Annotated in this window: 37 protein-coding genes and 8 pseudogenes (1 of these 45 cut by a window edge); 17 read left to right on the top strand and 28 right to left on the bottom strand. The window is 68.0% G+C overall.

Annotated elements, in window-relative coordinates; all coding sequences use genetic code 11:
* The coding region (locus QBL25_RS43440; RefSeq protein WP_409062496.1) for a helix-turn-helix transcriptional regulator at positions 1-595 on the top strand (595 nt) is incomplete at its 5' end.
* A 72-nt stretch (positions 596-667) separates the two neighbouring features.
* Here the strand turns inward: QBL25_RS43440 and QBL25_RS43435 are convergent.
* From QBL25_RS43435 to QBL25_RS43425, 3 genes are read right to left on the bottom strand one after another with little or no spacing between them, the layout of a single operon-like run.
* A complete protein-coding gene (locus tag QBL25_RS43435; RefSeq protein WP_409062495.1) occupies positions 668-1,282 on the bottom strand; it encodes a YdeI/OmpD-associated family protein in 615 nt (204 codons plus the stop codon).
* A gap of 6 nt (positions 1,283-1,288) precedes the next feature.
* A complete protein-coding gene (locus tag QBL25_RS43430; RefSeq protein WP_409062494.1) occupies positions 1,289-1,837 on the bottom strand; it encodes a transposase in 549 nt (182 codons plus the stop codon).
* Positions 1,834-2,373, bottom strand: coding sequence for a winged helix-turn-helix domain-containing protein (locus QBL25_RS43425; protein WP_409062493.1), 540 nt, complete (start codon positions 2,371-2,373; stop codon positions 1,834-1,836). Before QBL25_RS43425 ends, QBL25_RS43430 begins: the two co-directional genes overlap by 4 nt.
* A 308-nt stretch (positions 2,374-2,681) precedes the next feature.
* On the opposite strand from QBL25_RS43425, the gene QBL25_RS43420 reads away from it, so the two are divergent.
* The gene (locus QBL25_RS43420) at positions 2,682-3,704 is read left to right on the top strand and encodes a hypothetical protein (protein ID WP_409062979.1); all 1,023 of its coding nucleotides are present in this window, start codon (positions 2,682-2,684) and stop codon (positions 3,702-3,704) included.
* Between the two features lie 249 nt (positions 3,705-3,953).
* Here the strand turns inward: QBL25_RS43420 and QBL25_RS43415 are convergent.
* The 6 genes and pseudogenes from QBL25_RS43415 to QBL25_RS43390 form a co-directional block, all read right to left on the bottom strand.
* Positions 3,954-4,154, bottom strand: a pseudogene (locus tag QBL25_RS43415) (DUF4240 domain-containing protein); the annotation flags it as partial.
* Positions 4,155-4,156: 2 nt separating this feature from the next.
* The gene (locus tag QBL25_RS43410; RefSeq protein ID WP_409062492.1) at positions 4,157-4,966 is read right to left on the bottom strand and encodes a DUF4253 domain-containing protein; all 810 of its coding nucleotides are present in this window, start codon (positions 4,964-4,966) and stop codon (positions 4,157-4,159) included.
* Positions 4,967-5,016: 50 nt separating this feature from the next.
* Positions 5,017-5,535 carry a hypothetical protein gene (locus QBL25_RS43405; RefSeq protein WP_409062491.1) on the bottom strand — a complete coding sequence of 173 codons (519 nt, stop codon included), beginning with the start codon at positions 5,533-5,535 and terminating at the stop codon, positions 5,017-5,019.
* A gap of 1,515 nt (positions 5,536-7,050) precedes the next feature.
* Entirely contained in the window at positions 7,051-7,200 is a 150-nt protein-coding gene (locus tag QBL25_RS43400) for a hypothetical protein (protein ID WP_409062490.1), read from the bottom strand.
* Between the two features lie 309 nt (positions 7,201-7,509).
* The gene (locus tag QBL25_RS43395; RefSeq protein ID WP_409062489.1) at positions 7,510-7,932 is read right to left on the bottom strand and encodes a DUF4259 domain-containing protein; all 423 of its coding nucleotides are present in this window, start codon (positions 7,930-7,932) and stop codon (positions 7,510-7,512) included.
* A 61-nt stretch (positions 7,933-7,993) separates the two neighbouring features.
* Positions 7,994-8,227 (bottom strand): annotated as a pseudogene (locus QBL25_RS43390) (transposase); the annotation flags it as partial.
* Positions 8,228-8,445: 218 nt separating this feature from the next.
* Between QBL25_RS43390 and QBL25_RS43385 the strand changes: the two are divergent.
* Positions 8,446-8,671: pseudogene (locus QBL25_RS43385) on the top strand (helix-turn-helix domain-containing protein).
* Positions 8,668-9,951, top strand: a pseudogene (locus tag QBL25_RS43380) (tyrosine-type recombinase/integrase). The pseudogenes QBL25_RS43385 and QBL25_RS43380 overlap by 4 nt, the downstream one beginning before the upstream one ends.
* Before the next feature lie 110 nt (positions 9,952-10,061).
* Here QBL25_RS43380 and QBL25_RS43375 read toward each other — a convergent pair.
* The 4 genes from QBL25_RS43375 to QBL25_RS43360 all read right to left on the bottom strand — a co-directional run bounded on the left by QBL25_RS43375 (position 10,062) and on the right by QBL25_RS43360 (position 22,170).
* Positions 10,062-10,460, bottom strand: a complete 399-nt coding sequence (locus QBL25_RS43375; protein ID WP_409062488.1) for a barstar family protein — start codon at positions 10,458-10,460, stop codon at positions 10,062-10,064.
* 61 nt (positions 10,461-10,521) lie between these two features.
* On the bottom strand, positions 10,522-17,400 hold the full coding sequence (locus QBL25_RS43370; RefSeq protein WP_409062487.1) for a polymorphic toxin-type HINT domain-containing protein: 6,879 nt from the start codon (positions 17,398-17,400) through the stop codon (positions 10,522-10,524).
* Between the two features lie 135 nt (positions 17,401-17,535).
* A complete protein-coding gene (locus QBL25_RS43365; RefSeq protein WP_409062486.1) occupies positions 17,536-21,810 on the bottom strand; it encodes a LamG-like jellyroll fold domain-containing protein in 4,275 nt (1,424 codons plus the stop codon).
* 210 nt (positions 21,811-22,020) lie between these two features.
* Positions 22,021-22,170, bottom strand: a complete 150-nt coding sequence (locus QBL25_RS43360) for a hypothetical protein (protein ID WP_409062485.1) — start codon at positions 22,168-22,170, stop codon at positions 22,021-22,023.
* A gap of 785 nt (positions 22,171-22,955) precedes the next feature.
* Between QBL25_RS43360 and QBL25_RS43355 the strand changes: the two genes are divergently transcribed.
* From QBL25_RS43355 to QBL25_RS43345, 3 genes and pseudogenes are all read left to right on the top strand, one after another.
* Positions 22,956-23,399: a hypothetical protein gene (locus QBL25_RS43355; RefSeq protein ID WP_409062484.1), complete on the top strand. Its 444-nt coding sequence runs from the start codon at positions 22,956-22,958 to the stop codon at positions 23,397-23,399.
* 296 nt (positions 23,400-23,695) lie between these two features.
* Entirely contained in the window at positions 23,696-24,532 is an 837-nt protein-coding gene (locus QBL25_RS43350; protein WP_409062483.1) for an alpha/beta fold hydrolase, read from the top strand.
* 207 nt (positions 24,533-24,739) lie between these two features.
* Positions 24,740-24,847 (top strand): annotated as a pseudogene (locus QBL25_RS43345) (AAA family ATPase); the annotation flags it as partial.
* 34 nt (positions 24,848-24,881) lie between these two features.
* On the opposite strand, the gene QBL25_RS43340 reads toward QBL25_RS43345, so the two are convergent.
* Complete coding sequence (locus tag QBL25_RS43340; RefSeq protein WP_409062482.1) at positions 24,882-25,382, bottom strand: MarR family winged helix-turn-helix transcriptional regulator; 501 nt, start codon at positions 25,380-25,382, stop codon at positions 24,882-24,884.
* 91 nt (positions 25,383-25,473) lie between these two features.
* Here QBL25_RS43340 and QBL25_RS43335 point away from each other — a divergent pair, with 91 nt between their 5' ends.
* From QBL25_RS43335 to QBL25_RS43315, 5 genes are all read left to right on the top strand, one after another.
* On the top strand, positions 25,474-25,923 hold the full coding sequence (locus tag QBL25_RS43335; RefSeq protein ID WP_266662255.1) for an SgcJ/EcaC family oxidoreductase: 450 nt from the start codon (positions 25,474-25,476) through the stop codon (positions 25,921-25,923).
* 150 nt (positions 25,924-26,073) lie between these two features.
* The gene (locus tag QBL25_RS43330; protein ID WP_409062970.1) at positions 26,074-26,898 is read left to right on the top strand and encodes a virginiamycin B lyase; all 825 of its coding nucleotides are present in this window, start codon (positions 26,074-26,076) and stop codon (positions 26,896-26,898) included.
* Between the two features lie 732 nt (positions 26,899-27,630).
* Entirely contained in the window at positions 27,631-28,014 is a 384-nt protein-coding gene (locus tag QBL25_RS43325) for an SH3 domain-containing protein (RefSeq protein ID WP_409062481.1), read from the top strand.
* A 218-nt stretch (positions 28,015-28,232) separates the two neighbouring features.
* Positions 28,233-28,694, top strand: coding sequence for a hypothetical protein (locus QBL25_RS43320; protein ID WP_409062480.1), 462 nt, complete (start codon positions 28,233-28,235; stop codon positions 28,692-28,694).
* A 384-nt stretch (positions 28,695-29,078) separates the two neighbouring features.
* Positions 29,079-30,764: an acetolactate synthase large subunit gene (locus tag QBL25_RS43315; protein WP_409062479.1), complete on the top strand. Its 1,686-nt coding sequence runs from the start codon at positions 29,079-29,081 to the stop codon at positions 30,762-30,764.
* Positions 30,765-31,511: 747 nt separating this feature from the next.
* Here QBL25_RS43315 and QBL25_RS43310 read toward each other — a convergent pair.
* The 5 genes and pseudogenes from QBL25_RS43310 to QBL25_RS43290 form a co-directional block, all read right to left on the bottom strand.
* A complete protein-coding gene (locus QBL25_RS43310) occupies positions 31,512-31,838 on the bottom strand; it encodes a hypothetical protein (protein WP_409062478.1) in 327 nt (108 codons plus the stop codon).
* 1,310 nt (positions 31,839-33,148) lie between these two features.
* Positions 33,149-34,663 (bottom strand): glutamate synthase-related protein, encoded by a 1,515-nt coding sequence (locus tag QBL25_RS43305; RefSeq protein WP_409062477.1) that lies wholly within the window; start codon positions 34,661-34,663, stop codon positions 33,149-33,151.
* A 258-nt stretch (positions 34,664-34,921) separates the two neighbouring features.
* Positions 34,922-35,291: pseudogene (locus QBL25_RS43300) on the bottom strand (transposase); the annotation flags it as partial.
* Between the two features lies 1 nt (position 35,292).
* Positions 35,293-36,441 carry a hypothetical protein gene (locus QBL25_RS43295; protein WP_409062969.1) on the bottom strand — a complete coding sequence of 383 codons (1,149 nt, stop codon included), beginning with the start codon at positions 36,439-36,441 and terminating at the stop codon, positions 35,293-35,295.
* A 703-nt stretch (positions 36,442-37,144) separates the two neighbouring features.
* On the bottom strand, positions 37,145-37,279 hold the full coding sequence (locus tag QBL25_RS43290) for a hypothetical protein (protein ID WP_409062476.1): 135 nt from the start codon (positions 37,277-37,279) through the stop codon (positions 37,145-37,147).
* 559 nt (positions 37,280-37,838) lie between these two features.
* Here QBL25_RS43290 and QBL25_RS43285 point away from each other — a divergent pair.
* The 4 genes and pseudogenes from QBL25_RS43285 (at position 37,839) to QBL25_RS43270 (ending at position 41,841) form a co-directional block, all read left to right on the top strand.
* Positions 37,839-38,267, top strand: coding sequence for a hypothetical protein (locus QBL25_RS43285; RefSeq protein WP_409062475.1), 429 nt, complete (start codon positions 37,839-37,841; stop codon positions 38,265-38,267).
* A gap of 912 nt (positions 38,268-39,179) precedes the next feature.
* Positions 39,180-39,944, top strand: a pseudogene (locus tag QBL25_RS43280) (transposase family protein).
* A gap of 251 nt (positions 39,945-40,195) precedes the next feature.
* Positions 40,196-40,423, top strand: a pseudogene (locus QBL25_RS43275) (nucleic acid/nucleotide deaminase domain-containing protein); the annotation flags it as partial.
* Positions 40,424-41,268: 845 nt separating this feature from the next.
* Entirely contained in the window at positions 41,269-41,841 is a 573-nt protein-coding gene (locus QBL25_RS43270; protein WP_409062474.1) for a hypothetical protein, read from the top strand.
* Between the two features lie 77 nt (positions 41,842-41,918).
* Here the strand turns inward: QBL25_RS43270 and QBL25_RS43265 are convergent, their stop codons facing one another.
* The 8 genes from QBL25_RS43265 to QBL25_RS43230 form a co-directional block, all read right to left on the bottom strand.
* Positions 41,919-42,617: a ComF family protein gene (locus QBL25_RS43265; protein WP_409062473.1), complete on the bottom strand. Its 699-nt coding sequence runs from the start codon at positions 42,615-42,617 to the stop codon at positions 41,919-41,921.
* A gap of 41 nt (positions 42,618-42,658) precedes the next feature.
* Positions 42,659-43,624: a DNA-processing protein DprA gene (locus tag QBL25_RS43260; protein WP_409062472.1), complete on the bottom strand. Its 966-nt coding sequence runs from the start codon at positions 43,622-43,624 to the stop codon at positions 42,659-42,661.
* 124 nt (positions 43,625-43,748) lie between these two features.
* Positions 43,749-44,186 carry a hypothetical protein gene (locus tag QBL25_RS43255; RefSeq protein WP_409062471.1) on the bottom strand — a complete coding sequence of 146 codons (438 nt, stop codon included), beginning with the start codon at positions 44,184-44,186 and terminating at the stop codon, positions 43,749-43,751.
* Between the two features lie 146 nt (positions 44,187-44,332).
* Complete coding sequence (locus QBL25_RS43250) at positions 44,333-45,214, bottom strand: HAD family hydrolase (protein ID WP_409062470.1); 882 nt, start codon at positions 45,212-45,214, stop codon at positions 44,333-44,335.
* A 320-nt stretch (positions 45,215-45,534) separates the two neighbouring features.
* Entirely contained in the window at positions 45,535-45,777 is a 243-nt protein-coding gene (locus QBL25_RS43245) for a hypothetical protein (protein WP_409062469.1), read from the bottom strand.
* Positions 45,778-46,087: 310 nt separating this feature from the next.
* Positions 46,088-47,974: an ABC transporter ATP-binding protein gene (locus QBL25_RS43240; RefSeq protein ID WP_409062468.1), complete on the bottom strand. Its 1,887-nt coding sequence runs from the start codon at positions 47,972-47,974 to the stop codon at positions 46,088-46,090.
* 67 nt (positions 47,975-48,041) lie between these two features.
* On the bottom strand, positions 48,042-48,269 hold the full coding sequence (locus QBL25_RS43235) for a hypothetical protein (protein WP_409062467.1): 228 nt from the start codon (positions 48,267-48,269) through the stop codon (positions 48,042-48,044).
* Positions 48,269-48,811, bottom strand: coding sequence for a hypothetical protein (locus tag QBL25_RS43230; protein ID WP_409062466.1), 543 nt, complete (start codon positions 48,809-48,811; stop codon positions 48,269-48,271). The genes QBL25_RS43235 and QBL25_RS43230 overlap by 1 nt, the downstream gene beginning before the upstream one ends.
* Positions 48,812-48,854: 43 nt before the next feature.
* Between QBL25_RS43230 and QBL25_RS43225 the strand changes: the two genes are divergently transcribed.
* The gene (locus QBL25_RS43225) at positions 48,855-49,199 is read left to right on the top strand and encodes a hypothetical protein (protein ID WP_409062465.1); all 345 of its coding nucleotides are present in this window, start codon (positions 48,855-48,857) and stop codon (positions 49,197-49,199) included.
* Between the two features lie 394 nt (positions 49,200-49,593).
* Here QBL25_RS43225 and QBL25_RS43220 read toward each other — a convergent pair whose 3' ends face one another.
* Positions 49,594-50,022: the 3' end of a quinone oxidoreductase family protein gene (locus tag QBL25_RS43220; protein WP_409062464.1), read on the bottom strand. Its footprint extends 543 nt past the window's final position; the window shows 429 of its 972 coding nt (coding positions 544-972); its start codon lies beyond the right edge, outside the window — the gene reads right to left on this strand; the stop codon is at positions 49,594-49,596.

Below are 50,022 nucleotides of genomic sequence, written 5' to 3'. Positions count from 1 at the left end.
GAGCCGGATCGAGCACCGGCCGCCTTGCTTCCTCGACGAACTCCAGGACGCGGTGATCCGCGGCGTCCAGGTATCGCTCGGCTACGTCGACAGCAAAGGCGTCGAAACCCGGAGAACAGTCCACCCGCTGGGCATCGTCGCCAAAGGCCCTGTGTGGTATCTCGTCTCCAACTCCGAGACCGGCCGACGGATCTTCCGGATCGACCGCGTGTCGTCCGCCGACCCGACCGGCGACCCCGTGCACCGACCCGGGGACTTCGACCTTGCCGAGAGCTGGAATGAGATCGCCAAAGAGGTCGATCGCAGACGAACGCCGCTGGAGGTCCAGGCGGTATGCACATCCGACGGGATAGGCATACTCCGGATGGCGCTCGGCGACCGGCTCGACGTGGGAGGTTCCACGACCGATGGCCGCATCGAGGTCGTGATCCGCGGCCCCAATGAGTACATCCTCGCCGGCGCGCTCTCCGGGCTGGTCGAATGGGTCGAGGTGACCGGCCCTCCAGAGGTCCGAGACCACCTGGCCTCGATCGGCAACGCCCTCGTCGAACGATACGGCCAGCCGCGCACCAGCGGAGACCTTCACCCGTCTTGAAGCGGACGAGGCAGGGCTTCGAGAACAGTTCCGCTCAATAGGCTGGGTTTGTCCGTTCCGGCAGGAGCCCGGTCACGACGCCGGCGGGTCCGCTGGCCTGGCTCTCTGCGGGTGGATCGTCTCGTGCCGGACCAGCATCGCCACGCACTCGGCGATCTTCCGGGTTCGCGTCTCGGCCCGCTTGACGGCATTGACCCGGCTGATGAGGGCGAAGCGGTTGGTCTTGGTGAGTACCTCGAACATCGCCTGCGCCGCTGGGTCGGCGGCGATTGCGACGCGCAGGTCGGCCGGCACCTCCGCTTCCGATGACGGCGCATAGGCGGCCGTCCACCGCCCGTCGGCCTTCGCGGCGTCGACCGCGGCGCGGCCGGCGGGCTGCATCAGGCCGGCCGCCTCCAACCGGGCCACGTTGGCGACGTTGCGCTGGGACCAGACGCTGCGGGGCCGGCGCGGGGTGAACCGCCGCCAGGAGCTCTCCTCGTCGCGCTTGCGGGCCTGCCCGTCGATCCAGCCGAAGCACAGTGCCTCGTCGACCGCCTGCTGCCAGGTCAGCGTGGTAACGGTGCCGCCCTTCCTGGTCAGGACGAGCCACACGCCAGGAGAGGCGGTGTGGTTGTCCAGCAGCCACGCGCGCAGCGCCGCGCCGTCGGCAACGATCAACTCATCCAGCTCGGTTCCGGTCACCACCGCAGGTTACTGACCTTGTCTGTGTGTTGTCGTCAGGGTGAGTCGGGTCGTGGCCAGGCAACTGTCGATGATGTCGCTGCGGTACTGCAGCTGGCGCAGGCCTCGCCGGAGTGCGTTGATGAGGTGGTCTGGGTCGGTGAAGGCAGTGTTGGCCTGACAACTCCTGCGGAGGAGTGACCAGATGCTTTCGACGGGGTTGAGGTCGGGTGCGTAAGGCGGCAGGAAGTAGGCGGTTATCCAGTCGTGGTCGTCGATGAAGGTCTGCAGTCGGGCGTCTTTGTGCACATTGAGGTTGTCCCAGACGAGAACAATCGGGCCGTTGAGCTGCCTGTGTGCGGCGATCAGCAGGTCGCGGTAGTCGCTCCAGGAGAAGCTTCTGCGCGGGGCATCTCGGGGCCGCACATGGTGTTTGGGCCGGAAGATCAGCCGGGAGTGTTCGTCGTGCTTGTAGCAGGCCAGGGCGGCGGTGGAGAATCGGCGCTGGGAACGTCCTCGCACATGGATCACCGGTGTGTGCCCGCGTTTGGACCACGTGCGGCGGGTGGGCGGCGTCATCGAGAATCCGGCCTCATCTTCGAAGCAGAGCCAGGCCCCCAGCGCCGCCGCGGTGCTTCCACCTGTGGCCAGGTCTCCTTCACCCAGCCCGCCACCTTCTCCTCGTCGCGCTCCAGTGCCCGCCGGGCCGGCACCTGGTGGCTGAAGCCGTGCCGCCGCAGCATCTTCGCGATGCCGGAGAGGGTGAAGCTCTTGTGGAACCGGCGCCCGATGAGCGTCTTGATCCTGGCCAGGGTCCAGGTCTGGTCTGGCCAGCCATGCGCCACCGGCCCCTTGGCCAACTCCTGTTCCAGTACCGTAAACAGGGCCTCGCTCAGTCCCGGCCGGGCTGCCGATCCCATCGAGCGCAGGCCCTGCCGCCCCGCTTCCTCCCAGGCGCGGCGCCATCGTTGCACCGAGCGGACACTGACCCTCAGGCGCTTCGCAACCGCATCATTGCCCTGTCCGGCGGCAAACATCTCGGCCGCGTCCATGCGGATGCGCTCGCGAAACATCTGCCGCTCGGCAGTCAGACCGCCGCCTTGCGGATACCTCATGACTCCGGCGTACTGCGGAACTCGCCAGCTGTCAGCGCCCACGACAACACACAGACAAGGTCAGTAGTCCGCACGGAGCGGCGGACGGTCGCCGACCGCATGATGATGTCGCCGACCGGCAGGCCAGTCGTCGTGCTCCGCCGTCCAAGGCCTTGGAGATGAGGCGCATGTGACGCTTTGGGCAGCGATTCGAGTTCGTGTGCTGCCACGATCGCGGCCCTCAGAAACTCAGGTGCTGGCCCTGTTGCCCGCTCACTACGGTGATGAGTCCTCGGCCGCGAGCCGGGCGGAAAGCGGAAGGCAGGCCGATGAAACGCCTCGAACTGGTAGTCGTGCAATTCGAAGAGGTCAAGCGCCTCATCGAGGTCGGACGGGTCCCACAGCTGCGGCTGGCCCACATCCTGCTCGACAGCGCCGTCGAACTGATCATGCACCGCATGGCCGAAACCGAACTCGACGGCGAGCGCTACCACTTCGATCAGCTTGAGAACCTCCGTCGGATCGAAGCGATGCGCAAGAGCGACAACCCCCTGCACCGCCGGTTCGCCAGAGGGCCGAGCGACGACCAGCTCAGCTCAGAGATCAAGAAGCTCGAAGCGATGGTGACCTCGAAAAGGAAACGAAAGAAGATCAACGACAACTTCGGAGACAAGATCGACTTTCTCGTCGAGCGGACGAGGCTACCTGGCAGCATCGCGCCGGTGCTGAAGAAGCTGCACGACTACCGGAACGAGACCTACCACCGTGACCAGCACCGCGTTGACGTGATCCGTCCAGCAGTCCTGATCTACTTCGATGCGGCATGCACCGTCCTCGACCTGTACGAGCCGGGAGTGCTGATCGGTGACGGCGCCCTGGGCCCTGAGCTGGCACGCTTCCAGGACTCCCGCCCCGGCCACCATGACCCCTTCGAGGTGTCCCATCGGGCAGCGAAACAACTAAGGGAGGAAGTTGGCCTTGACCTGGCAGCGGTGAGGACCGCGCTGGTCGATCATCTTCTTGGACGCCTCGACGATCTTGAGTCGGGACTCGCCTACGTGGAGGAGAACAGCGTCAATGGCACGGCCCCGGGCGACGCGATTCGCATCATGCAAATCGAAGACGGAGACATCGAAGCGATCTTCGACAACGAGGTGCTGCGGAGCCGGAAGTATCCCCTCACGATGAAGGACGTGAAGTCCTGGATCGAGCGGGCCACAGCGATGGAAGACATGGACGACAAGCACACGCTCTTCGCCGAGCTCGCGGCACTTGAGGACGAGTTCGAGGATCTCGAATCGAAGGTCCGCGAGGCGGTCTGGCGTATCGACGAGGCAGCGAACATGCGCTGAGCACCCGCGGCCCGACCGCCGTGGCCGACATGTCGTGCGAGGACCTGGACCGCGAGTGCGCTCACTCTTTCCTGCCCCGCGTCTGGGTGACCACGCGCGGGCTGCGTACCCACCCTCCGCTGCGCCTTCGGATCCCGTTTGTCGAACACGGTCCGTTGCCCGAGAAGCTCGGACAGACCGTGCACCCGCTGCACACTGCGGCCGCCGGCTGACCCGCCCTCCCGCCGGCCAGACGGTACGACCGTTGATCTGGTACGCGGCGGCCCACAGCGGAGCGAGGTAGGAGGCGGCCATCAAGTCCCACAGGACCTGCTCCGCTTGGAGAATCTCTGCTGGTGGATGGACAGCGAGCAGTGTGGTGGCGTGGCTGGTGACCTCGTCGGCATCGGTCGGGTCGGCGGCGAGGCGGCGGGCTTGTTCGATCAGGTGCCAGAAGCGGTCGTTGTCCATGGTCAGTCCCACCAGAACTCCCAGCAGTTCAGATCGATGAGGTGCTCGGCATACGCGACCAGGTCGCGGTGCGCGCCTTGCCAGATGCTGTCGGGGCAGAAGGCGAAGTGCTCAGCGGCAATGGCCAGGGCCTCCTCAAGTGCGCTGGGCGGTGCGGCAACGCTGAGGTGGAGGGTGCTGAGTCCGACGCCGACAGCGCGCGCACCGAAGCGATCCTCCCAGCCGCGGACGACGGCCGAGAAGGTAGCTGTGTCGTTGTCGTAGTTGGCAGGTCCGTCCCACCCGACGGCGGTGAGGGCATCGGCTCCGCAGGGTGCCGAGACGAGGCCGAGACGTGCTTGCGGGTTCTGGGCCAGGAAGGCCCGCGCGTACTGCTCGGCCATTCCATCGGGGTCCGCGGAGATCCCGCGGGTGGCTGCAGTACCGGGCCAGGTCTGGCCGAAGGGAGCGGTGACAGCCAGGCGTTCCTCGGCGGTGAACTGGTCGTCGTCTTCGTCCGTGGCCGTGTAGTCCTGCCACCAGCGGGCGAGAAGTTGCTCGGCGTCGTGCTCGGCGGGGGAAGACATACGCTCGGGAGACAGTTCGCCGCAGCCCCAGGGCCGGAAGTCTGAGTCGTGCGGGTCCAGGGAGTCGAGCAGCAGCGGCCACAGCCCGGAGGCGGCATGTTCGCCACGCAGCTGCGCCCACAGGTCGGCAGAGGCGGGGCTGTCGCTCAGCCACAGAGGTTGCAGGTCGCCGGCACCTTCATCCGAGGTGATCATGCGTCCAGGCGGCAGGGATATTCCCCGGGACAGAAGGAGGTCGAGGTTCACGAGCGGATGCTATGAGGTGGGTCTGACATTGGTCCTTTCAGCGGGAGTGGTCACCACAAGTCGATGGACCAGACATCGCCTACCTGATGCCCGACTGGATCAGGGGTCCCGGACCCGTATGGATGGAGGTCGGAGATGACGTGGATGCGAGCCGCGGAATCGGATACGCGATAGCAATCCATGTCCCGCGACGTGTTGTCCGTGTCGAGCTCGAGGGTGTGCCCGAGGGCCAGGATGGCGGCCTGCAGTTCATCGAAACGGACTGTGGGCGCGAAGTCCCCATACTTCCGCGCGAGCACAGGGGGCACCATGTCCGCCGATGGGACGTACAGCAGTCGTTGGATCTTCACACCGAAGCCGAAGCATGACATCTGTCCCTCCAGCCCCGGCTGCTCTGCCGAGAAGTTGATCTCCACGAGTCCGTAGTCCCGGCGCAGGAGGCCGCCACCGGGCACGTCGAGGAATTGGCCGCCCAGGGCGGCTTCCCAGGCGTCAGGATCAGAACCCAAGCCGACGCCGAGTACGTCGCTGCGGGTAGCGACATGGGCATAGAAGTCCAGTGCGGACACCCGCTGACCTCCTCAGCTGCGCAAACGGGGCTTCTTGCACGGTAACAACAGCGGTTTCGGTGGGTGCGGTTGCGTCGACTGGGGCAGCTGCAATTGATCCGCTAATGACTGGCTTGGGGATGTTGGGATCTGCCCCGGCGCTAGCGATTCGCTCGATCTAGCGATAGCACTACACCTGTTGCGCCCACTACCCTCGTCCGCAAAGCCGCTGAGTTGCACCGATCCCTCTGGGAACGTGTTGCGCCACACTTCTCCCCCAGAGAAGCGACGATCTCGGCGTCCGGCTGCACCCTGACGGCGACCATGTCGCCGTCCATGATGTGCGCCTTGACCATCGACTCGCCGCTGACCGGAAACCGGCGAGTTCGCCGAATCTAGGAGGGCTTAGGACGGGAACCGATGGCACACTGCACCCGATCCCGCGCAGTCTGGCCCCCGCGCTGGGTTTGGCGCGGGGCGGGCGATGTCCACAACGGGCGTGGCGGTAGTAGCCCGGTCGGTGATATCGGCCAGGGGCGGCCCGCAGCACCCGGCGGCGCGGCCGTACCGCGCCACCACCCCCACCAAACGAGCCCGACTCCTGACGGCGGCAATCTGCGACTTCCACGACTGGAGGGAAGGCAGCGTCGTCGGCAACTGCGAATGGGGCTCTCCCGGAATACAGTCCCTGACGGGTTGCCACCCGCCGAATAGAGGCCCTACTTTCCGCCCTTCAGCTCCCGGCGCCGACGTGCCCGCTCTTGTTGCCACTCCTGAAGGAGCACCTTGCGGTGAGCGGAGTTCTGCGGCCACACGGCACGGATGAAGCCGCGCACTCCGAACACCACGATTCCGAATGTGACAACAGCCAAGACAGCCCACCAGGGGGCCGTGTCCGGCAGGGGAAACATGATCTAAAGCCTTCCGAACTTGCATGGTCGGCGGGTCACTCAAGCCACAAGTACGGCGCTCCCCAGCGCACTGCAGCGGTGCCCGCCCCGGTGAGTCAGCACGGGGAAGGCACAGTTAGGCCCTCTAGGCGTGATCTGTGGTGCCGCGTCGATTGGGTCGGGCTTCCAAGCAGGAACGTCGTCTACGACGTCTCGGCCTAGAAGCCGGGACAGCAGGGCGAGTAGTACGCATACCAGCTTGAACTCGCCAGCAGCCAGCGCATGCCACCGGGGCGAGGCTCACATGGCCAGCTGACGCGATCAATGCCCCAAACCGCACGATCCCAACCTCCGAGAGCCGCCCTCTGGGCGGTGCCCGCATCGACATCCCGGGCGCCAACGGACCAGCGCTGCGCGCCGGCCAGAGTGGAGGGATCGGGGTAGCCGGACCAGGGATGATGGAGGGCTATCTGAGCCCCGCCCGCAGCGGACATCCCATCAAAAAGGGGTGGCTGAACACCGGAGACCGGGGACACCTCAGCGCGGGCGGCTACCTCACCCTCGCCGGGCGAGCAAAAGAACTTATTACCCACTACGCCACCGGAACCCGCGTCTATCCCCAGATCATCGAGGAAGCCCTCCCGACCTACCCGGGAGTGAGGGCGCAGCCGTCCGCGCCGTCCCCGACTCCCAAGTCGACAGCGACCGTGTCCACGCCGCCATCACCGACGTAGAAGGACCGGTCGACGAGCACCGTCTCCGCGACCACGTCCCGTCCCACCTCGGACAGGAACACTTGGTGCCGGACACGATGCATTGCCTCGCCGACTTGCCGCTCATTCCCGTCGCAAAAATCGACAAGCAGGTATTGGCCCATCAGTTCGCCGCGCCAGTTGATCAGGGGCGCAAGAGTCGCCTGCCACGGCAGTGCCGAGCCGTCACAGCGGGCGCGGCATAGGCCGCATCCCCCTCACTGAACCCATGCCCACCCGACGGGCCTGGTTCGTCATGCCCCGAGCAGCAGCAACACGCCCTCCCGTATGGCTGGCTGCTGCTCGGAGCTTTGTTCACGGGTAGCGGTTCTGGCACGCCTTCCGTGAAGCGGTCACGATGAGTGATCAGTGGGTGTTTCGAGTGCTTGGAGGATCTGCCGTACCTCCTGGCGCCACTGGTCAGCGTCGGCGCTGTCCACCCAGCCGATTGCCAACTCTGATCCGTCCTGGAGAACCCGGTCCAGTGCGAGTCTCGCCGACGCGCGAAGGGAGGCTGGCAGTTCGGGCAGCGGTTCCCCGGGGCCGTCGTCCGGGTCAATCACGATGGGACTGTCCGGGAGGGTGCTCGCGACGAGAGCGCCAGCGGCAACAGCTTCGGCCCCGTCTCCGCCATCGACGCGTTCTCCCGAGTCGGTGACTCGCTGGAATGCCCACTCCAGCACGTCGATGACCTGCTGGTGGGTGAGTCCCTCAAGTTCATCGACGAAGTCTGCGGCGAGGTCGCTGTCGAACGGGCCGGTTCCCCACGTTCCCATGCATAGCTCCTGATACGGCTGTCTCGGACGAAGGCATGGTTCCAGGAGCCACTGACATCGGTCACGGGGCGAGGAGGATCCGCTTGCGGAGCAGTGTGAAGCCAGCGCGACCGAACATCTGGCGCTTGAGCATCTTGATCCGGTTGACGTGTCCTTCGACGACGCCGGAGTTCCAGAGCAGGGCCAGTCCGGCGGTGACGGCGTCGCGGTCTCGGTCGAAGCCCGCCGCGAGAGTGTGGAGGCTGGCAAGGTCGTCCTGCCGGACGGCGTCGAGCCACTGCGGAAGTCGTTCTCCCTTCCGCTCGGCGCGCTGCGCGACGCCCGCCGGGCCTGGCGCACCGAACAGACCCGCGTCCACGCTGGCCTGCCCGAGCACGAACCGACGACCCCTCTCGTCGTCGGTCGCTGGGACTACCTGGGCTCGGGTTACAGCCCCGGCGCCACGCTCCTCGCCGCCCACGTCTGGCACCGCAAGGAACTGGAACAGCAGTTCACGGCCGAAGGCGGCAGCTGATGGTCTCGCCCCCGCCCACCGTCCTCCGCACGGAGGTGGCCCCGTTGCTGGATCTGCTGACGGTGCCCCAGGTGATGGCCCGCCTCCAGCTCGGCCGCTCCGCCGTCTACGACCTGCTGCGCTCCCCGCCAGCTCGCCTCGATCACCCTCGGCCGCGCTCTCCGCATCCCCGCCCACGCTCTGGCCGACTTCATCCGCACCCGTCTTGAACAGGAAGCCGCCTGACGACCACACCCCGCGACACCCCCGCCTCCCGCCGCGTCCGCGCCAACGGCGACGGGACCGTGTACCAGCGCAAGGACAGCCGCTGGGAAGCCGCCGGATACGTGCTGGCCCCCGGCAACACCCGCAAGGAAGCCCTGGCCAAGCTCACCGAGAAGATCGCCGCCAGCAACCGCGGCAGCCCCATGCCCTCCGCGAAGGGCAGCGTGGCCGCGTACCTGACGTACTGGCTGGAGAACGTCGCCGTCCACCACCTCCGGGAGAACACTCACATTCGCTACACCGCCGTCACCCGGCTCTACCTCATCCCCGGCCTGGGGCGGAAGAAGCTGGCCAAACTCACCGCCAAGGACGTCCGCACCTGGGTCAACCAGCTCCGCACCACCTGCCAATGCTGCGCCCGCGGCCTCGACGCCGCCCACGACCAACCCCTGTGCTGCGCCGCCGGAAAGTGCTGCTCCAAGCGACTCTCGCCCCTGACCCTGGCCTACGTGCACTCCGTCCTCAAGTCCGCCCTGGAGCACGCCGTACGCGAGGAAGAGATCCCGCGCAACGTCGCCCGCAACGTCCGCACCGGCACACCAAGGCCCCGCCGCTTCGAACCCCTCACCGCCGACGAAGCCCGCCACCTCCTCACCGCAACGCGCGGACACCGGCTGCGCACGCTGTTCGAACTCGCCCTCCACACCGGACTCCGCAAAGGCGAACTCCTCGCACTGGGAAGACCTCGACCTCGACGCCGGCACCGCCGCCATCCGCCGAACCCTCCAGCGCATCAGCACCGGCGGACTCACCACGCTGCCCACCAAGACCCGGGCCTCCGAGCGCCGTATCGCCCTCCCCACCCGCTGCTCCAGTCACTGAAGCTCCACCACGAGCAGCAGCAGCGCGAGCGTGAGGCCGCGGGCACGACGTGGCGGCACCACGGGCACGTGTTCACTACGGTGCAGGGCCGACCGATCGACCCGACCAACCTCACCCGCGCCTTCACCACGCTCCTCCGCAAGGCCGGCCTCCGCCGCATCCGCTTCCACGACCTCCGCCACTCGACCGCCACCCTGCTCCTGGAACAGGGCGTCGAACTCGTCGTGATCAAGGAACTCCTCGGCCACGCCCACATCGGCGTCACCGCCACCGTCTACGCCCACGTCCGACTCCGCCTCCAGCGCGAGGCCATCGACACCCTCGGCACCACGCTCGGCAGCCGGGAAACCACCGAGACGGCCAGCTCCGACGACGAATCGTCGCCCTCCGCCGTCCCCGTCCCCCTCCCCGTCCGCTGACGCTGCCGTCAACTACTGCCGTCAGACACCGCACAGGCCCCACCGGAAGGCCTCGGTGGGGCCTGTATTTCGCTATCGCTCACAACGCGATCACGGACAGAGCGCCAACCTCACTCTCCCTCTGGGCGCCAAGATCCCCAGTAGAAGAATTCCAGCTGCCATTCACCGCCACCCTCAGACTCGATCGTTTCTGTCGCATTCTGAAGATGCCACGACATGTTGACGAACAGGCGCAAATCACGACCTGCAAGAACATCCGAGTTCAGAAGCCCCACGATCAATCGGCGCGGCTTCTCCTGGAACTCGGCAGACAGCAAGTCGAAGAACCCATCCCAGCCACCACGAAAGTAGCCCGGGAAGTCAAGCTCTCGCCCAACAGCTAGAGAGGCGTCACGCTCCGATTCGAAGCTTGAGGCATCGACGCCTCGGACCTGGAATCCCTGGCCCTCTACGTGACGTCTGACCTCGTCTCGGCCTGCCTCCGGAAGCAGATAGGGCGGGGAAGACATCCCTGGGATGACGCTAGAGATCGGTCGCCACTGCACGTTTCATCAACCTTTCGCCAGCTCCTCATCGAAGCCGGATGAAATTGTCGTAATGATTTGAGGTGTAGTACACCTCACCCTTCCGTCCGAATACGAGACGCTCCGCCCCTCGATTCCCCGTTCCTCTACCGGACGGCCAAACATCGCTCTCCGTGTAGAAGCCGAGCGGCCTATCTGGGAGCTGCCCATTTCCGTTGCCATACTCTCCGGCAGGTCGACCTCTCCTACCGCCCTGATGCGTCATGGCAGGCGGTCGCCCGTTCATGTCGTAGAAGTCAACAACCTCTTGTATTCGGCTCCGGGTTGCGGCCTTGCTCTGGCCGAAAATCCCTTCCTTGAGCGGGGCACCGAAGAGGCAGTTGCTGTTGTGAACAAGTACCGGCGTCTCCCCCGCCAGTACATAGTACGTGTGGAGGCCTTCGATGGTGAGGTTGTATGTGCGGGCGGAGTCACGGTACTGACGCGTGTCTGTCACGGTGACGGTGCGGCCGTCGTCCGTGCGCAGGGTCATGCCGGGTTTGAGGTCTCCGGCTTCGACCCAGTCCTTCTGGTCGACCGACCAGAAGGGGTGCTCATAGGTGGCGGTCAGTTCCTCGGCACCGTCGGGTGTGGAGATGGTGAGTTCGGTGAACTGCTTGTCGTCGTCGGTGACGATGGTCGCAGTGACTTCGCGTTCACTGGTCTCGCCGGTATTCGGGTCGGTGGCAAGGACCTTGTCGCCGAGTTCGACGTCCTCGATGTTCTTGCTCGTGCCGTCGGCCATGAGGACATCGGTGCCGGCCAGGAAGCACTTGCAGCCGGAGGGGGCACCCTTCGTGGCCTTACCGGCTGCTTCCCCCTCTTCCGCTCCCTCTTCTGCCTTCTTGAGGCCCTTGATGGCACCCTTGAACGGTTTGAAGATCCTTCCCCACGGTGTGTCCATCCCCGCACTGGCACAATCCAGGGTGACTCCGGGGTTTCGCCCGCAAGCCTTCCAGGAGTTGACGTCAGGAAGAACGAATTCCTTCGTCGCTTCCCACGCGCCGCCACCGGAAAAGAATTTTCTCGTTTTGGGAAATATGCCGTCCATAAACCCGAACGGGTTGGGCATTCCGGCCTGTGTCGCACGGCTGTTCCTGCCGCCGGTGTACACGGCGCTGCTCGCATGTCCGCCGCCGCTGCCGGAGTAGCTCCCGCCGCCACCGCTGCCGCCGCTGCCACCGAATATCCTGCCGATGATCTTCTTTGTGGTCTTCGCGATTGACTTCCAGAGATCAGAAGCCCACGACAACCCGGTCGGGTCGGAGTACACCAGCGGGCTGTTGTTCCCGTAGATGTAGCCGTTCATCTGCTGCGGGTCCGTCAGGTCCATGAGTGGGTCGACGGAGATGAAACGGCCGGTGGTGGGGTCGTATTCACGGGCGCCGAGGTGGGTGAGGCCCGTGGACTTGGTGTCGTCGGTGCCGCCGACGAAGCCCTTGGTGCCGGGCCAGGACTTCGGCGCCTCGCCGCGTGGGCCGCCGAACGGGAGGGTGCGGCGCTGGGTGAGGGCCAGGTCGGTCGCCGCGATGGCGAGTTGGCCGGTGCCCTGGTGGTCGGCGGTGGTGAAGGTGACGGTGCCGTTGTCTTCCTTGACGGCCTGGTGGCCGCCGCCCAGAGGGGTGTAGCGGGTGGCCTTGGCTTTGGCCGCTCCCTTGGGCAGGGTGACGTCGGTGTGGCCGAGGTAGAGGGTGGTCTCGGTCGGGGTACGTGCGATCAGGCGGTTGCCGTCGGTGTCGTAGAGGTACTCGGTGACCTTGTCCTTCTCGCCCTCTACGGGTTCGGTGACCTTGGCGAGGTGGCCTTCGGCGTCCCAGTCCAGGGTCTGGGTGTCGCCGCGCAGGGTGCGGGAGGTGGTGTTGCCGGTCTCGTCGTAGCCGTAGGAGTCCTTGGTGGCGGTTCCGCCCGGCAGTTGCGAGGTGACCGAGGTCAGGGAGTGCGCCTGTGGATCACCCGGCTTGGGGTAGTCGTAGGTGCGCTGGGTGTTCTTGGTGTTGTCCCCGCCGGTGTCGTGGAGGGTTTCGGTGAGTCGGTTGCCGGCCTTGTCGTAGGTGTAGGAGTGCCAGTAGGGGGCCGGGCCGCCGGTCTTGTCCGCGGCCGGAGCCGTGGCGCAGGACTTGTCGCCCTGGGTCCAGGCTTCGGTCATGCGCCGCAGGTAGTCGTAGGTGAAGCACTGGGTGTCGGTGCCGGAGCGGGAGACGTCCGAGACGGACAGGATGTTGCCGGCCTGGTCGTAGCGGTAGGTGTCGAGCTGGTCGACGCCGGGCTGGTCCTGGCGGTCGATGCGGGAGGTGGCCAGGCGCTGGGTGCCCCACTCGTAGGTGTTGGTGGCCCAGGTCTTCTTGCCTCCCCCGGTGCTGCCCAGGGCGTACTGGAGCGGCTTGCCGGTGAGCGAGTAGCTGGTGTCGGCCTGGAAGCCGTCTCCCAGGACGGAGATGGGGCGCAGGGTCTCTTTCTCGTAGGTGGTGGAGTAGCCGCCGCCGGGCAGGGAGCCCGCCGCGGAGTAGCTGATGCCGCCCACCAGGCCGGAGGGCAGGTAGTTGGTGCCGGTCTGGTAGGTGCCGGCCAGGGCGCCTTCCTTGTCGGGGATCACCATGGCGGTCTTCATCGGCCGGTACAGCCGGTCGTAGGCGGTGACCTTGGAGGTGTAGGCGGCGCCGTCCACGTAGCGGGTGGATTCGGCGAGCTGTCCCTTGGCGCCGGTGATGGTGTCGTAGACCCACTTGGCGCGCAGCTCGCCCGAGGCGCTGTCCTTGCGCAGTTCGGTCCTGCGGCCCAGGTTGTCGTAGACGCTGGCCAGCGTGGTGCCGCGGGCGTCGGTGGTGGTGGTCGGCTGGCCCCGGTCGTCGTACTTGCTTGTCGTGGTGCCCTTGTCCGGGTCCGTGGTCTCGGTCTGGCGTCCCAGCTGGTCGTAGCTGTAGGTCCAGGCGTTGCCCGCCGGGTCGGTGACCTTGGCCAGCTCGCCGCGCGGGGTGTAGCCGTATTTGGTGGCGTCGAAGGCCGCGCTTTGGCTGCGGGTGTGGTGCTGGCGCAGCTCTGTGGTCTTGCCGCGAGCGTCGGTGAGAGTGGTGGCGGCGGTGGCTCCCTCGGGGGGGATGACCGTGGTGCGGTCGCCGCGGTAGATCGTCTTGGTGATGCCGAGGACGGTGCCGCCGTCGCCGTTTCCGGCGATCTGCCGCTCCTCGGTGGCGCGTCCCAGTCCGTCGTAGGCGGTGCGGGTCTGCGTCTCTACGCTGAGGGCGTCGGCGGGCTTGAACAGGGCCCGGTTGGGTGCGCCTTGGGTGTAGTAGGGGGCGAATGTCTTGGTCGTCAGGCCGCGTTCGTCGTAGAAGGTGTCGCTGAGGATGCGTCCGGCGTCGGGGCCGGGGGCCTGGGTCTGGCGTTCGCGCAGGAATCCGTCGTACAGCGTGTACGAGGCGACCTGGCCGCCCTCGTTGTTGATGCTCTGGGTGCGGACCGCGACGGGCTGGCCTTCGTCCACGAAGTAGGTGAACTGGTGGCTGGGTGTCTGGCTGGTCTTGCGGTCGGCCAGCCAGACCTTCTCCGCGCGGCCCAGTGCGTCGTATGTCATCTCGGTGCGCTTGGCGTTGGTGTCCACCGTCGCCTTGGGCTGGCCGCGCAGCGGCTCGAGCTCGGTGACCGTGGTCTGGGCCGAGGTGGTGTCGGCGGCCTTGGCCGGCGGGGTGGTTGCGGTGACCTTGGTGGCGAAGCCGGTGGCCGGGCTGTAGGCGGTGGTCGACGTGCGGCCGTCCGAGCGGACGGCGCGGGTGGGAGCGCCGCTGCCCGTGGCGGTGACATCGGCGGTCAGGTCGGTGGTGGTCAGGGGGCGGCCGTAGCCGTCGAAGGTGGCGCCGGTTTCCAGGTAGGTGGCTTTGGTGCCGTCGTGCTTTTTTAGCGTGGCGGTCGCGGTGGCGTCGCCCTTGGTGGGCGCGGCCCCGTAGGCGCCGCCGTCATAGGCGGTGCGGACGTCGGAGATGACCTGCTTGGCGCGGTCGGGGGTGTCGGCGCACTTGACGGCGACGGTCTCCGCCCGGGAGGGCAGGGTGAGGATGTTGTCGTCGGTGTTGGTGGCGTAGGTGGTGCGGGTGCACTGGTTGTCGGCGGCCGTGGCGTTGTCGCCGAGGTCGTCGACCTGTGTGGGCCGGCCCGCGACGGTGTCGAAGTCTGTCGCGGTGGAGGTGATGCGCCAGTCGGTGCCCGCGCCGTCATCCAGCGAGGTCCAGGTCTTGGAGTGCCCGGTGCCGGTGAAGTTGGCGCTCACCGTGCCCCAGTCGCGGACCTTCTTCGCCGTCTCGTGATGCCAGGGGCGGTTCACCGTCTTTTCCAGCGCCTTGCCGCCCGGCCCGGAGTAGGCGACGGTCTTGTAACCGAAGCCCGCGGCGGACTCGTGGTCGGTGATCGGGTCGCCTTCGTCGCTGCCCAGGCTGACCGAGACGCTCTTGGTGCCGCCGGTGGGGTCCTTGCGGTCGCCGTCCATGCCGCGCAGGAAGTAGGAGTCTTCCTGGGACTTGAGGGCGTCGCCCCCGCCCTGGCCGCCGCTTGTGACCCGCACGTGGGCGTAGCCGCGCCACTGGGACCAGGTCTTGAACTTTTTCTTGGTCAGGCCGTCGTCATCGTCGTAGTGCCAGGCCGCACCGTCCAGGTACTCGTATGCGGTCACTGCGTCGGCCGCGCCGCCGGTGCGGTCGGTGGTGGTCGTCGAGGTGACGACGTACTTGTTGAACCACTGGCGCTCCGGGTCGTCGGAGCTGGAGCCGCCGATGTACTGCGGGAAGCAGCGGGTGGTGTTTGTCTGCGGGGTGGGCAGCGCGTCCGCGTCGCAGGCCGGGGCCGAGTAGTTGACGTCGACCTGGCCGCCGGACTCGTCGGCGACCGTGGACAGGCGCGCCTTGATGAACGGCGCGTAGCCGTCGCCGATCTTGTCCAGCCGGTTGGCGAGCTGGGTGTAGGCGAAGCTGGTCTTCGGCAGTGTCACCGCGGGCTCGGCCGTGTGGCCGGTGTGCTGGACGGAGTCGAGCAGCAGCTGGTAGTCGATGTCCGCCTGGCCCCAGCGGTGGCCCAGCTTCCAGGAGTCGACCTTGCTGTAGGTGTCATTGCTGAGGACTTGGGTGGTGACGCCGGTCAGCCGCTTGCGGGTGAAGAACGTCGGGGACAGGCGTCCCTCGTCGCAGTCCTCGGCCTCGGTGCAATTCATGTCCCAGGGCGTGTCGTACCAGTAGAAGGCGTCCTTGCCGATGTCGGAGCAGTTGGTCTTGCTGTCGGGCAGGCAGCGTTCCGAGGTGGTGAAGTCGACCTTGGCCAGTGGCTTGGCGCCGTACATCGCCGAGGACTTCAGGCCGTACTCGATCCGGCCGAGCGAGCCGCCGCGGGTGTAGCGGGTGTTGTCCTTGGCTTCGAGGTTGCGGCCGTAGGAGTTCTTCTCCTGGTCGTAGTAGTAGGCGATCGCGTTGCCGCGCGGGTCGACGACGTAGTCGAGGTTCCAGCGCCAGGCCTGCTGGCACCAGGAGTCGGCGAAGGATGCCTTGTGGCAGGGTTCGCCGTCGTTGTTGCCAAAGACCGGGGTGGTCCAGGTCGATCCGGTGGTGTCCTTGCCGTCCGCCCAGCCGGGCAGCCGGTTGTAGCCGAAGTAGTAGCGCACGCCCTCCGGGTCGGTCAGACGCCAGTACTCGCCGTCGTTGTCGCCGTTGCCGCGGTCGGTGGAGGACAGTTTCTTGATGCGGCTTCCGTCGTCCTGCTTGAACTTGAACTCGCCGTCCCCGGCCGGGACCAGCTCTCCTCCCTTGCCGTTGAAGGTGATGAACGCGTTGTCGTAGTCCCAGCACTGGTCGCCGGGCTTGTTGCCGTCGGCGTTCTTCTGCCCGTCGTCGGCGCACGGCTTGTAGCGGCGCTCGATGTAGCCGGGCCACAGGTCGAACCCGTCGCCGGCCCAGGAGGACTGGTTGTTCGTCGAACCAGACCGTCCGTCGATCGACCCGGAGGAGTAGGACAGTGCGACCTGCGGCTTCAGCTCGCCGGGCACCTCGGGTACGGGCATGTCGTAGGACCAGGCGAAGTCACCGGTGTTCAGGTCCGTGTCCCAGGTGGCGGACGGGGACAGCGAGGTGGCCTTGTAGTCGCCGCTGGCGCTCTTGTCGTCGGCGACGGCGGCCAGCACCGTGGGCCCGGACGCTGGCAGGGCCACCGACTGGGCGGTGAGGGTCTGCTTTTCGGTGTCGTTGGCGGTCGGGAGCGGCGCAAGGGTGCGGCACTGCTTTTTCGCCGGGGTGTCCAGGGCACAGGCCGGCAGCTTGACCAGGGTGAGGCGGGATGCGTAGCTGCCGCCGAAGGCCTCGGCGAAGCTGGAGTAGTCGAGTTCCGCGCTGACCTTGCCGGGCTTGTCGCCCTTGTCGTCCCCCGGGTCCAAGGTGAACAGGACGCCGTTGACTCCGGCCCGCTCGGCGGCTTTCCGGCTCAGCACACGGGCCTGGACATCGCCCTGCGCTGCGGGCGTGTCCGACCGGGCGCTGGCGCCCGCCCGCTTGGATGCCGTCTTGTTCGGGGCCCCGACGGCCAGGGGCAGCCCCTTGGCCTCAACGGTCTTCCCGGTCCCGCCGGCCGCTGGCTGCTGGAGGTCCACCACGGCGGACCCGGCCTTCGGCCAGGCCGCCTTCGGTGCCTTCTTCGGAGTCTTCGCTCCCTTGGCCATCGTGCGCGGCTCGACCTTGATGCCGTCCGTGCCCTTGATCGGGTTCTCCGCCGAGGGAAGGTCTGGTCTGCCGCCGCCGTCCGCCGTCGCGACCGGTGCGCTCACCGCCTGCAGCAGCGTGCCGATCATCACGGCGGACACCGCCAGGGCCGCTCTGCGCCGCAGCGCGGCGAACCGGCGCGGTCTGGGTATGCCGTTCATCTTGAGGAATCAGTCCTTTGTCATGACAAATCAGCCCGCGCAGGGGCATGACATGGCGCCGAAGGCTCGGATACGAGCGCGTCAGGAAGGGGGGGGTGGGTGCTGGAGAAGGTCGCCCTCCAGCACCCACAGGGGTCAGCTGTCGCCGGGTACGTCGGTGGGGATGTCGAACCAGGAGCCGGCCAGCTTCTCGATCTGCGGGTCGCTCAAAGCGCCCTGGAAGGCCCACACATCGTCGACCGTGCCGGCGAAGTAGGTCCCTGCGGCGTCGCCCTTGGCCCTGCCCACCTGAAGGGCCACGGGCGCCTTGAAGCTCAGGACGTTGTCCGCCCAGGCGATGAGGTCCTGGCAGGCGGTGTCGTCCGCATCCCCGTTGCCGTCCACGTCCCCGCAGGCCACTTCCTGCAGCACCCCGTTGACGTACAGGCGGGCTTCCTTGGCGAAGCCGTCGTAGACCACCGCCAGGTGGTTCCACTCGCGTGCGTCGTAAAACTCGGTGTTGCTCACCACGGTGACCGGCGAGTCGGCGCTGTCCTTGGCGGGGATGGTCAGTTCCCAACGGCCCAGGCCTTCGGGGTCCTTGGAATCCGGTTGGAAGCGGACCGTGAACCCGCTTCGCTGCAGGCCTGTCCCGCTGACCAGGGCCACGCTGTGATCCGGGAGCGCCGCTGCCTGGGCCCAGGCAGTAACGGTGAAGCTGGCGCTTGTGTCGATGGGCGACAGCACGGTGCCGGCGTAGGCGTCCGTGCCGTTCAGCTCCAGCCCGCTGTTGTCGATCATCCCGGAGCCGAGCTTCGCGCCCCCGCTGAGGTTCATCGAGCGTTTCCCGGCCGACAGGTCCGGCGTGGTGGAGCCGGCCGCGTTGGTCTCCTCGAAGTTCCAGCGGCCCTTGACCAGCGGACGCTGCTTGAACATCTGCTGGACTTCCTCGGCCGAGACGGGCCGGTCCAGCAGACGCACGTCATCGATGCTGCCGGGGAAGTGGTTCTTGACCTCGCCGCTGTAGCTGCCTGCCCCGAGGTACATGGACTGATCGGCGTAAAAGGCGCCGGCCAGCTTGGTCTCTCCGGCCAGGGCCCCGTTGACGTACAGCGTGAGGGTGTTGGCGATCGTGTCGTGCACGCCCACCAGTTGCACCCACTCCCCCACGGACGCGCTGGCGCCCTCTGGCTGCATGGCGCGGATCGGTGTGGCGTCTGCGGTGTCGGCGGAGTACTGGTTGACCGCCCACCGGTTGTAGGTGGCGGAGTAGTACAGCTCGAAGCCGGGGCGCTCCTTGCCTGCTTGGGCGGTGATGACCGCCGCACCGTCCGGTTTCTTGTCGAGCTTGGCCCAGGCGGAGACGGTGAAGCTGCGCGAGGTGTTCACGTGCGGCCCGTTGGTCTGGCCGATCTTCGCGTAGCCGTCGGTTCCGTTGAACGTGGCGGCCTTGCCCGCAATGCCAGGGGCGCCGGTGGTGACGCCGCCGTGGTAGTGGGCGGGCAGCACGCCGCCGTGTCCGGCGATCTCCTTGGCGTCGGCTGCTTCGTCGAGGTCGAAGACGGCCAGCGCGGGGCGGCCCGGGTCGCCGACCGTCTGCTGCGCGTGCAGCTTGTCGATCTCGTCCTGTGCCAGCGGCTTGTCGAACAGCTGCACATTGTCGACCGCGCCGGGGAAGAACGCAGAGGGCGCGCCGTTGTAGGAGGCCGCTCCCAGTTGCAGGCCACGGCGGGCCTCCCACGGGCTGTCGTAGGCGGTCTTGCCGACCAGCTTGCCGTCGACGAACAACTCCAGCACGTCGCGCACCGAGTCGTAGGACCCGGCCAGGTGCGTCCACTTGTCCGGCGTTGCGCCGCCGGGCTGGTCCGCCATGGCGCGGGCGATGCCCGCGTCCGCGGTATCGGACTTGTACTGGTTGAACGCCCAGCGGTCATAGGTCTTGGAGTAGTACAGCTCGAAGCCCGGCGAGTGGTTGCCCGGCTGAGTGGCGATGACCGCCGCCTGCTCGGGCATCTTGGACAGCTTGACCCACGCCGAGACCGCGAACCCGCCGCTGGTGTTGACCACGGGGATGTCGGTGAAGGCGTAGCCGTCGGTGCCGTTGAACGAGAGGGCCGTGCCTTGCGCCCCGGCCGCGCCCGGGACCGCCCCGCCGTGCAGTTGCGCGGTGCGCGCCGGTGTCGAGCCCTTGGTCTGGGCCGCGCCCTCGGCCTCGTCCAGCTGCCAGGTCGCCCGGTCGGGCTGGCCGGCCTTGACGCGGTACTGGTAGGTGCGGATCTCGCTGCCGTTGCCCGCGGTGTCGAAGGCCTGGGCCGTGATGAAGTTCAGCCCCGGCTTGGCGGGCAGCACCTTCGCGCTCCTCGCCGCACCACCGGACGTGGTGATCTTGTTCTTGGAGCTGGGATCGTTGTTGATGCCGTACCGGTAGGACGTCACATCGCTGTCGGCGGCCTTCAGGTCGAACGACCCGTACTTGCCCACCCCGTCATACCAAGGGTCGTTGGGATCCTCGGAGTCGGAGGCCGGGTACTCGCCCGAGGACACCGCCGGCGCCTTGGGGACCTTGGTGTCATAGACGAAGTAGCAGGCGGTCGGGTCGCCCGCGTAGGACCAAGGCGAGTACTGCGCCCCGTCGTAGACACGCGCATACCAGTTGACCTGCTTGTTCACCGGAATCTTCGACGAAGGCAGGCTGATTTTGAACTCTGAGCCGGACCTCTTGGACGTGGTGCGGGCCGGACTCCAGCTGCCGCCGTCCCACTTGGCCTGGAACTGCACCGAGACGCTGTCCCCGTCGGGGTCCTTCACCTCGTTGGCTTCGATCTTCCCCAGGGTGCGGACGCGCGCCGCGTCCCCCGACCTCTTGCATATGCCGCCGTACTCCATCGTCAGCTGCGACATTCTGAGCTGGGCGGGCGGCCGGTTGTACTTCACCCGCAAGAACGCCTTGTCGGAGAACCGCTTCCAGCCATAGGCATCCGACTCACTGTCCGCGCGCAGACCGAACGTCATCGTCGAATCCCGGCCGTCCGCAGCCGCCTGCACCGCCGACTTCACCGAGAACTCGGCGTCCTTGGCCGCACACCCCGAATACCCGTAGGCGAACGACTTCGTCGACAGCTTCTTGTCCCAAAACCCGGACGCGTTCTGCGAGTTCCACGTGGTGGAGGAGGAGATGCCCTTGGTCTGCCACAGCTCCACACTGCGATCCGAACACGAGGCGGACCAGGTGTTACGCACCACGAACTCGGCCGACAGGATCGACTTGCCCGCGAACTTGGAGACCGGGATGCGGTAGAACAGCCGCTTGGTGTCGTTGGGCTGGCAGTAATACCAGTTGCAGTAGCCCATACCCGCATCGTGGTCGCCGTTGAACTTCCACTGCGGCGAGGAATCCCAGTACTTCGACGCCATCGTCCACGCGGAGGCACGCGGCGAGTACCACTGCGGATCGATGAACACCGGATAGGTGGTGTCCTTGCCCTTCAGCACCTCGGCATCCGGGGTCAGCACCAGCTCCTTGCCGCCGGCGGGGACGTCCACCCCGACCGGCGCGAGCTTGCCGGACTCCCCCGCCGCAGGCTCGTCCTGTGCCTGCGCCGCGGCATTGCCCGTCCGCGACGCCGCGGCGCCGGACGGCGCGGACTTCGCGGTCGGCGCACTGTTGGTGCCGGGACTGGAGTCCCACATCATCGGCTTGGGCGCCTCGAACACCGCGCCCTTGGCACCCTTGTCCAGGGCCTGCAGTTCGCCCTGGGCGGTCTCCTTGACCTCCATGCCGTCCGCGGCCAGCTTCAACCGCAGCTGCGCCAGCGCAGAACTCTCCGCAGCCTTGGCCGACTTCACCACCAGCAGCTGCGTGAAGCCGTCCTCCTGGGCCCCCATGCGCAGGTCCACACCGGGCAGCACATCGCCGTACGTGGCCGTAGCACCGTCCAACTGCGGCGCGGGCAGCTTGCCCGGCCAGGACAGCGCCAGCTCACGGCCCGACTTCGTCATCCGCACCAGCGGCGTCTCCCCGCCCCCGGAGAACTCCAGCCCCACCGTGGTCACCTTCGGCGCGACGCCGCCGTCAGCAGACTTCGCCAAATCGGTGTCGATCGGCTTCCACACCTCACCCACGCGGGCGCGGACCGGGCGCAGGTACTCGCGCGCCTCGAGGTTCCCATCAGCAGTCGCATACACATCGCTGCTCGCACTGCGCAGCGAGGTCACCTCGACCGGCTTGCCGCTGCGCTTGGCCTGCGCCAACGCCGCCTCGGCGCCGGCCTGCGCGGCCGCAGGCTCCTCGGCCGCGGACTTCGCCGCCGCGGGTACGGCCCGGGCGACGTCCGCCGCGGATGCCGCCGGAGCGAGTCCCGCCACGATCGCCACGCCGACCAGACCCGCCAGCGCCCTGGCCCCACCACGCGAACGCACGCGCCTCCACATATCCCACCCCGGCCCATCACAAAAATGAAGATTGCCTGAACATGGCAACCAAGTGGCAACTGTATGTAGTCGCCCGGTAAAAGATCCAGAAGGAGTACTTGGGGCGCATGGGACAAAAGGGTTGCCTGCGACTGTGGCGTTACTCACGGTTGTACCGGGGTTGGACACAAACCGGTAACGCTTCTGTGTGCGGAGCCCGACCACCGCTCCCTACGTCTGCGCCAGGGTCACCTCCGGAGTGCGGACCACGCCGGGCGCCCCGGCCCGCCCGACGGACGTGAACTGATAGCCGTGACAGACCTCCACGGTCCGGCTGCCCTTGGCGAGGGCGCCCACCGCGAGGAAAACGATCTGGCTCACGCCCCAAGGACGACTCTTGACCCGCCAGATCTGCTCGAACGAAGCGCCGGAGCAGACCGCCAACCGGGACTCGATGCAGACCTTCTCGGTCCCTCCCAGGCCCTTGAGGCATCCCCCTCGCGGTCATGATCCGCGGCGGGTACAGGGCGCCGCCGCCTGCCGGGCCGGGCTGCCGACCGCAACCGGCACAGCAGTCGCCGCGGAGCAGTCGCCGACGAAGTGCCGGACTTCGGCGCGTACCGGCCGGCGGGACCGACCGTTTCCGCGTCCGCGTCCGCGTCCGCCTAAGGCTCCATCAGGTCCACCGCGGAAGCCCCCGACCCACCGGTGCGGCCTGCGGCACCGCTGTCCCGAAGGCTCGTCGCGGCCGGCACCGGCGCGCCGGCCGGACCAAGAGAGGAAACGACCCGCAGGTCGTCGCCGGGCTCAAGGGCCCGAAGCCGGAAGAACCACGGACACCAGCACGGCCAAGGCCACCGCCCACCATCTGCGCAGCCGCGTCATACCAGTTGTCAACCCAGCGGACACCCGCCCACGAGAACGGCACAAAGGGCCGGCCGTGGAGGGTGCAACGGGAGTCGTCTCGTGGCGTGCCGAAGGGACTCCGAACTCGCCTCAGCATGATCAATCACGACGCCTTTCGAGTCACTCGGCGCCGATCTGCGGTGCACCACCGGCCAGCGCCGCCAGACAGGCGCGGCACAGCGCCTGGCCGGGCGAGGTGCTGTGGGCGGTGGACACCAACCACGGCAGCGCTGCTCGGACTCCTGAGGCCCGGCGACGAGGTGGCCGTCGACCTGCGCATCCTCACCAGCCGGCGCCTCGATCTCGTCAACGACCGCACCCGGCCGATCAACCGGCTGCGGGAACAACTCCTGGGAATCTTCCCTGCCCTGGAACGAGCCCTGACCCGAAAGGGCCGAGGACTGGTTGTGCTGCTGACCAGCTATCAGACGCCGGACGCGATCCGCCGCATCGGTGCCCGCCGTCTCGAATCCTGGCTGAAGAACCGTGGGGTCAAGAACGCCTCCTCACTCGCCCAGACCGCCATCGAGGCGACAGAAGCCCAGCACATTGCGCTGCCCGGAGAGAAACTGGCCGCGGACATGGTGGACCGGATCGCGAAAGGCGTGCTGGCACTGGCCCGCCGACGTCTCAACGTCCTCTGGGCCATGATCCGTGACAACACATCCTACGAACTCCGTCTTCCGACCCCCGCAGCTGCTTGACGCGCGCTATTGGGAAGTTCTTTATCTTCTGGCCGCTTGAAGTGCGGTGATGGTGACTTTTCCCTGACGCCCACCCGGTGCCAAGAAACGACACTCCGCCCCCTGCTACGACGTGGGCGAGGCGGTCAAACGAGAAGATGCGAGGGTACGGGCGGATGACCACGATGACGGGGGCCACGGCCGCTCGGCGCACGAGGTTCAAAATTCGAAGCTGCGGGACCGATGAGTTTTCCGCCGAGCCGCTGTCACATCTGCATCAGAAGTACGGCACCTCCAGGTGAAGCGGAGAGAAAAGCATGTCAGCAACTCGCGAGTCGGCGGCCCCCGTGAAGTCGACGGTTGTCTCGAGCGACGGAACCCCCATCGCGTTTGAGCAGTCCGGCAGCGGGCCTACGGTAATCCTGGTGTCCTCGGCGCTGGCCGATCGCTCCGACACCAAGAAGCTCGCCAGCCTCCTCGCCCCGCACTTCACCGTCGTCAACTACGACCGCCGCGGGCGGGGCGCCAGCGGCAACAGCGCCGACTACACGGTGCGGCGCGAGATCGACGACATCGCGGCGCTGATCGAGCATGCAGGCGGTTCTGCCTCGGTGTTCGGCAGTTCGTCCGGTGCGGTACTCGCCCTGCGCGCCGCCGCGGCCGGCCTGAACATCAAGCGGCTCGCGCTCTACGAGCCGCCCTTCGCCGTCGCTCCCAGCGACTTCGGACCGCCGAAGGACTTCGCACGGCATATCGACGGTCTGATCGCCGAGGACCGGCGCAGCGAGGCGGTCAAGACCTTCATGACCAAGGCCCAGGGTATGCCCGCGTTCATGGTCGGATCGATGCGGCTGATGCCCGGAGTGTGGTCGAACCTCAAGGCAATGGCCCACACCCTGCCCTACGACATCGCGGTCATGGGCGACACCCAGCAGGGCAAACCCCTCACCGCCGAGGTGTGGTCGCCCGCGACTGCACCGACCCTCGTCATGACCGGCTCCAAGAGCCCAGACGGCTTCCAGAGCGCCGCGCGAGCGGTCACGGAGGTGCTGCCCGACGCCGACCATCACACGCTCCAGGGCCTCAATCACGGAGCGGTGGTCATGGCGCCCAAGAAACTCGCGCCGAAGCTCATCGAGTTCCTTCAAGGCTGAGCTTGTTCTTGATCTTCTGGCTTCGAACGGCGTCCCGAACTTGTTCACCTGGGCGGGGGTCCGGCGGACACGGGGGCGGCCTTGGCGTGATCCTTCGTGCTGACCAGAGCGCGAGTTTCACCACGTCGCAAGACGCCGTCCGAGGCCGCCAGAGGTGAGTCTGCTGCCTCACGATGTCAGGCGGGAAGCGTTCGCGGAGGCCTCACCATCGTCGAGCGACTCGCCTTTAACGGCACCGTCATCGAAACCGGCACTGACTCCTACCGCCTCGCCAGCACCCGCGCCCGAGCCGAAGCGACCGCCAAGGCCGGCTGACACCTGCCGGTTCCGGCGCGGCGGCCCGCCACCCTCACGGGCGGCCGGCCGCCGCGCCTGCCTTGCGCTGACGGCTGTGTGCTGCCGCGTCCCTGATCTCCTCGGTGGCCGCCCGGAAAGCAGGGGCGGCATGAGCGAAGTAGTCGAAGAGAACAGCGCGTTGCTCTGGTGTGTATCGGCTGAGAACCTCGGCGATCTGGCGCCGGGCAGGCCCGACCACCTTCTCGATCTGGTCGAGGGAGTCGGCCACCGGCTCGACGATGACCTTGCGTCGATCATCCGGATCGGCAGCCCGGCGGACAAATCCGGCTCGCTCCAGGCGGTCGATCAGGCGAGTGGTCGCCCCGGTGGTGAGACCGGCACGTGCGGCCAGTTCTCCCGAGGTGAGCGTGCCTTCCAAAGCGATCTGACTGAGCGCATACCACTCCGAGGCGCTGAGCCCCACCGCTTCCGCCCCGGCCATGCCGTGGAGTCCCACAGCGTCGAGGTACTGACGGAAGAGAACGTGCTCGTCCGTCGGCGTCGGGTCTGCCATGTCCCTGGGTGCCCCTTGCGTAAATAGCTGCACACGTGCAGATACTGTCTGCCTGCAATATCTGCATCAGTGTAACTACTCGGAGGATTCCATGCCCACCACGGACGACCGGAATGCCGTCACCACGGTGATCGCCTCACTCATCGACGCCTGGCGGCGCCACGACGCCGACACCTACGGTGCGCAGTTCACGCAGGACGCCACCTACGTCACCTTCGTCGGCACGTACTACCAGGGCCGCCGCGACATCATCGACAGCCACCGCACGCTGTTCGCCAAATTCCTCAAGGGCACACAACTGGCCGACGAGATCCTGGACATCCGCTTCTACGGTCCGGACACCGCCGTGATCACCGGCCGCGGCGACAGCTACAAGGGCAGCAAGCCGAAGAAGCTGACCAAGGTCCAGACCTACACCCTGGTCCGGGAGCAGGACGGCCAGTGGCGCATCGCGGCCTTCCACAACACCAAGCGCAAGCCGCTGATGGAGGCCATCTCCTTCAAGGCCGCCCCCGCTCTCGTCCCGGCATCCCAGAAGTGACCGATGAAGCCACAGAATGCCCATTACCTTCCAAGTAGAGCCCGGTTCGGGTTCGTGGCCTCCGGGGCCGGTATGGCTCTTTGCCCCTGTCGTTGATGATCCGGGGGTGCTGCCGCCGGTCCGGCAGACAAGGGTGCTGGGCCTTACGGCATCGCGGCCGGACCTGACGGTGCGCTGTGGGTCACTTTCGCGCACAGTGGCCGCATCGCGCGTCTCACCCTCGATGGCGAACTCAGCGAATACCCCCTGGACTCGTCTGAGTGCCGCCCTACGGTCATTACCCCTGGGCCCGACGGAGCACTGTGGTTCACCCGGTCCCAGGACCACCGGATCGGCCGCGTCACCGCCGACGGCGCAACGGAATCCTTCCCTGTGCCGACGCCCGACAGCGGACCCTTCGGTATCACGGCCGGTCCAGACGGTGCGGTGTGGTTCACGGAGATGAACGCCGACCGTATCGGCCGCATCACCTGCAAGGGAGAGATCACCGAGTTCGTCCTTCCTCATACGGGCGCCTTTCCCTCGGCGATCACCGCAGGCCCTGATGGGGCCCTGTGGTTCACCCTCAACCAGGCGAACGCAATCGGCCGCATCACTGTCCACGGGGACATCGTCATACACCCACTCCCCACCGCCAGCGCCGCACCCGTGGGCATTACCAGTGACGGCGCTGCCTTGTGGTTCGTTGAGATCGCAGTGGGCCAGATCGGCAGGATCTCGGTGGATGGCGCGATCAAGGAGTTCCCGCTCCCTGACCGCACGGCCAAACCCCACGCCATCGTCGCGGCCTCCACCGGGGACTGCTGGTTCACCGAATGGGGAGCCAACCGCATTGGCCACATCACCGATAGCGGCGAGATCTCCGAGTACAGCCTGCCGTCACCGTCGTCCGAGCCGCACGGCATCACCATAGGCTCCGATGGCGCTCTGTGGGTGGCGCTTGAGACGGGAGGGGTCGCGCGGTTGGAACCGTAGCTCGGGACGGAGAACCGCCCAGGTCAGCCATGTGCCGGTGTCGCATCGCACCAGCCGCTGGCGCGGCCCGATCGACGTGCTGTACCTGCGCAGGTTCATGCTTTCTCCACGGTGATGCCTACGGCCTTACCGTCTGTGGCACGAGGGGTGGGAACGGTCGCCGCGGTGAGGTTGAGGCGGGTGTCCATGTCGAGGTTCACCTCACCGATGGGCCGGACGTGCGACCAGAACAGCGGGGTCAGGCCGCGCCGGTCGGCGTTCGGGTCAGGGTCCGGGGGCGGCGTTCGGGTCCGCGACCAAGCCGGCCGGCACGTGGATCCTGCGCCGGACCCCCTGCCCCCTTGCGCGCGTCACCGTCGCTCCCCCACGACCGCCCGCGCCCACCCCGACACCACCACCATGCACGCCGAACCCCAGACCCCGGGACTCCTGGAAAAGGCCCTCAGGAAACAGGAACGGGCCCGGCGATGGGGAGCACCGGCCAAGAACACCACGGGCGCAGCACCGCAGGCGAGCGCGCCCGGCCACAGCGGTGACACCTTTGGCGTGCAGCCGCTTGCCCCTGTTCCGGTTGGGGAGTTGTCGTGTGCCCGGCGGCAGAGCGCCCCGATGGCGCTAACGTCATGCGCGGCCGCGGGGCCCTTTGCCCGGTGTAGCGCTCGGCGGGCTCGGGCCTGCTCCTTTGTACGTGTTCGGCGCCTAGAGGCGACGACGCAAGGACAAACCGATTCCATGAGGGTCACAGCAGCACGCCGCACCCTGTCACCGCCTCGCCGCGCCGCCCGCACGGCGGCCGTGGCGGCCCTGTCCGCCGCCGCGCTCCTGGGCGGCGCTCTCACCGCCCAGGCCGCCCAACCCGCCCGCACGACCAGCACGGCCGTGAAGGCCGCGCCGGCCGGTGCGCTCGCCACCCAGTGCTACTACCGGGTCAACGCCAGCGGCGGTCTGCTCATCCGCAGCGGCCCCGGCACCAGCTACCCGGTCGTCGGGTCCTACGCCAACGGCACCACCATCCTGGCCTCCTCGACCACCACCAACGGCTTTCGCAAAGTGGGCACCAACCGCTGGGTCTCCTCGGCCTACACCATCCGCATCACCAGCTACCCCTGCGAATAACAAAACCGCGCCAACGACACCCGCCCGCGGCCCCACGCGGTGCCCGTTGGTGTATCGGTCTGCACCGGTCATCGGATCCAGGGCCTGTCGTTTGGAGCAAGGTCTAAACTGCCCGCATGACATCGGACGCGACGCCTGGCGAGGCCGGCGTGGCGGCCCCACCGGCCCCGCCGGAAAAGCCGTCGAGGGGCCGGAGCCGTACGATGCTTCGGCTGTCGGTGGGGTTTTACCTGCTGGCGGCCGCCCTGATGCTGACGACCGGCCTGCTCGGCGCGCGCCAGTGGTACGTCGCGGCTGGATGCTGGCTGGTCGGCTCCATCGCGGTGCCGGTCGGCCACGGGGTGCGCGCGGGAGGGGAGATGGGCCGGGAGGCGTGGCGGCTGCGCACCCGCGGCGTCCTTGTCGAGGGGCGCCGAGTGTACGCCCGCACCTATGAGTTCACCGACGCCCAGGGGCGCACCCGTCGTCTCACCGACGACTACGCGTCCGGCGAGCGGGTGGAGATCCTCCATGATCCCGCCCCAGATGGGGACGCGGCCCAGATCGGCCGCCGCACCACGGGAACGCTCGTCTTCGCCGGCTTTGTCTGCCTGCTGTCCCTCGTCATGGCCGCGGCCCTCATCGCCATCGCTCTGGCGGGGCCGCTCGCCGCTTTGGACGTCATCTTTCCTGGCCTGTAGGGGGGCCGCGTGAGGAGCGGCGATCTCAACAGGGCCGCCGGACGTCGATCGGGTCGCCTGGGGCCTCTCGATCGGCTCAGGCCGGCTCGCGGGGTCCGACAGGATCCACACGAGAGGCCTTGGTTCCGAGGCGGGAAGTGCGGGACGCCGGCGGCGCCATCCACACGGGATTGCCGGGAACGTCGGCTCGTGTCCACTGCAGTTGTCAGCGACGGGTGAAAAGTGGACCGGTGTGGACCGGTATCGACGCGTGAAGGGTGACCGCCTCCACGGGGTTTGGCTCGTAGGGTCCGGTCCGTAGGCGTCCGGGCGGCCGGCCGGGGTAGACGGCTTTGCGGCGCGCCCCTTTGGCGCGGCCGCAACCCGGGAGAGGACACGATCAGCGTGAGCGACGCCGAGCACCGCAAGCAGACCCCCGACGGAGCGGCCGAACTTTTGGTGCGCTGCCTGGAGAACGAGGGCGTCGAGGTGGTGTTCGGCGTGCCCGGCGAGGAGAACATCCGTTTCACCAACGCTCTGGCCCGCTCGGCAAAGATCCGCTATGTCCTGACCCGGCACGAGCAGGCCGCGTCCTTCATGGCCGAGATGCACGGCCGGCTCACCGGCTCGGCGGGGGTGATGTCCGCGACGCTGGGGCCCGGCGCGATCAACCTGATGCTGGGCGTGGCCGACGCCATGACCAACAGCACGCCCGTCGTCGCGATCAGCGCGCAGGTGGGCAAGGAACGCAACTACAAGGAGTCCCACCAGTTCGTGGACCTGGTGAGCATGTTCGCGCCGGTCACGAAGTGGTCGGCAAACGTGCCGGCCACCGCGGCCATCCCGGAGATGGTGCGGCGCGCGTTCAAGAGCGCGGAGTCCGAGCGGCCCGGCGCCGTCTACCTGGCGGTGCCCGAGGACGTCGATACGGCGGCGGACGGCTCGGATCTGCGGCCGCTGCGCAGGGACGTCGTGCAGCCCCAGGCACCGTCCCCGCAGCAGATCACGCGGGCGGCGCAGCTGCTGCGTCAGGCCCGCCGGCCGGTGATCCTGGCCGGACACGGCGCGGCGCGCGGCGGCGCCCAACAGTCGCTGGCGGCGTTCGCCACCGCGCTGGACGTGTCGACGGCGACCACCTTCCACGGCAAGGGCGTCCTGCCCGACGACCATCCGTGCGCGACCGGCACGTTCGGGTTCATGCGGCGCGACTACACCAACTTCGGGTTCGAGGAGGCCGACGTCGTCATCGCCGTCGGCTACGAGCTGCAGGAGTTCGACCCCTCCCGGATCAACCCGGACGGCGACAAGAAGATCATCCACATCCACCGCTTCCCGGCGGAGGTCGACGACAGCTACCCGGTCGATGTCGGCATCATCGGCGACATCAGCGCCTCCCTGGACGCCCTGGCCACCGAACTCGACGGGCTGCGCTGGAGCATCGACGACAAGGACACCACGGCCACCCGGGCACTGCTGGCAGCAGAACTCGAACAGGGCGCCGCGGACCAGCGCTACCCGCTGGCCCCCCAACGCATCATCGCCGACACCCGCGCCGCGCTCGGGCGAGACGACATCGTGCTGGTGGACACCGGCGCGCTGAAGATGTGGATGGCCCGGCTCTACCCGACGTACGCGCCCAACACCTGCCTGATCTCCAACGGCTTGTCCACCATGGGCTTCGCGCTGCCCGGCGCGCTCGCGGTCCAACTCGCCAGGCCACAGACGAAGGTCCTGGCCGCCGTCGGCGACGGCTCGTTCCTCATGCACTCCCAAGAGATCGAGACAGCGGTCCGCGAGAACATCCCGCTGACCGTGCTGATCTGGCAGGACAACGGCTATGGGCTCATCAAATGGAAGATGGATCTGGAGGTCGGAGAAAACTCCAACACCGACTTCACCAACCCCGACATCGTCCAATACGCCCGCAGCTTCGGCGCGAAGGGCTACCACATCACCTCCGCCGCCGACCTGCTGCCCACCCTGCGCGAGGCACTGGCGGACCCCGGCGTGTCGATCATCAACTGTCCGGTCGACTACGCCGAGAACATGAACCTCATCGAACACCTCGGACACCTCGACACAGCACTCTGACCCGGCCGCGCGGCGCGGCCCGCCCCCCTATAGGCCACCCCCCGGTACGGGCCACCCCCCGGTACGGGCCACCCGGTACGGGCCGTGCCGCCCGGGCCGCTGTCACCCCCTGGCCCGCAACCTCCCACCCCGCAGAGCCCGCAGAGCCCGAGGAGGGCGAGGAGGGCGGGCGGCCGGCACCGGCAGCAGGACGGACCCGGCCATGGGCCCCGTACGACACCCGTTGCCGCAACCGGCTGCCCGGCCAGCAGCACAGCAAGCAGATCAGCGGGCAGCACAGCGAGCTGCACGGCGGGCAGATCGGAGCGTCGTGGGCCGGGCAGTGCGCGATGCCGGGCAGCACGTAGCGGGTGCGGCACACCCCTGTCCGGCGCCGGCCGTCCCGGCGGGAGGCGCGGCCGCGGCGCCCGCCGGCCCGGTGCCGACGGTGTTCTTCGGCCACTCCCCCACCGCCAGCTTCGCCGTCGCTTCCCTCAACCACCCGGACAGTGAGCGGGTCTGGTGTTTCCAGGCCGCACCAAACTATCCCGCCGTCGCCACCCGGACCCCGGCCGGCAAGGGCATCACGCTCGACGTCCAGGCGGACCTCTCCCGCGTAAGGGCTGCTCGGTTTCCCCACTCGGTTGCGCACTGAACGGAAGGGGCCAGCCCCGTCCTCGAGTTGAGGGGTTTGGACTGCTCCTCCCAGCCAAGGGCGCCGACGGCGTCATGTATCCGCTCTGACCGCCGGTACAGCGTGGGGGTGCTCTACCGCTCAGCGGAGGCGCCCTCGCCGTCAACGTCGTAGATCCGCCCTTGAAGCCGTTCACCGGCCCATTCCAGCTCGACGCCCAGGTCAAACCAGTGCCGATCCTTACGGACTTTGGGCGGTGCGAGGTTCACCGCTGCCCAGGTGAATACCCCCAGGAGGATCGAGCGCCCGTGCTGCGTGGTGTGTACGGACAACGCGAACGGCGCGGCCAGTGCCGCGCGGGTGACGACCATGACCTGTTCGTCCTCCAAACGTTGACGCCCAACCGTCAGAAACCGGGGCGTCTCAAGGATCTTGACCCACTGGACCACTGCGTCTGCCACCTGGCTCGCAAGGACTCCTCGATGCCCTTCCGAACGGCGGTCGCTGGATCATCGCCGAGCCAGCCAAGCCAGTGATCAGGGTCAGTGAGCTTGCTGAAGTCGTCCTGCGGCACCCCGTGGCAGGGATTTTCCTGGTACTCACCTGTCAACTTCCCGGAGCTGTCCACCAACCACGCGCCGCGGATTGCCTCGGGCGGTACGTAGCCGTTCGGGTCGTCGATGTACGTCGGATCGATCTCGGCGACGCTGCCACCGGGGTTCTCAGCAGCCGCAGCCAGCAGGGCCGGCTCGTTCGGTATGCCCTTACGTCGGCTTCGCGAGCCAAAACGCCCCACGTTCCCACCCCCATCGTTGTGCTCGCCCCTTGACCGCGATTGTGCCGTACCGGTCAGAGTCGCCTGAGGGGGACTTGACGGCGACGGGTGGGCGGGGAGTCTCAGCGAGCAGGTCCGTCCCATTCCCGAGCAAGGGGTGGGGATTTTCAAAGAGCGTCATCAAGCCCTCCCTGCTGCCCGGACAGCCAATCGACGCGGACGCCCCGGCCGGCGAATGCCGCAACTTCCTTCACCTCCGGCGACAAAAGGCATGGCTGGAGGGCCGCTTCCAGCAGGTCGAAGGGGACCTGGAGGAGCTGCTTGATCGTGTGGACTCCTTCGCTCCCGAGGCCCGGCGGGTCCTGGCCGGGTATCCCAGGCTCGTGCCCCAGGACACCGCCACGTACCGCAACGCGCCCCCCGGCCCCCGGCCCCCGGCCCGAGTGAACTGCCTTTCGCCGACATCCCCCGAAACGCCCTGCCGGTCCTGGACCAGACGCAAAAACGGCTGCGACGTCATGCAGAAGGCCGCCGCGGACGCAGGGCGCCGACTTCGCGGACCTCTACAGCCCCACCGCCAACAACACCGCCTGCCACGGCGGGCATCGGCGGCCTGCTGGAGAACTCCAAGCTCGAAACCTCCGGCCAGCCCATCCCCTGGTACGTCCACCCCCACGACAAGGGCCGCGACCTCCAGGCCCAGCACGCGGCCACCACCATCGAGACCGCCCTCAACCACTCACCCGCCCCCGCACACCCCGGGCCGACATGCGCCACCCGCCCCCGAAGAAGGCCCCAGGTCTGCGACCTGGGGCTCTGCCGCGTAGGACTTCTCAATACCGCCAAGGGCACCCGCCCCTTCACCCAGCACAGCAGTGCATGAGGTGACGTTTGTGAGGCGACAGCTTCCCTGGGCGACACCCGCCCAGTCACCGCACGCCACCACCCAGGACAAGCGGGAGGGTTTCTCAGGCGGTGAGCAGCCCGGCGAGCTCCTCAGGCGGTGAGCAGCTCGGTGATCTCGTCGGCGAGCTTGGGGCCGAGCGAGCCCCAGCCGTCCTTGTAGCCGTAGACGCTCGCCAGGGTGCGGGCCTCGTAGTCGCCGTTGAGGATGTCGATGTCGGTGGGGGTGATGAGCGAGGGATGGGCCACGCCCACGGCGCCCGAGACCCTGAGCAGCTCCCCGCGCAGCGTGCGCAGGTACGTCGCGGCCCGGACGGCCTTGGAGGGTGCGTCGATGCCGCGCGTCAGCCACGGGTCCTGGGTGGCGATACCGGTGGGGCATGTATCGGTGTGGCACTTCTGCGCCTGGATACAGCCGATCGACAACATCGCCTCACGGCCCACGTTGACCATGTCGACGCCGAGGGCGAACGCGACGACGGCGTTCTCGGGCAGGCCGAGCTTGCCGGAGCCGATGAAGGTGATGTCGTCGGTCAGACCGCGCTCGGCGAACACTCGGTAGACGCGGGAAAAACCCATGCGAAATGGCAGCGACACCGAATCGGCGAACATCAGGGGAGCAGCCCCAGTGCCGCCCTCGCCCCCGTCGACGGTCACGAAGTCGACCCCTCGATCACCTCGCTCCATCAGGGTGGCGAGTTCCTCCCAAAAGCCCATCTCCCCGATGGCGCTCTTGATCCCGACGGGCAATCCGGTCTCCGTGGCGAGCAGTTCCACGAAGTCGAGCATGGAATCCACGTCGTGGAACGCGGTGTGCCGCGAGGGCGAGGCGCAGTCCTTGCCCGCGGGGATACCTCGGATCGCGGCGATCTCCTCGCTCACCTTCGCCCCCGGCAGCAGCCCGCCCAGCCCCGGTTTCGCCCCCTGCGACAGCTTGATCTCGATCGCCCGGACCGGCCCGCCGGCGACCACGGATTTGAGCTTGTCGAGGTTGAACGTCCCATCATCGTTGCGGCAGCCGAAATACGACGTCCCGATCTGGAAGACGAGTTCCCCGCCCTGGAGGTGATAGGGCGACAGGCCGCCCTCACCGGTGTTGTGCAGCGCCCCCGCCAGCCCCGCACCCTTGTTCAACGCCGTGAGGGCCGCGCCGGACAACGAACCGAAACTCATCGCCGAAACGTTGACGACACTGGCCGGACGAAACGCCTTCGCACGGCCCCGCGGCCCGCCCAGCACCTTGGCCGACGGCAACGGCGCCTGCGTGTCGTGCCCATCGGGCAGCCGGCCGGCGAACGTGCGCTGCCTCACATACGCATGCCCCTGCACGTGCTCGACATCATTGTCGGTGCCGAACCCGAAATAGTTGTTCTCCCCCTTCGCCGACGCATACACCCAGCGACGCTGGTCACGGCTGAAGGGCCGCTCCTCGTCATTGGACGCCACGACATACTGCCGCAGCTCCGGACCGATCCTCTCCAGCAAATACCGGGCGTGCCCCAGCACCGGGAAGTTCCTCAGCAGTGCGTGCTTCTTCTGCACGAGGTCGCGGGCGGCCACCAGCGCCAACGCCGTGGCGGCTGACGCGCCTATGTTCCGAGCACGCATAAAAAGACGTTCCTCTCCTCGACCGGCCAAACCTCACCACGACCGGCTACCCCACACCACCGAAAAACCACGGGAAGACGGCGACAACTCACCCCCCACCGCGGCACGCCAGCGGCCTCAGGGCAGCCCACAGCCATCCGGCCGCCACCCCACAGGACCCTCCGCCACCACCCCACACGACCCTCCGCCGCCGGCCTTGTACGGCATGACGCCCCAGTCGAGCTCCTGGCTGATGGTTTCAAAATGAGGTTCGGAGTCTCTCAAGCAGGTGATGCCGCAGGCGAGTTGGAGGAGTGACAGGTGGAGGTCTGCGCGTATCGCGTAGTGGATCTGCAGCCGTTTGAACTGGTGGAGCCAGGCGCATGTGCGCTCCACGACCCCGGGTCCTGCCCAGGCCCCAGCCGTGTGGGCTGCCTTTGCGAGCGGCCTTGGGTGTGAGGCCGCCAGTCCGGAGAAGGCGGCGGAACTGGTCGCAGTCCTGGCCACGGTCGGCGAACAGCCGCCCTGGCCTGTGCCGTGGCCGCCCGCGGACACCGCGGACACCGCGGATGCGGGATAGCGCATCGAGCAGGGGCACCAGCTGGGTGACATCACTGCGGCTCCCGCCGCTCCGTGAGACGGAAAGAGGATCAGCCGCGCTTCTGCCGCCGCCACGTGCGCCCGCCGTCGTCCGAGGCGTACAGCCCCTCGCCCTTCACCAGGTCATACGACGCCCTCGTCGCGTCCGCGATGCCGTACAGCGTCTTGCCCTGCACGGTGAACGAGGTAAACGGCACCGGGGTCCTGAGCTGCCGGAAGGACCGGTTCGAGCGGTCCTCGGCGAGCCAGTAGCGGCCCTGCCTCTCGCCGACGAGCAGCCGCCCGTCCGGCAGCGCCCGCAAGACCAAAAACACCACATCGCGCTTGAGATCCTGCCAGGGGATGCCGCCCCCGGTGAGGTTGCGCCAGTGCGCGCCGCCGTCCTCGCTCACCATCAGGCCTCGGACCGTGCCGCCGCGCAGCAAGGCCAACGCCGTCGTGCCGCCCGCCGCGATGAGGGCGCCGCCGCTGGTGTACGGCTTTGGGACCGGCGTGGAAGTCAGGGTGCGGCCATCGCGCTGCTGGACGACGCGGTGGGGCGTCTGCGACCGGACCATGAACCAGAGCGTGCCGCGCTCATCCATCGCGACGTCTTCGTATTCCGCTGCGCCGGCCGGAGTGGCCACGGTGCGCTCGGCGGGACGGTAAAGCAGAGCCGGTATCCCCTCATTGAGGACGACGTCGCCCGGGCGGGTACCCAGCGCGCGCACCGACGTGGTGACCTCGTGCCGCTTGCCGCCCACGTCGAGCGCGTACACGCTCTGCGCGCCCCGGCTGCTGCGGTGCCAGCGGACGAAACCATCGCGCACACCGATGTACCGGTCCGGCCGATCCTCCACGTTCGCATGCCACGCCCGCTGCGCGACCGTACGGCCGGCCGGCGAGACGATCCGCCACGCGGCGGCCGCCGGACCCTCATCATCCCCGATGCCACGCACGTTGTACGACAGCAACAGAGAACCGTCGCCCGCCCGCGCCACCCCGGCCGGTGCACCAGCCGCCTCGATGACGGCCTCAGCACTAGGGTGCGGATCCTTGACGACACGCCCGTACGCCGCCTCGCGATCCCGGCCGCCCACCCCCGAGTCGCTCCGCGCACACCCGGCCAACACCAGCGACGTGACGCTCGTGAGCGCCGCGGCGACTGTGAACACGTGCCCTCTCAGCCACACCATCGCGCCATCCTCGCAGCTCAGCATCACGCAAGGGCACCTTCGCGACTCTTGGTCATCTCGATCCGGTGACCGGCCGCCTCACCGGCAGACCCCGCCGGCAGACCGCACCGCGAAACTACGGGCATGCCCGCGCCACCGGACTACGCACCAAGGGCTTTCAGGACACGGTCGCAGCGGCCAGCGAAGTCGGCCCGCTCCCCCTCGATCACAGGGCAGATCATCCGGCAGGCCCCTGGGAACAGACGCCAGGCAGAAACGAGGCAGAGACCGGGCAAAGACGGCGCAGAGGCGAGGCAGAGGCCGGGCCGTGCGGGGCATGCCCACGGATACGACCCGCCTGGTCCAGCGGACCCACGGTGATGGCTTCCCTGAATTGAAGAGCGGTCCCCGTCGGTGAGATCGTCCAGATCACCTCCGCGTTGTCCCCGTCGGTGAGGTCCTCCAGATCACCTCCGACCCCGCGAAACAGCCGCCGGACACGGCAAGCACCCCCAGGCGCCTGCCCACGGGCACCACCAGGTGGACAGGACAACACCACCGATGCCCAGAAAAACAAGCGGTGGAGGGCACCCGCAACCAGGCGCCCTCCACCACGTCAGCCACACCAACGAACGGAAATCAAACCCACCAACCCGCCACGCCGCCATGCCGCCATGCCGCCACGAGTAACGGGGCGCCCTGGAGCCTCGCCGGGCCGACGTTCACCCTCGGGCAGGCTGCGTGTTGCTCAGCCCATGGCGATGAAATGGAAAGGGCGGTCGGCGGCGGCACCGGCCGAGTTGCCCGTCAGGACCGTCACCCTCCCCACCGTGGCCCCACTGATGTGCACGTTGTCCAGCAGAGCCCAATTGTCGCCGTCCATGGTGGCAACGACCGAGGGCACCTCCCTGAAATCGTTGTTGAAAGTGATCGTGTACTTGCCGGTGCCGACCTATGTCACCTTGTAGGCGTGACCAGCAGTCCGGGCACCGTCGCCGGAGACCGTCCCGCGGACGATCTGAAGATTTTCGTAGGCCTCGATAGACACTCTCTGACACTCCTCGCCTGGGTGATTTTTCCCCATGAACATGTCCGGGGCAGGACCACCCATGCTCCATCCGTGTGACATATGCCCACTTGAGTGAATCGTCGGATTACCTGACCACACGCCCGGCCACCCAGACCACCGAACAACAGCAACACCCCAACACGCCACCAACAGACCAAACGACGAAGCCCAGACACAGGCAGTCAGCGAAGCACCCGACGAAAGCCAGCGGCAGCCGGGCTGTCACCACCAGCAAAGAGCAACAGCCCCTCCCCCACCCGCCGGGGAGGATTACCTGCTGCAGCCCTTCACCACAACCGCGGCCCGCTCCCGTGCGTCCCACTACTGAGCGCCGACAAAAGCCGGCCACCCCAGGGGGAACCGGGACCCAGCCATGCACAAGCACACGATCATCCAGCACCTCACCCGGCGTTTCGCACCCCCGCGCGATACACGACACCGGCCGCCCGCCTTCGCCCGGCAACTGGCGGGGCTCTGGCTGTTCGCGCTTGCCCTGGGGGCCGGACTCACCGCGCTCGGCTGGGACGCGATGTTCGCCATGGCACTGCTGCTCCTGTTCTACGGCGACATCACCGACGGAGCACGCCACCGCTGGCCCGCCGCCCTGACCGCGGTAACAGTTCTGTGGGCGACCAGCCGGCTCACCAACACCCTCCTCCCGGGCTCCCTCAACAACGCCTGGACGCAGAGCCTCGCCTCCGCTGCCGGAATCACCCTCGGACTGGCCGTGAGCGCCACGATCACACACCTCCCCCAGCACCGGACACACCGGCCACACCGGCCCACCGAAGGAGACGACTGAGGACCCGAAAGCCAAAAATCCCGGCACAGGACAAAACCCACCGACCGCGGCAACAAACCTGCCCATGTATGCGGGTGAAGCACGGCGTGGTGCCTCATGTTCGGCGAGAAGGTCCTGCGGCAGCTACAGATGGCAGCGAGCGGGATGCCCTGGCCGTCGACGATGAGGTGGTGCTTGCTGCCCAGCCGTGCGCTCGGCTTTCAGCCGTTCTGCATCAGAGGCCACTCCACATCTTCACAGAAATTGCACAAGCAACTCCACGCCACCCCAGGCCAGTTGTGTCCCTGTGAGCGCGCAGCGCTCACCAGGCGGTTTCGAGCCTCAGGGAGACAGTCCCTTGATCCCCTCGCTGCTCACTCCTACGGTGATCGCCGTACCGACGGACCTTCACCGTTCCGTCACAACTTCGCTCAGCGGCCGGGGGGCCAGGGCTGCTGCGGGAGGAAACCGGCGGCCGCCGATGCCGGGACCACCCCACGGGTGGCTCCCTGCCGCGTTCTCCATGACGGGGGGACGCCGCCGCGGCGGCCGAACAGGACGCCAAGGACGCCCGCGCCGCGGCCGACCGCGCCGACGAGGCGGCGACCGAGGCCGAGCAGTACGCCAAGGGCGCGAAGAAGTACGCCGACGACGCGCAGGACGCAGCGGACCGGGCCGAGCGGACAGAGGCCAACAAGAAAATCGAAGACGCCGTTCGGGCCATCAGGGGACTGGATCACGCCCTCAGAGCGGGCGACGGCGTATCCGATGCGTGGAAGAGCCTGCGATCCGCCGGACTGGCGGAGGACGCCAATACCGGTATTGAGCCTGTTCCAACCTGCCGGACTGGCTTGCTCGTTGGGCTGACAGCGCCAAGACGCCCCTGGTAGACGGGTTTTCGACCAAGAAAACCGGATCCACCAGAGGCTTCACGTGCTTGTCTACCGCTCCGGCATCGACCTGTCCAGCTTCATCTTGCGCTTCCGGGCCGGCCAACTGCGCTTGCGGCATCGACAGCAGGGCACGCGGTGGCGGCGTCTGCTGCCGGGCCACCAGGCACTGCTGGTCCTGGTCCACCTGCGCAAGGGCGACACCTACGCCCAGCTCGCCGCCGGGTTCGGCAACGGCACCGCCACGGCCTACCGCTACATACGCGAAGCGATCGAAGTCCTGTCCGTCCTCGCCCCGACGCTCCAGCAGGCCATGGACGAGGCCCGACGCAAGGCGTTCCTGATCCTGGACGGCACGCTCCTGCCGATCGACCGAATCGCTGCCGACCGCCCGTACTACTGCGGGAAACACAAACGCCACGGAATGAACGTGCAGCTCATCGCCGATCCACACGGCAAACTGCTGCGGGCCTCGCCCGCGCTGCCAGGCGCCACCCACGACCTGACCGCCGCCCGCACCCACGGGATCGTGGAGGCCCTGAGCACCACTGGGCTGACGACCTGGGCCGACCGCGCGTACCAGGCGGCGGGGCAACACATCCGGGTGCCGATCCGCGGCCGGAAACTCAAGCGATGGCAGCGCCGCCACAACACCACCCACGCCAAGATCCGCTGCGTCGGCGAACAAGCCGTCGCCACACTGACAAGCTGGTGAATCCTCCGCAAGATCCGATGCAGCACCAACCGAATCACCGACCTCGTCCGAGCCGTCATCACACTTCATCTGGCCGGGTCAACGCCAAGATGAAATGCGCTCATTGGCGTCAAGCTCCTAGGCGGCCTCCTCAAGGCGTGCACCAAAACCCTCCGTCTCAAGGCAGGGAACGGCTGGGAGGGTCTGGTCCGTTACAACGGAACCGATCTGAGCCGCGCGGCCCACAATGCGAGGGCCGCAGCCGGAATTACGCCGGGCCGCAATGTGGCGGTGGCGAGAGCACCTGGCTGGGACGACCCCAGAACCGGTGACCTAGTGATCGGCTTTAGCAAGGGAAGCGGTACCACGCGGAGAACCACATAATTGAGCAGTTGGAGGCACGGAACATCAAGCCCACCCAGGTCAAGGGCCTGTACACCGACCGGCAGCCATGTTCGGTCTGCGGGCGCCTGCTGGAGGACTCACTCAGCCCGGGAACACCCATCTCCTGGGCAGTACCCTGGGGCGACGACGTAGCGCTGAAAGCCGCATCCAACGAAATGCTCAAGGAAATGATCCAGGCCGCTGGGTAACTGCTGCCTGACCGGTGGTGGGGCTGCTCGCAGCCCCACCAACCACCCCAGAAATCGATCCGGAAAACCACCACCGAAATGAGTCGTCACATGCCTCTGTCCGACCCTGGATACGAGAAGGCGTCTCCAGATGTTGCATCCGCCAGGAAACTCCTCGCCACTCGGGTACGGCAAGAGCTGGAGCGAGCCGGCATCCCTGCAACTTTGCTGGACGTGAAGAATCCACAAACCTCACCGGGTGCTGAGGTCGAGTGTGACCTCGGGGACGACGCGGCTGGAGGCGTATTCGTTAAGTGGAGTGCCAGCCAATCCCTTCGGAGGGCCGCAGGCGAGAGCCTTATGAGGCAGGAATTCCAAGCGTCTGCCATCCGACACAACGGAGCCGTATGCGCCTCCATGTGCGCCGCGCTGGTCGGGATTCTTCGATCCGCCGGGTTCCAGGCCATGGAATCGGAAGATGACATGCGCCCGTTGACAGTTGACGTAGCAGGCTGGTCGGACCCGGCAGGTTGAGCTGTTGGCCGACCGCGCTTAAGCCCATCAAGGACTGCCGGCGTGCCTGGACCTCGAGGTTGAGGAACCCCGCCCATGCCCTGAATGTTCGGGGCGCCTTTGCGAGAGATGGCCGACAGGAGATGGCGCGCGCCATCCTCTCATCATCCACCTTTAGGATGACAGTGACGCCAGAGCGGCCCAACTTGTCCATGAGCTGCTCGATATCCATCACTTTTGCTCCCATCAATAGCCTCTCAAGGCTGCTGAGATGTCACTGACGTCATGTAGCTGACCTTTGCCTACCGTGTCGATGGCGCGACCGGGTCGGTGTGGCCACTGTCTCCGCTCTGGTGGCGGAGAACGCGGTCGGCCTGGACGCCAAGAACGCGGGCGTGAGCGCCTTCCACGACGCCGTTCCCGTCGACGACATCGCCAGCCCCGGCGGTCTGGACGCGCCCGTAGTGCCCCTCGCGCGCGGACTTGACCAGGACCTCGAGCGCTTCCTGCGGCAACCGCAGCGAGGATCTCGCAGGGTGGCGAAAAAACTTCTCCGGCCCGTCCAGCGGATCAGGCACGGCCAGTTCGCCCGCGCGGCGGTCATGGAACGCGCGGCCACGGTCACCGGCGCCCTTTTCGAGAACGTCCCCAACGACTACGGGCATTTCTCCGCGCCGTACCTCGCGCACATGCTCAGCGGGCTGCGGGCGGAGGTCCCCCGCTATGTGCGCGATGTGCTGGTCGGCAGGACTCCTCCGACATGGGTCGCTGACCACGTCGGCGGGATCGTCGTGATTCCCCACGCGGACGCCCCAACCACGGCGCCACCGGCCCGGTCTGGTGACGGTGGCGCCGGGCTGCTCCCCCCGGATTTCCTTGAGGCGCCTCAGCCGCCACATGACCAACGTCCTGGGCACGCCGCGTGAGTTCGACGCGGAGCGTCCGGCACTGACCGACCGGCCGGAGCCAGCCGACAAGCCCAGTTCCGGTGTCCCGGGCGGTGTCATCCGCTCCAGGGGACCCGGGCGAGAACGAGCCCCCGGACGTCGGCGACTCCGGTATCCCGGAGCCGGAGCGCGACGTGCTGGAGCTGCGATCCGCTGGTGAACACATCGTCGACGAGCAGGATGGTGGCCGATTTGACGCCGCTGATGTCCCCGGTCCAGGTCAGGGCGGCGGCATGCGCGGTCGCGGCCGCGCGCTTCTCCTCCAGGGTGCGGTTCGCGGACCGAGGCGTCTCGGCATGCTTCACCAGCCGGTGCGCGCCCGGCGGGCTGAGCGGGAAGGCCCTGGTCACGTCCTCTGTGTAGGCGGCGTCCATGATCGCCTCGATGTGCTGGATGGGCTGGCGGCCGATATGGGTCGGGTTGCCGATGACGTAGTCGACGCCGTTCATCGCCTCGGGGTGGCTCTCCATCCAGCCGACGAGGAGCCGGCCGAAGATCATCGCCCAGCCGGCCCGGCCCTCGTACTTCAGCGTGTGGATCTTGTCGCGAAGGGCTCCGGAGTACATGGCCACCGCGTCGACACGCGAGAACCCCCGCTCGGCTTCCGGGAGCGCACACACTCGATTACTGCACTGCCTGCCGGGCGCGACGGCCTGGGAGCAGACGGGGCAGTGGAGCTCGGCGACCGGCTGGAGGGTGCGGCCGGCGCAGTCGGAGCACAGGCGGGCGGTGCCGGTGATGCGGTACGCGCACACCGGGCAGTTGGGAAAGCCTGCCGGATTAGGGAGACCGGCCGTCACAGGCCGGCCAGGGCGAGCTGCTGGCGCTGCTGTCCGGCGGCCTGGATGTCCGCGGCCCGGCCGAGGCGGTCGGTGATGTCGTTGGAGGCGGTAACCAGGATCGCCCGGCCCTCGTCCAGCATCTTCTGGGCCCAGGGCTGTGTGTCGGCGAGGGAACGGATCAGGAAGACGAGCTTGCCGTGCTCGGCGGCCAGGCGGGCCTGCATCTTCGCGCCTGACGTGCTCGAGGCCTCAATGACGACGCTGCCCAGCGTGGTGCCGGACGTGACGACGTTGCGGCGGGGGAAGGTGTACTTCGCCGGAGGGCTCGTGGGCCAGAACTGGCTCAGCAGCGCTCCCCCAGCGCTGAGGATCGCCTTCGCGAGCGGACGGTTCTCGGCCGGGTAGATCGGGGCGGCGATGCCGGTGCCCATGACGGCGAACGTCCGGCCGCCCGCGGTGAGCGTTGCCTGATGGGCGGCAGCGTCGATGCCCTTGGCGAGACCGCTTGCGATCACGACGTCGTGCTCGACGAGCTCGCGGGCCATCCGTGCCGCCCGGCGCAGCCCGTCCTCAGAGGTCTGGCGGGTGCCGACGATGGCGATGGAGCGGGCGTCGCGCTGATCGAGCTCGCCGCGGTAGAAGAGGAACGGCGGCAGGTTGCCGATCACGCGCAGGTTCGCCGGGTAGTCCTTGTCCAGGACGGTGACCAGGCGCGCGCCGATCTTGTCGGCGGCGGCGAGCTCGTCGTCGACGCGGGCACGGGCATCGTCCAGGCCGGCGGACAGGGCCTGCTGCAGCAGGGGGCGATTCTTGGTCGCGGCACGCGAGTCCTCGCCCACCTGTCCGTCCATGAGCGCGGCCAGGCCCTCGGGGCTCTGGGCGCCGCGGGCGAGCAGGCTCCAGTCGAGGGTGGCATCGCCGGCGCGTAGCGCGCACAGGGTCAGCAGATCGTGCTGGTCAGCGGTGATATCGAGGTCCATCAGGGTGTCCTTCTACTCGTGGCCCCGGGATGTTCGAAGGATGAAGCGAGGTTCTCGGGCCACTTCCATCATGGCGTACGGAGCCCCCGGACGGACAGGAAGGGGGGGGCGTCGAGCCGGTCCCTCAGGCCTGTCGCCGCTGTTCCATGCGGGCGAGGGCTTCGGCGAGCTGGGTGGCCCCGCCGGGCGCCGCGATCGGTTCCCAGATGATCCCTACCGCCAGACAGATGCCGCTGACCAGGCGCTCAGCCTCGCCGGTGTCGTACCACTGCTCGCCCTGCCCTGGCAGGGCGAGCCACCACAAAGCGGTGGTCGTAGGCTTTGCAGAAGGCACGAGGTACTCGCCGCGCCAGACGAGGGGGTAGGCATGCTGCTGGAGGTGACTGAGCATGTCCGCGAGGTGCCGCTGCCGGGCGATCTTGTAGGCGGTCATGGGAGTGCGGGTGCCGGCAGGAACCGGGCGGGGTGCCGGCTGGTCCGTCCGGGCAGGGGCCGCCTCAGGGGCCTGGGGTTCGACGGCACCCTCCGCAGCGGCGGCGAAGTGCTCCATGGCCGTCGTCATGACTGCCGACGGCCCTTCCTCCGCCCCTCCAGGGCCCGCCGTCGTCTGGAAGTGCGTCAGGGTGATGTCGTTGGTGGTGAAGGGATCGATCGTGACGCCGGGGCGCAGCTGGTAGACGGTGTGGCGCGATGGGTACTTTCCGATGGTCAGTGCGATGACCCGTGCTGCTCCGGCCTCGCTGAGGAGGGTGCGGGCCCACTCCAGGGACTTGCCCTCGGTGGTGAAGTCGTCGAAGACGCCTCCTTGTAGGAGGAACCGGTCATGACCTTGGCGCGCTGCAGGAAGCCGGCGAGCTGCGGGTTGCCCTTGGCCGGTGTGCTGCTGGGGTACACGCAGAAGAAGCTCTGACCAGGCAGCGCACCATCGAGGTAGGCCGCGCACAAAAGGTGCAGCATCAGGACATCCCGCGCGTCCTCGTCACCGACCTTGACGGTGTTCTCGTAGGTGAAGATGTCCTTGATCGTGAAGGTCCGGCCGCCGCCGCGTGGGAACCTCGCGTTGAAAGGCAACATCGAGCAGATCGCGAAGGCGCGGCCCTCGTCATCGAGACGGAACGCCCAGCGGGGCTCGTGCAGCAGGAAGTACTCCATGAGCTCGATGACGTCGGACGGCTCGTCGGACATCAGCGAGGTGATCTTCGCTCCCAGGCGGCTGGCCCAGCGGGCGTGGATGTGAACGACGCCGGCGTGGAGGCCTGTGTACCAGTCGAACTGCGAGGTCCCGATGAGGATGAGCTGGTTCATGCGGAGGCCGAGTCTGTCTGCGACAGCCTCCAGCCATGCCTTGTTTCCGCGCTTCGCCTTGTCCGGGATGTCGTCGCGGCACAGATGCAGGGCCGGTTCGGGAAGGCCAGCCGCGGCAAGGGCCGACTTGGCGTCCATCGGATCGTTGGTCAGCAGCACCCACGCCACATCGCGTTGATCGAGCCACCGCAGCAGTTCAGCGATCCCCTCGTGCTCGCGCCCGGGCGCGAGCAGGACTGCCATGTAGTCGATCGCAACCGCGCGCACCGTGCACTTCTCGTCCAACGCCGCCCCCACTGCTGTGCCCTGATCATGAACTGACCCTCTTGCCATGATCTCAGCCGTTCTGACGGCGCATCTACAGATTCCGGATCCCCCGGCTTCGGATCCGGCGGCAGCCGGCTGGCAGAACGGCGTCTCCGTCAGAGGGCCGATAGCCGCGTACACCCAGGCCGATGACGACGGATCAGAGAGGTCAGGATTCTGGGGCGTCCTGGGGCTCGGGGCGGTCTGGTGAGGTGCTCTCGGCCTGCAGCGAGCGCGTGTGCGCGGAACCGCGATGCGACGCGAGGGCCTTGGCCCCGCCGAACGCGCAGTCCGTCAGCTCAGGCGAACTCGGCGGCGAACCGCTCCTTCCCCGCCTTGTCCGCGAGGCTGGTCAGGTACCGCAACTGCGCTGGGGTGGCGGGCTCCTTCTTCGCCGCGGCCCTGCGTTTCGCGCTCTCCTCACGAAGGCGCCCGTAGTGCTCGTCGTTGGCGACCTTGCGTTCCGCCTCGGCGTGCGCGCTCCGGTCGGCGACCTGCACCCGCTCGTGCCAGGTCTGGGTGCCGGGCGTGCCGGTGACCACTTCCCACAGCGCGTTGGTGGTCAGCGCGTCCTCGTCGACATCCTCGGTCAGCCCGGGGCCGACCAGGCCGTAAATAGCCGGTGTTGCCCCTGGGCAGCACGGTGAACCCGGCGGGCAGGGCGTGGGCGGTGAGCCAGTTCTGCCCGCCGTCGCAGTGGGGGGCGTGGTAGCGGCTCCCCGTGCTCTCCAGCGGCTCATACACGAGACGGTCGCCGTAGTATCTGGTATCCCGCGCGAATCCCGACATCGCCACAATGTCCCATCGGGTCAAGGCCCCGGACCAGGGGGCCGCCAACCCGGCGGCGGGTGCTCACCGGTCCTGGGACAGCTTGTACAGCTCGGCCAGCACGCCTCCGGAGTCGAGAAGTTCTTCGAAGGTGCCCGACTCGGCGACGCGGCCGGAAGCGAGCACGATGACGCGGTCCGCGATGCGGGCGTTGTCCAGGTTGTGGGTGACGAAGAGGGCGGCCTTGCCTGCGGCGAGCTTCTTGAACCGGCTGATCACAAGGTGCTCGGCGCGCGGGTCCATGGCGCTGGTCGGCTCGTCCAGCATCAGCATGGTCGCGTCCCTGTAGAAGGCGCGGGCGACCGCGATGCGCTGCCACTGTCCGCCGGACAGGTCGGTGCCGCCCCAGTTGGAGCTCGCGACGAGGGTGTCGAGGCCGTACGGCGCCTTGGAGATGACGCTGTCGGCGCCGGCCGACCGGGCGGCCTCGAGGAGGAGGGCGTCGTCTTCGGTGCGGGGCTGGCCGAGGTGGAGGTTGGCGCGCAGGTCCATGGGCCAGCGTGTGTAGTCCTGCGGCACCAGGCCGACCCGGGCCCACACGCTGTGCGGGTCCGCCCCGGCGAGGTCGATGCCATCCCACGTCACCGTCCCGCTGGACGCGGTGCGCAGGCCGGTGAACAGGGCGGACAGGGTGGTCTTGCCGCTGCCGTTCTCGCCGACCAGGGCGATGAGTTCACCGCGGCGCAGGGTGAGGCTGACGCCGTCGAGGGCCGGGGTCTCGGCGCCGGGGTAGGTGTAGGTGACGTTCTCGGCGCGGATCTCCGCAGGGGCGGCAGCTTCGATCCGGGCGGTACCGCGTACGGCGCGCAGGGCCTGCGCGCGGCGCAGGAACGCCTGCCAGTCCTCCAGATACAGCGACGTGCGAAAGAGCCGCGCGGCGGCCATGACCATGGCGGTCAGGGCGCTGGTCGAGGTGCGTACGGCGATGACCGCGGTGGCGGCGATGGCCAGGTCCATCCGTCCGGTGGCCGCGAGCCAGCCGAGGGCCGCCCAAGTCGCGGCGAGCATCAGCCCGCTGAGCGCCGCGCCCAGCAGGGTGACGCGCAGGACGCGGGGTGCGGCCGCCCGGTGGGTGGCCTTGATCCGGTCGGTGATCTGCCGGTACCAGCTGGTCAGGAAGGTGGCCATGGTGGTGGCGCGGACCTCGGCGGCGGTGCGCCGGTCGGTGGAGTAGTACCTGAGCAGGTAGCGCAGGTGGTTGTCCGAGATGTTCTGGTGGTCGGCGCGGTGCTGGATTCGGGCGGAGGCGATGGCGGCGGCCCCCTTGGGCACCACGGCCAGCAGCAGCAAGGGCAGAAGCAGGGGGTGCAGGATCGTCAGCACCGAGGCGGCGGCGATGAGCTGGGCCAGGGCGGAGACAAGGGCCTGGGCGTCGCCGATGAGGTTGTCGGTCGCCTCGGCGCCCTTGCCGGCCGCCTGGAGCCGGTCGGTGAACCCGGGCTGGTCATACGCCTCCAGTTCGACCTCCGGGGTTGCCGCGATGATCTGGAGGTCCGCCTCGGTGGCGACCTCGGGCGCGAGACGAGCGGAGGCGTACACGGCGAGCGCGTCGGCCCCGGCCCGCACCCCGGTGGCAACCGCAACGATGATCAGCGAGCCGGTCGCGGCGGACACCCGGTCCGCGACCGGGCCGCCGGTGAAAAGGTGGTTCATCGCGCCGGGCAGCGCGCCGAGCGCGATCGCCGAGGACACGGCGACGAGCAGCTGACAGGCGGCGAGCCAGAGCATCGCGGGCCGGTCGGCAGCCCACCCCAGGCGCGCGGCGGCGGCGAGCGTGCGGGGCAGCCGGGCGGCCATCTGCCACCAGGAGGCGTTCGCGATGTCCTGGAAGTGCGGGTCGCTCTGGTAGCCGACCTGCTGCGGGGAGCCGGAGGTTTTCGGGGCGGGTGAGGACGCGGTCACCCGCCCCATCCTGGTGCGTGCCCCGGGGCGGCCGGGGCCTTTTGAGCCGAAGTCCCGCGCGTGGCGGACCGGAGGTCTACCGGGCCCGCAGGGCCAGTTCGACGGCCGTGACCAGGAACAGTCCGGTGCGGTACGGCGCCGCCTCGTCGGGGCCAAGGGCCGCCCGCTCGACGGTCTCCGTGAGCACGGCCGCGTCGAGGAATCCCTGCTCGACCAGGTGCAGGTCCTTGCCCCAGCTGCGGAGCAGGCCGCTGCTGTACTCGTACACGGCCCGGTTCATCAGGTGGCCGAAGTTCTCTCGCATCACCGGGAGCACCACGGCGTCGGGCAGCCCCGGGTGGCGAACCGCTCGGTCAGCAGCCTTTTGTCGCGCTTCCACTCCAGCGGCAGGCGCTGGCCGAAGCGCACCAGGTCCGGGTCGGTGAACGGGGCCACGGTCCACAGGCCCCGGCGCGCGAGGAGCGGGGTGGCGACCTCCAGGGCGACCAGCGCGGTCTCGGGGGCCACGGTGGCCGGGGAGATGCCGGTGTTCACCTCGCCGAGCAGATCGTGGACCCGCTCCCCGCACCAGGTCGGCGCCTCCGGCGTACGGGCCGGCCCGCCGTCGGGCCGTCGTACGCGAGCGACTTCGTCGCCGCCAAACCCGGCAACCACCGTGGTGATGCCGCGCGCCGTCAGCACCTGGGCGAGCGCGTCGGCGGCCTCCAGGTGCGGCTCGTCCAGCGGACTGATCGCCTCGGGATGGGAGCGGCGGAGCCCTCCCGGGGCGAGCGGCGGGTGGTCGGCGGCGGGCACCGTGATGTCCGGGGCGAAGCCGGCGAACAGCCCACGGCCGACCGGGACCAAATGGGTTCTGTCCGGCCGATCACTGCGGCATAGGCTCCAAGCCATGCACAGCACCCTGACGGAGCACGCCCGATGCCTCTACGGAGACGAGTACCGCCCAACACCCACATGCGGACTCGAACAGGCCGAGCACTACTTCGTCGAGGAACTGACGTTCGCCGACGCCGATTCCATCCTCGCCATGCTCCGGGAACTCTGCCCCCACGTGGCGGACGGCCACCTGCCCGTCCGGATCCGCAACCTGGCCTACCGGCTGCTGCTCCTGCAACGGCCCAACCACCCGGCACTGCTACGCGAAGCCGCCCACAGCCTGTGGATGCACGGCCCGGACTGGGACCACATCGCACAAGACCTCAACAAACAGGCCGACGCCCTGGACACCACCTGACCACAACCCGAACCAAAGACAGACCGACACCACGACGAGTAGCGGTGCCCCCGACGACGCAGACGCGCTTGCCACACCGCGCCGCCACACCCCGACAGTGATCGGGCAGCCCGGTCACGTGGCCGTGACCCGGCCGCCCCACCAACGGCGCGGCACCACCCCCCGCCACCAGAGCACTGCGACATCCCTCAAAGCCGCAGCCACCCTCACATCACCCCGCCCCTGGCTCCCCCGCTTCGAAGACACGACCTCAAACGTGTCGCACATCGGTGACCCCGCCCAGATCCAGACACCACGGGCAGGGTCAACTGCCCGCTCGTGCACCGTTTTCCACCATCCTGACCGGCGTCTGCAGGCTTCACCCGGAGTCCGCTCCAGAATCGTGCGACACGCTTTAGGGGATGACGAGCAGCTTGCCGGTAGTCCGGCGCGCTTCCAGATCGCGGTGAGCTCGGGCGGCCTCGGCAAGCGGGTAGCGGGCCGTCACGGTGGTCTCCAGCGCCTTGGTGCGCACCCACTCGAACACGTCGGCGGCGCGCCGCAGCAGCTCGGCCCGATCGGCGATGAAGTCGCCCAGGCTCGGCCGGATCAAGGTCAGCGAACCGCCCTGGGCAAGCCGCATCGGATCCACGGGCGGCACGGCGCCACTCGCGGCACCAAACAGCACCAGATGACCGCGGGTCCGCAGAGTGGCCAGACTCGCATCGAAGGTGTCCTTGCCCACGCCGTCAAAGACCACAGGCAGACCCTGACCGCCATGCAGCCGCTTCACCTCGGCCGCGAGATCATCCATCGCGGAGTACAAGATCACCTCGGCGGCCCC

This window comes from Streptomyces sp. SYP-A7185, from assembly GCF_046103685.1.
GTDB lineage: Bacteria > Actinomycetota > Actinomycetes > Streptomycetales > Streptomycetaceae > Streptomyces.
Note: the sequence above shows the minus strand (reverse complement) of the source record. Positions and strands in the feature narration are given on the sequence as shown.

Excerpts from the sequence above, each read along its gene's own strand:
- QBL25_RS43350 (WP_409062483.1), top strand. The coding sequence starts at position 23,696 with ATGTCAGCAACTCGCGAGTCGGCGGCCCCCGTGAAGTCGACGGTTGTC.
- QBL25_RS43375 (WP_409062488.1), bottom strand. The coding sequence starts at position 10,460 with ATGTCTTCCCCGCCCTATCTGCTTCCGGAGGCAGGCCGAGACGAGGTC.
- QBL25_RS43305 (WP_409062477.1), bottom strand. The coding sequence starts at position 34,663 with ATGCGTGCTCGGAACATAGGCGCGTCAGCCGCCACGGCGTTGGCGCTG.
- QBL25_RS43430 (WP_409062494.1), bottom strand. The coding sequence starts at position 1,837 with ATGACGCCGCCCACCCGCCGCACGTGGTCCAAACGCGGGCACACACCG.
- QBL25_RS43285 (WP_409062475.1), top strand. The coding sequence starts at position 37,839 with ATGCACAAGCACACGATCATCCAGCACCTCACCCGGCGTTTCGCACCC.
- QBL25_RS43335 (WP_266662255.1), top strand. The coding sequence starts at position 25,474 with ATGCCCACCACGGACGACCGGAATGCCGTCACCACGGTGATCGCCTCA.
- QBL25_RS43425 (WP_409062493.1), bottom strand. The coding sequence starts at position 2,373 with ATGAGGTATCCGCAAGGCGGCGGTCTGACTGCCGAGCGGCAGATGTTT.
- QBL25_RS43395 (WP_409062489.1), bottom strand. The coding sequence starts at position 7,932 with ATGGGAACGTGGGGAACCGGCCCGTTCGACAGCGACCTCGCCGCAGAC.
- QBL25_RS43240 (WP_409062468.1), bottom strand. The coding sequence starts at position 47,974 with ATGGGGCGGGTGACCGCGTCCTCACCCGCCCCGAAAACCTCCGGCTCC.
- QBL25_RS43420 (WP_409062979.1), top strand. The coding sequence starts at position 2,682 with ATGAAACGCCTCGAACTGGTAGTCGTGCAATTCGAAGAGGTCAAGCGC.
- QBL25_RS43365 (WP_409062486.1), bottom strand. The coding sequence starts at position 21,810 with ATGTGGAGGCGCGTGCGTTCGCGTGGTGGGGCCAGGGCGCTGGCGGGT.
- QBL25_RS43295 (WP_409062969.1), bottom strand. The coding sequence starts at position 36,441 with ATGCTGAGCTGCGAGGATGGCGCGATGGTGTGGCTGAGAGGGCACGTG.
- QBL25_RS43235 (WP_409062467.1), bottom strand. The coding sequence starts at position 48,269 with ATGCGAGAGAACTTCGGCCACCTGATGAACCGGGCCGTGTACGAGTAC.
- QBL25_RS43255 (WP_409062471.1), bottom strand. The coding sequence starts at position 44,186 with ATGACGACGGCCATGGAGCACTTCGCCGCCGCTGCGGAGGGTGCCGTC.
- QBL25_RS43225 (WP_409062465.1), top strand. The coding sequence starts at position 48,855 with ATGCACAGCACCCTGACGGAGCACGCCCGATGCCTCTACGGAGACGAG.
- QBL25_RS43325 (WP_409062481.1), top strand. The coding sequence starts at position 27,631 with ATGAGGGTCACAGCAGCACGCCGCACCCTGTCACCGCCTCGCCGCGCC.
- QBL25_RS43370 (WP_409062487.1), bottom strand. The coding sequence starts at position 17,400 with ATGAACGGCATACCCAGACCGCGCCGGTTCGCCGCGCTGCGGCGCAGA.
- QBL25_RS43340 (WP_409062482.1), bottom strand. The coding sequence starts at position 25,382 with ATGGCAGACCCGACGCCGACGGACGAGCACGTTCTCTTCCGTCAGTAC.
- QBL25_RS43290 (WP_409062476.1), bottom strand. The coding sequence starts at position 37,279 with ATGGACGGCGACAATTGGGCTCTGCTGGACAACGTGCACATCAGTGGG.
- QBL25_RS43260 (WP_409062472.1), bottom strand. The coding sequence starts at position 43,624 with ATGGACCTCGATATCACCGCTGACCAGCACGATCTGCTGACCCTGTGC.